Origin of the sequence: Streptomyces sp. C10-9-1 (genome assembly GCF_024497955.1) — a bacterium.
Taxonomy (GTDB): Bacteria; Actinomycetota; Actinomycetes; order Streptomycetales; family Streptomycetaceae; genus Streptomyces; species Streptomyces sanyensis.
In genome coordinates, this window is sequence record NZ_JANHKP010000004.1 from 115343 (window position 1) to 173013 (window position 57671).

Sequence of the window (57671 nt, forward strand, 5' to 3'; positions counted from 1 at the left end):
ACCTGCTGGACGAGCCGGCGCCCCTGGTGCTGGGCGGCAGTGTGCTGGCCTCCCGCCATCCCCAGTTGCACGCCGACATCGCGGAGTTCCTCGCCGACCGGGCCCCGAAGGCCGTGGTGCACCTGGTGACGGCGCCACCGGTGCTGGGGGCCGCGCTGCTGGGCATGGACGCCATCGGGGCGGGCCCGGAGGCCCGGGAGCGGCTGCGGGCGCACTACGCGGGCTGAGCAGCGGCCGGGACACGGACGCATCTCGCGGGTGGGCGGGCACGGGGCGTCAGGCGCGGGCCGGTGCGCGGACGGACCACGTCCGCGCGCCCGCCCGCGCCTGCCGCATCCGCTTCCGACCCGTTTCGCTCTGCGGAACGGCATTTCACCCGTTCGTGGGGAACCGGTCGCGGGCGGCGGGCGTATACAGAGTGGGGACGACGAGGGGGTGTGCACGAGCCTCGGCCGCGAGGGGGCGCCGTGCACCGGGAGGCGCATGATCGCGTCAGCTGTGGTGTGAAACAGTCCCCTGCGGCCATACTTCTGGCCGGGAGCCATCCCGGTGCCCGCGCGGGGAGCGGGCCGTCGACGACCGAGGGGGAGGTCACGTGGCACACCCGCCGTACGGGGGGACGGCGCACCAGGCCGCCGCCCCGGTCCACCCGGGCCCCGAGCCCGTTCCCGCGTACGCCCCCGCGCAGCCGGCGCCGGCCGGCGGTCGCGGCGCACTGGCCGGTGCCCGCCGCCGGATGAGCCGCGCGGCCACCACCGAGCCCGGCAGGCTGCGGATCACCGGTGCCCTGCTGGCCGTGCTGCTGGCCGTCTTCGGCGCCACCGCCGCCGTGGCGGTCTCCGAGCGCGCGGCGGCCGCGGAGGACGTGGTGGGCCGCAGCCAGCCGCTGAGCCGCGACGCGGCCTCGGTCTACCGCTCGCTCGCCGACGCCAACACCACCGCCTCCACCGGCTTCCTGGCGGGAGCCGAGGAGTCACCGGCCGTCAGGGAGCGCTACGCGCAGGACATCTCCCGCGCCTCGCGGCTGCTGGTGACCGCGGCCACGCACACCGACGCGTCCAGCGAGTCGGGGCGCCAGATCGCCCACCTCAACGAGTACCTCCCGCGCTACACCGGGCTCATCGAGTCCGCGCGCGCCAACAACCGGCTGGGCCGCCCCCTCGGCGGCGCCTACCTCCGGTACGCCGACGCCCTGATGACCGAGGACCTGCTGCCCGCGGCGCGCAGACTCCACCTCGCCGAGTCCGCCCGGCTGGAGGCGGACCACGAGGCGGCGCGCTCCTGGCCCCTGGTCGCGCCGGCCGCGGGGGTGGTGGCGCTCGCCGTGCTGGGCTGGGCGCAGCGGCGCAACTACCTCCTCACCAACCGGGTCTTCAACCGGGGGCTGCTCGGCGCCACGGTGGCGGCCGCCCTGGTGCTGCTGTGGGTGGTCGGAGCCCAGGCGCTCGCGTCGTCGCGGCTGCACGACGCGGACGTGCACGCACAGCGCTCCCTCGACGTCCTCAACGACGCCCGGATCGACGCCCTGCGGGCCCGGGCCAACGAGAACCTCACCCTGGTCGCCCGGGGCGCGGTGCTCACCGACGACGGCAAGGACGACAAGTACGCCGCCGAGTACGCGCAGACCATGGACACCCTGGGCGCGGCCCTGGAGAAGGCCCTGCACCACGCCGACGACGAGGAGGGCCGACGCCCCGTCGACACCGCCGTGCGCGCCATGGGTGAATGGCGGACGCGCCACGACGGGGCCGCCGGGGCCGACCGGGAGGGGGACTACGAGGGGGCCGTCCGGAAGGTCATAGGCCGGGAGGGCTCGACCAACGAGTGCTTCGACGCGGTGGACGCGGCGCTCGCCGAGGCGCTGGCCCACGAGCAGCGGGAGTTCACGGCGGCGGCGGTCGCCGGCCGTTCGGCGCTCGACGGGCTGGCGGCCGGGGCCGCGCTGCTGACGCTGACCGGGGCGGTGGCCGCGATCCTGGGCGTCAACCGCAGACTGGCGGAGTACCGGTGAGAGGAGGAGCGATGACGGACCACGACGGCAACCGCGAACGGGAACCGGCCGGCCGACGCGCCGCGGGCGGGCGCGCGGGCCGCTTCCGGCTGCGCGGCTGGGGAGGCGTCGCCGGTATGGCGGCGGCCTGCGCGCTCGTGGCCTCGCTCGCCCTGCCGGCGCTCTCCCCCGCCCCCGCCGGTGAGCCGCTCGCCACCGCGCCCGCGGGCCGGGAGCGGAGCACCGTACGCGAGGCGGAGGACTGCACCGACCCCGAGGCGTCGCTGCGCCCGTCGACGGCCGGCGGCCCGAACATCGACGCCATCAGGCAGCGCGGCAAGCTGATCGTCGGCATCGACCAGAACAGCTACCGCTGGGGTTACCGCGATCCGGTCGGCGGCGGGCTGGAGGGCTTCGACATCGACCTCGCGCGCGCGATAGCCGCCGACATCCTCGGCAGCCCCGACGCGGTGATATTCCGCGCGATACCCACCAACCAGCGCATCCCGGCACTGGAGACCGGCCGGGTGGACATCGTCGTGCGGACCATGACGATCACCTGCGACCGCATCGAGCAGGTCGCCTTCTCCACCGCGTACTTCCGGGCCGGCCAGCAGGTCCTGGCGCCGAAGAGCTCACCGGTCACCGGGTACGACGCGTCGCTGGAGGGCCTGCGGGTCTGCTCGGCCGAGGGATCGACGGCCTACGAGGCCCTGGAGCGGAACAGCTTCGGCGCGGTCTTTGAGGACGAGCACGACGGGCAGCCGCAGGACGAGGACCTCCTCACGGTGCCCAACCAGCTCGACTGCCTGGTCCGCCTCCAACTGGGCCTGGTGGACGCCATCGTCACGGACAACGCCCTCGCGGCCGGCCAGGCCGCGCAGGACCCGGCGGTGGAGCTGAAGGGCGACGGCCCGTTCACCACGGAGTACTACGGGGTGGCCACCGAGCTCGGGAAGGACGACCTGGTCCGCCGGGTGAACCACGTGCTGGAGGAGTACCGCAAGGGCCCGTGGATGGAGGCCTACCGCACGTGGCTCGAGGACGACCTGCCGGGTGTCACCGGGCCCCCGCAACCCATCTACCGGGCCGGGTAGCGGGCAGGGCGGGGGCGCGCCGGGGCAGCCGGGCACGAGGGCGGTGGACGCCGGGGCACTCGGCGGTCACGGGCACCGCAGAGGCAGCGGGCACGGGGAGCAGGTCGCAGGCCGGGCGGAGGCACGGGCGCGCAGGAACGGAACACGGACACACGACGGAACGGCAGCCCGCACACCGCGGGCTCGTGCGGGAGAGGAGAGTTGACCGATGGGCGTCGCGGAACCCTTCCCCGACTCCGCGGGGGCACCGCAGGAGCGGGTGATGGACCGGGACGGGGTGGACCGGGCCCTGTCCCGGCTCGACGCCGAGCACGAGGCCGTCGAGACCTCGCTCCTCGCACTCCAGGACCACGCCGGACGCCGCCTGCTCGAAGGCGCCCAGCTCAGCGGCACGACCGAGGAGCGCTGGGCGGCCGCCGAGCGGTCGATCGCCCTGCTGTGGAGCTGCTTCGACGCCTACGCCGCCGCGCTGGCCCGGATCCACGAGCTCCGCGCCCGCCGGCGCTGGCCGAGCCGCGAGGACCTGGCGGAGCTCACCGAACGGCTGCGGGGGCGCAGCGTCACCGTGGCCGCCCCGCCCGCGGCGCACCCCGGGTCCGCCGGAGCCCCCGCCAGGCTCGCCGAGGCGTTCACCCTGGAGGAGCTGGTCTCCCGGATGAACGACCTCTACGCGGCCTCGCTGGACACGATCATCACGGCGGACGCGGTCTGGTCGGCGCTGCCCGCCCGGATAGACCTGCTCGCCGCCGAGCTCCGGCGCACCAGGTCGCTCGCCCACTCCGCGGGGGTGCGTCCCGGTGAGCACCCGGCCGGCGACGAGCTGGACTCCCTCACCCGTGAACTCGCCGACCTGCGGGCCCAGGTGCTGACCGACCCGCTGCGGTTCTGGCAGGCCGCACCCGGCAGCTCGGCCCCCGGCGGCGGCCGCCCCGACACCCGGCGGTACGACCGTGCCGCACGCGACCTCGAGGACGTCCGCCGGGAGGTCGAGGCCGTGCTGCAGGTGCGCCAGGACGCCGAGGAGCGCCTGCTCCGCCTGCGGGACGTGCTCTCCCGGGCGGACCGCACCCTCGCCGAGGCCCGTACCGCCCGGGGCGAGGTGCTGGCGAAGATCGCGTCCTGCGAGGTGCCCGCCGTGGGCGGCCCGCCCACGGCCCTCCAGGAGCGGCTGGCGCTCGCCGCCGACCACCGCAGGCACTCCCGGTGGCACCGCCTCTCGCCGCTGCTGGATGCGCTGGAGCGGGAGGCCGAGGACGAGCTGCACCGGGCCCGGGAGTCGCTCGGCGCCGTCACCGCGCCGCTCGCCGTCCGCGCGGAGCTCCGCGGACGGCTGGACGCCTACCGTGCCAAGGCGGCACGTCAGGGACTGGCCGAGGACCCGGTGCTGGCCGGGTGGTACGACACGGCGCGGCGGATGCTCTGGAGCGCCCCCTGCGATCTGCGCGCCGCCGAGCAGGCGGTCCTGCGCTACCAGGACGCCGTCGCCGAGGCGGGCGCGCCCGGCGGCGGGTTCCGGGCCGGGGACCGCGGAGGGAACGGATGAACGGCGACCGGCAGTGCCAGCGTCCCGGCTGCGGCGGCGCGTACGAGGACATGGGCGGGGGCGAGCTGTACTGCGGCACCTGCGGCCTCGCCCCCGTGGTGTCGCCCACCGGCATGGTGTCCTCGCCCCCCACGGGCGTGGCCGGCGGCGGTGCCGGCTCGTCCTCCTCCCGCGGCAGCGCCCGCTCCTCGCAGGGCTCGGCCCGCTCGTCCTCCTCCCGCCGGTCGGTGTCGGGGCGGCTGTCGCGCTCGCTGAGCGGTTCCGGCGCCTGGGCCCGCTCGGTCTCGGTGCGCAGTTCGGGCTCCGCCTCCGCCTCCTCCGGGCGGAACCGGCTCGGCGCCGGCCTGGTGACCGTGCCGGAGGTGCCACGGCCCGATCCCAGGTCGGCGGTGATGGCCCACCCGGAGGTCCCGGAGCGCAAGCGGTTCTGCTCCCGGTCCGACTGCGGCGCGCCGGTGGGCCGCGCCCGCGGCGGACGGCCGGGCCGCACCGAGGGCTTCTGCACCAAGTGCGGCCACCCGTACTCCTTCGTGCCGAAGCTGCGGGGCGGCGACATCGTGCACGGCCAGTACGAGATCGCGGGCTGCCTGGCGCACGGCGGCCTGGGCTGGGTCTACCTCGCCGTGGACCGGGCCGTGTCCGACCGCTGGGTCGTCCTCAAGGGCCTGCTGGACACCGGGGACCAGGACGCGATGGCCGCGGCGATCTCGGAGCGGCGGTTCCTCGCCGAGATCGAGCACTCCAACATCGTGCGCATCTACAACTTCGTCGAGCACCTCGACCAGCGCACCGGCTCCCTGGACGGCTACATCGTCATGGAGTACGTGGGCGGCAGGTCGCTGAAGCAGATCGCGAACGCCCGCCGCGGCCCCGACGGGCGCCGCGACCCGCTGCCCGTCGAGCAGGCGTGCGCCTACGGGATCGAGGCGCTGGAGGCGCTCGGCCACCTGCACAGCCGGAACCTGCTGTACTGCGACTTCAAGGTGGACAACGCCATCCAGCAGCAGGACCAGCTGAAGCTGATCGACATGGGCGCGGTCCGGCGGATGGACGACATGGAGTCGGCGATCTACGGCACCGTCGGCTACCAGGCCCCCGAGGTCGCCGAACTCGGCCCGTCGGTGGCGTCCGACCTGTACACCGTGGCGCGGACCCTCGCGGTGCTCACCTTCGACTTCCAGGGCTACACCAACGTCTTCGTGGACCGCCTGCCGGAGCCGGAGCACATCGCCGCCTTCCAGGCGTACGAGTCGTTCTACCGGTTGCTGGTCCGTGCGACGGACCCGGATCCGGCCCGGCGGTTCGCCTCGGCGCAGGAGATGGCCGAGCAGCTGACGGGGGTGCTCCGGGAGGTGATCGCCCTCCAGACGGGCCGCCCCCGCCCTGCGGTCTCCTCCCTCTTCGGGCCCGAACTGCGCGTCCCGGACACCGGGTTGTTCCCGCGCCGGGGCGGAGAGGTGTCGCAGCTCGGTGCCCGCGGTCGCGGTGGACGGGCGGAGCCCCCGCCGGGCGGCGTCCCCGCCCAGCGCACCGGGGGCGCGCCGCCCGGCGGGATGCGGGCCCCGGTGCCGCTGGCCCCGCACCTCGCGCCGCTCGACGTCCGGGCCTGCGCCCTGGCGCTCCCCGTGCCGCGGGTCGATCCGGAGGACCCCAACGCGGGCTTCCTCGCCGGTGTGGCGGGGGCGGCCCCGGCGGAGGTGCTCGCCGCGCTGCGCTCGGTGCCCGCGGCCTCCACGGAGACCCTGCTGCGGGAGGTGCGGGCCCGGTGGGAGGCCGGCGACGCGGGTGCGGCGGCCCGGACGCTGGCCGCCCTGGAGAGCCGCCACCCCGACGACTGGCGGGTGGTCTGGTACCAGGGCGTCACCGCTCTGGTCACCGGGGACGACGCCTCGGCCGCCCTCGCCTTCGACGCCGTGTACGACGCCTTCCCCGGCGAGTGCGCGCCCAAGCTGGCGCTGGGCCTGTGCGCGGAGGTGCTCGGGCAGCTCGACAACGCGGCCGACTACTACCGGCTCGTCTGGGCGACCGACCCGGGCCATGTGAGCGCCGCCTTCGGGCTCGCCCGGGTGCAGCTCGCCGCCGGGGACCGCCAGGGCGCGGTGGTGACCCTGGAGTCGGTGCCGGAGTCGTCCATCCACTACACCGCGGCCCGGGTGGCCTCCGTGCGCTCGCGCCTTCGGTGGCGCGCCGCCCGGGAGCCGCTGCTGCCCGACCTCTCGGCGGCGGCCGCGCAGGTGGAGGCGCTGGCCGGACTCGGCCTGGACGCGGTCCGCCGGGAGGAGCTGGCGACGGAGGTCCTGGGGGCGGCGCTGGACTGGGTACTCTCCGGTAGTCCCGGGGCCCGGCCGCCCTCCGCGGCCTCTCCGGCCGTACCGAGCGCGGGCGCACCGGCGGTGCTGCTCGGCAGTGAACTGGACGAGCGCGGCCTGCGCTTCGGACTGGAGCGCTCCTTCCGGGTCCTCGCCCGGCTCGCCCGGCACGGGGAGGAGCGGAGAGAGATGGTGGAGCGGGCCAACCGCTACCGCCCCCGGACGTGGGTGTGATCGATGGCGCACATGCACCAGTCGGCCGAGCGGCAGTCCTGCCCCGGCTGCGAGGAGCCGGTGGAACCCGGCGACCGTTTCTGCGGGGTCTGCGGACGGGACCTGTCCGCGCTCCCCGCGCCCGCCCGCCCGGCCCCGGCGGGCCCGGGCGCCCCGGTGGAGTGGCCCGCGGCCGACGGCACGGACACCTCCGGCCTGGCGCCGCGCACCCAGCAGCCCGGCGACCTCCCGGGCACGGACTCCGGGGGCGGTGGGCTCCCGGACCACCCGGCCGCTCCGGACGCGGCCGCGTCCGAGCCGCCCGCCACGCCACCCGCGCCGGCCGTCCCGCGGCCCGCCGCGCCGACGGCGCCCCCGGGCGCCGCGCCGCAGCCCGATGCGGACGCGGGTCGCGAGGCGGCGCGGCGGGAGCCCGGTCCGGCCCCGGTGTGCCACGACCGCCCGGGTGCCGGGGACTTCGAGCTCGCCGCGCCCCGGCCCGCCGCCCCACCCGCGGTGGACCCGCGGGCGGTGCACCCGCCCGCCTCGGCGCCCGCCGCGCGCGGCCGGGTCTGCGTGGCCTGCCGGTCGGGCCGGGTGGACCCCGACGGCTACTGCGAGAACTGCGGGCACGCCCAACCCCGCGAGCGGGACCACGTCGAGCAGGAGCTCGGCGCGGTGGCCGCGGTCAGCGACCGCGGACTGCGCCACCACCGCAACGAGGACGCGTTCGCCGTGTCCTCGACGGCACTGCCCGACGGCTCCCCCGCGGTCCTCGCCGTGGTCTGCGACGGCGTCTCCTCGGCCACCCGGCCCGACGAGGCGTCGGAGGCCGCCGCCCGCGCCGCGAGCGAGCGGCTGCTCGCCTCCCTGCCCCGCGGCACGCACCCGCAGCAGGCCATGCACGAGGCGATCGTGGCCGCGGCGGAGGCGGTCGGCTCCCTGGCCGACCCCGGGGGAGGCGTGCCGGAGGAGGACCACCGGCACCGGAACGCGCCCGCGTGCACCATCGTCGGCGCGGTCTGCGCCGGTGGGCTGCTGGTGGTGGGCTGGGTCGGCGACAGCCGCGCCTACTGGGTCCCCGACGACCGCAGCGGCCCTCCGGCCCGCCTGACGGAGGACGACTCCTGGGCGGCGCAGATGGTCGCCGCGGGCCTGCTGAACGAGGCGGAGGCGTACGCCGACGAGCGGGCCCACGCCATCACCGGCTGGCTGGGCGCCGACGCCGTGGAGGTGGAGCCGCACACGGCGGCCTTCAAACCGGACCGTCCGGGAGTCGTGGTGGTCTGCACCGACGGCCTGTGGAACTACGCCGAGGGGGCTCAGGACATGGCCCGCGCCGTGCCGCCGGACGCCGCCGAACGGCCACTGCACAGCGCGCGGACCCTCGTCGGCCACGCACTCGACGGGGGCGGCCACGACAACGTGACGGTGGCCGTGCTGCCGTTCGCCGTGGCCGCCGACGGGCCGGGGCCCGCCGGCGGCAGGGAGTAGGAGGTGCGCAGGAGGCCCCGCCCGGCACGCGGCGACCGGCACGCGCATCCGCCGCGGTGCCGGAGCCGTCCGGGTGCGCACGGCGGGAGGGCGGGCCCCCGCCCCGCGACCGCACCCGTGTGACGCGCGGGGCCCGTCCTTCGGCAGCGCGCCGCTTTCCCCGGCACGCCCAGGATCCGACCGTCCGTCCCCGTCCCGCTCCCGAGGAGCCGATCAGATGGCCGTGTTCGCCAAGTCCCCGGTGCCCCGCTTCTCCGTCGGCATCCACCAGAACGAGTACCTCCCCGAGGGCGGGAGCGAGGTCCACGCCGTGGTGACCGTGACCGCGACGGGCGGCGGGGCGACCGGCTCCGCCGGTTCCCGGGCCGGGTTCGTGATCATGGTCGACTGCTCCGGCTCGATGGACCACCCTCCGGCGAAGCTGCGCCACGCCCGGGAGGCGACGGCGGCAGCCCTGGACACGCTGCACGACGGGGTCGCCTTCGCCGTGGTGGCGGGCACCCACGAGGCCGTCGAGGTCTACCCGGGCGGCGGCAGGCTGGCCGTCGCGGGCCCTGCCACCCGCGCCGCGGCGAAGCAGGCACTGGGCGGGCTGGCGCCGGGCGGGGGCACCGCGATCGGGACCTGGCTGCGGCTGGCCGACCGGCTCCTCGGCTCCGCGGAGGTGTCCGTCCGGCACGGTGTGCTGCTGACCGACGGGCGCAACGAGCACGAGTCGCCCGAGGCGCTCCGGGCCGCGCTGGACGCCTGCGCGGGGCGCTTCACCTGCGATGCCCGCGGCGTGGGCACGGACTGGGAGGTGCGGGAGGTCACCCGGATCGCCTCGGCCCTGCTGGGGACGGCCGACATCGTCGCCGACCCGAGCGGTCTGGCCGGGGACTTCACCGCGATCGCGGAGCGCGCCATGGGCAAGTCGGTGGCCGACGTCCGGCTGCGGGTGTGGACTCCCGCCGGGGCCGGGATCGTCTTCGTGAAGCAGGTCGCCCCGTCCCTGGAGGACCTGACCGGGCGGCGCGCCGAGGTTCCCCCGCGGGCCGGCGACTACCCGACCGGCTCCTGGGGGGACGAGTCCCGCGACTACCACCTCTGCGTCCGCGTCCCGCCGGCCGACGTGGGGCGGGAGATGCTGGCGGCGCGGGTCTCCCTCGTGGCCCCCGCGACGGGCGGGGACGCCCCCGAGGTGCTGTCGCAGGGGCTCGTCCGCGCGGTCTGGACGGCGGACCCGGCCGTGTCCACCCGGATCAACCCCCAGGTGGCGCACTACACGGGGCAGGCCGAGCTGGCGCAGGCGATCCGGCAGGGCCTGCGGGCGCGCGCATCGGGGGACTTCGGCGGCGCGACCGCGAAACTGGGCCGTGCCGTCCAGCTCGCCGCACGCTCGGGGAACACGGACACGGCGAAACTCCTTTCGAAGGTGGTGGAGGTGGTCGACGCCGCGACCGGTACTGTGCGACTGAAGGCGAAGGTCGCGGACGCGGACGAGATGACGCTCGACACGCGGTCCACCAAGACCGTTCGCGTGAAGAAGTAGCGGCCGGAAGGGTCGGCAGCGCCGGCCGCCAGGACGCGTACAGGCACGTCCGAGCAGAAGCGAGCCGGCCCCGGGGGGCCGAGAGGGAGAGGGGGGAGCGCCGACATGCCGACCTGCCCGAACGGACATCAGTCGGGTTCCGACGACTGGTGCGAGGTGTGCGGCCATCGCATGAGCGGTGCCGGTGCTCCTCCGGGAGCGATGCCGCAGCCTCCCCCGCCGCCCGGGTACGGCTACCCGGGGCCGGCCGATCCGCACGCCACCGCCCAGGCCGAGCTCTGCCCGCAGTGCCGCACGCCCCGGGACGCCACGGCGTCGTTCTGCGAGGAGTGCCGGTACAACTTCGTGACCCATACGGCCACGTCGTACACGCCCCTCGCGCCGCCGTCCGCGCCGGGCCCGAACCTGCCGCCCGCCTTCCGGACCGGGCCCCCTCCGCAGGGGCCGCCGGGGGCGCCAGCCCAGGGCACCCGGCACCCCGACTCCTTCGCCTACCAGGACTCGCGGCCCTCTCAGGTCAACCGGCCCGCCGAGCCGCTGGGCCAGGAACCCGGCCCGGAGGCCGGCGCCCCCGAGCCCCCGCCGGGCTTCCCTCCGCCGGGTGCGCCGCACGCTCCCGGCGCCTTCCGGCAGGCCGAGCCCGGTCCCCCCGTACCGCCGCAGCAGACCGGCGGGGGCGACGACTGGCTGCTGCCGCCTCCGTCGCGGACGCAGTCCCCTCCCCCGCCGCCCTCGCCCCAGGCGACGCACGCCCCTCCCGCGCCCCCGAGGCCGCACGGGCCTTCCGCACCCCACGGGCCGCAGGGACCGGCTGCACCCCAGCCGCACCAGGGGCCCTACGCACCGCAGGGGCCCATGGCACCGCCGCCGCCCCACGGGCAGCAGGCGCCCTCGTCGGACCAGTCCGCTCCCCCGGGGCACCAGGGACCGCCGACGGGGCACGGCGGCTACCCGCCGCACCAGGACGGCACGCAGCAGGCCCCCCAGGGCGGCCCGCAGCACGGCACGGGGCACCCCCCGCAGTTCCCGGCCCCCCCGCCCGGCCCGGACAGCTGGACCGCGGTCGTCGGGCCGGACCGCGCGTACTTCACCGCGATGATGCAGCGCAGCGGCCCCGAGGCGGCCGCGCTGAACCTGCCCGCCTACTCCCCCGAGCGGCACGTGCCGCTCACCGGGAGCCAGGTGACCATCGGGCGGCGCAGGCACTCGACGGGAGAGGCCCCCGACATCGACCTGTCCGTGCCGCCGGAGGATCCGGGCGTCTCCCACCAGCACGCGGTGCTGGTGCAGCAGCCCGACGGCTCCTGGGCCGTGGTGGACCAGAACTCGACCAACGGCACGACGCTCAACGGCGCCGAGGACCCGATCCAGCCCTACGTCCCCGTCCCCCTCCACGACGGCGACCAGGTGCACGTCGGCGCCTGGACGACCCTCACGCTCCGCCGGGGCTGACCGGGGCCGCCGCAGGCCGCGGCCCCGGTCCGTGCGGGCCGGGACCGCGGCCGTGGCGGGGCACGGTGCACCCGGTGCGCGCCCCGGTCAGGCCCCCGCCGCACCCAGGGGCCACGCGTACGGTCCCTCGGGGTCGTCGAGCCAGGCCCACTGGCGCCCGCCGCCGACCGTGACGCCGAAACGCCGCCGCCCGGGACGGTGCTCCCGCTCCCACAGCGAGAGCGCCTCGCGTGGGTCGAGGGTGCCCGCGGTGAGCGTCAGCAGGAAGCGGAACAGATCGTTCTCGATGGCACGCCGCGGGAGTCCGCCCGCACCCGGTTCCAGGGGCGCCGCTCCGCCGCGCAGCGGCACGAAGTAGGCGGAGGTGTGCAGGAAGCGCCCCTCGGCGCTCCGCCCGTCGGGACCCACCCGCAGGGCGACCACCCCGGTGGACAGCGGTGCGACGATCCGGGCTCCCGGCCGGCACTGGGAGATCCACGGGTCGGGCACCGAGGCGGGAGCACAGGTGGCGATGACGGCGTCGAAGGGCGCGCGTCCGGGATGGCCGCGCGAGCCGTCGCCCACGGCCACCACCGGGTGGTACCCGGCCTCGTCCAGGTGCCGCCGGGCCGACTCCACGACTTCCGGCTCGACGTCCACCGTGGTCACCGCGGCGTCGCCGAGCCGGTGCGCCAGCAGCGCCGCGTTGTACCCGGTGCCCGCGCCGATCTCCAGGACGCGGTCGCCCGGGGCCACCTCCAGCGCCTGGAGCATCCGGGCCATCAGCGAGGGCTGGCTGGAGGAGGACAGCAGGGTCCCGTCGCGCAGGCGGGTCGCCAGCGGCGCGTCCTCGTACGCGCCGTGGAGCCAGCGGTCCCGCTCCTCCGGGTCCGGGTCCTCGCGCCACCTGCGCTCGTAGACCCCGGAGCGGTTGACGAAGTAGCAGGGGACGAAGAGGTGGCGCGGCACCGCCGCGAAGGCCGACCGCCAGCCCGGGTCGGACAGCCCCCCGTCCGCGACGATCTCCTTCACCAGCGCGCTCCGCGCCCGGGCGCCGGGACCGGCGAAGGGGTCGGCGGGGGCGGGGCCGGGGGTGCGCGCGGACATGACTCCACTGTCCTGCCCCCGCGCCCGCGGGGCCACCGGCGCAGGGGTCCCGCCGGCGGTCCTAGGACTTCCGGCCCCGGCCGGGTCGTCTGAGACGATGTACGGGTGAACGAGATTCCGCGCGGGACGCTTCAGGAGCAGACCTTCTACGAGCAGGTCGGCGGCGAGGAGACCTTTCGACGCCTCGTCCACCTGTTCTACCAGGGAGTGGCCGGGGACCCTCTGCTGCGGCCGATGTACCCGGAGGAGGACCTCGGGCCCGCGGAGGAGCGGCTCGCGCTCTTCCTCATGCAGTACTGGGGCGGGCCCCGCACCTACAGCGACAACCGGGGCCATCCGCGGCTGCGGATGCGGCACGCCCCCTTCACCGTGGACCGCGCGGCCCACGACGCCTGGTTGCGGCACATGCGGGAGGCCGTGGACGGGCTGGGGCTCGCCCCCGAGCACGAGCGGCAGCTCTGGGACTACCTCGTCTACGCGGCCGCGTCGATGGTGAACACCCCCGGGTAGTCCCGCACACCCGGCATGCGCCCCGGGGCCGGCGGACCGGACCGGTGCGCCCCTGCCGGGCGGCGCACGCGGGGCCGGGGTTCAGGCGCGGCGGGGGGTGAGCGGGAGGCCGCCGAGGCCCCCGCTGCGCACGGCGACGGACCCGAAGGGCGTCCGGAGCCGGAGCCAGCCGCTCGCGGCCAGCAGGTCGGCGGGGGCGCCCGGCCTCAGGAAGCCGAGCGACTGCGCCGCGTGCACGGCCCTCAGGGGCAGCCCGGTGCCGCCGACCGTACGGGACCAGATCTCCCGGCCGATGCGGTCGCGCCCGGTCCGGGTGCGCTCCCCGGCGGGCAGCGCCTCGTCGCGGGCCCGGAACTCGGCGACGGCCTCGGCGACCGCGCCCCTCAGCTCCGGCACCGGGGGCAGTCCCGCCAGCCCGTGCCAGCCGCCGCGGGGCGGCAGCACCCCCGCCCACGGCGGCCCGGTGACCGCCGCGGGGACGGTGCACCTGTTCCCGCCGAGCGACTCCAGAAGCTCCCCGGCGGAGACGGTCGTGTCGATCGCGGCGGGCTCGGCCAGCCGCGCGGTGCGGATGGCCAGCACCTCGAAGGACGGGGGACGCCCGAACACGGCCAGCGCCTCCCCGCCGGCCTGGATCCTGACCGCCGCGGCGCGGTCGTAGTGGATCAGCCGGGCGAGGAAGGCGGAGAGGTCCTCCGCCTCCCTCGCGTCGGCGAGGTGCAGGCTCTGCACGGGTGCGGTCACGGGCGTCCGGGGGGTCATGCGGCGACGGCGTCCTCTGCCCTCTCCGCCGGGGCGTCGAGGTACTCGCTGAGGAAGGCCTTCTCCTCTGCGCTGATCCGGCGCGGACGCTGCGCGGCCAGGTCGAAGGGCACCACGACGGTCGAGGCACGCACGTACACCGTGTCCGGCTCGTCGGCCTCCTTCACCTCGTAGGCGATGGTCAGCGACGCCGCGCTGATCCTGGTCACCCAGGACTCGACGACCACCGGCTCGTGGCGGTGGACCAGGGGCCGCACGTAGTCGATCTCGTGCCGTGCGACCACGGATCCGCCGGAGAAGGAGGGCGAGCCGTCGCCCGGGGCCAGCCGGAACATGAAGTCGATCCGCGCCTCTTCCAGGTACCGCAGGAAGACGACGTTGTTGACGTGCCCGAAGGCGTCCATGTCCGACCAGCGCAGCGGGCAGCGGTAGATGTGACGTGCCATGTCGCTCGCCTCAGCCCCGGGTGAGCTTCTTGTACGTGGCGCGGTGCGGCCGGGCCGCGTCCGGGCCGAGGCGCTCGACCTTGTTCTTCTCGTAGGACTCGAAGTTGCCCTCGAACCAGAACCACTTGGAGTCGCCCTCGTACGCCAGGATGTGGGTGGCGACGCGGTCGAGGAACCAGCGGTCGTGGGAGACGACCACGGCGCAGCCGGGGAAGTCCAGCAGCGCGTTCTCCAGCGAGGACAGCGTCTCGACGTCCAGGTCGTTGGTGGGCTCGTCGAGGAGCAGCAGGTTGCCGCCCTGCTTGAGGGTGAGCGCCAGGTTGAGGCGGTTGCGCTCACCGCCGGACAGCACGCCCGCGGGCTTCTGCTGGTCCGGGCCCTTGAAGCCGAAGGCGCTGACGTAGGCCCGGGACGGCATCTCGACCTGGCCGACGTTGATGTAGTCCAGCTCGTCGGAGACGACGGCCCACAGCGTCTTCTTGGGGTCGATGTTCGCGCGGGACTGGTCGACGTAGGAGATCTTGACCGTCTCGCCGACCTTGATGTGGCCGGAGTCCGGCTTCTCCAGGCCCTGGATCATCTTGAACAGCGTGGTCTTGCCGGCGCCGTTGGGGCCGATCACGCCGACGATGCCGTTGCGCGGCAGGGTGAAGGAGAGGTCGTCGATGAGGACCTTCTCGCCGAAGGCCTTCGAGAGGTTGCTGACCTCGACGACGACGCTGCCCAGCCGGGGGCCCGGCGGGATCTGGATCTCCTCGAAGTCCAGCTTCCGCATCTTGTCCGCCTCGGCGGCCATCTCCTCGTAGCGGGCCAGACGGGCCTTGGACTTGGCCTGCCGCCCCTTGGCGTTGGAGCGGACCCACTCCAGCTCGTCCTTGAGGCGCTTCTGGCGCTTGGCGTCCTTCTGGCCCTCGACCTTGAGGCGGGCGGCCTTGTTCTCCAGGTAGGTGGAGTAGTTGCCCTCGTAGGGGTGGGCGCGGCCGCGGTCGAGCTCCAGGATCCACTCGGCCACGTTGTCGAGGAAGTACCGGTCGTGGGTGATCGCGACGACGGTGCCGGCGTACTTGGCGAGGTGCGCCTCCAGCCACTGGACGGACTCGGCGTCCAGGTGGTTGGTGGGCTCGTCGAGCAGGAGCAGGTCGGGGGCCTCCAGCAGCAGCTTGCACAGCGCCACGCGGCGCTTCTCGCCGCCGGAGAGGTTGGTGACCGGCCAGTCGGCGGGCGGGCAGCCGAGGGCGTCCATGGCCTGCTCGAGCTGGGCGTCGAGGTCCCAGGCGTTCGCGTGGTCCAGGTCCTCCTGGAGCCTGCCCATCTCCTCCATGAGCTCGTCCGTGTAGTTCGTCGCCATCTCCTCGGCGATGGCGTTGAAGCGGTCGAGCTTGCCCTTGACCTCGGCGACGCCCATCTGGACGTTCTCCAGGACCGTCCGGTCCTCGTCGAGCGGGGGCTCCTGCAGGAGGATGCCCACCGTGTAGCCGGGGGACAGGAAGGCGTCGCCGTTGGACGGCTGCTCCAGTCCGGCCATGATCTTGAGCACAGTGGACTTACCGGCGCCGTTGGGGCCGACCACACCGATCTTCGCGCCGGGCAGGAAGCTCAGCGTCACGTCATCGAGGATGACCTTGTCGCCGTGCGCCTTGCGCGTCTTGCGCATCGTGTAGATGTACTCAGCCAAGAGAAACCGTCCGGCAGGCAGTGGATGGGCAGATACACCCATCTTGCCGTACGCGGGCCCGTGGGCGAAAACCGCGTGGCCCCGGCGGTCGCGGGCCGGGGAGGTGCCCGGCGCACGGGTGCGGGCGGGCCGCGCGCCGGGGCGCGCGGCCGGATCGCGCCGCCCCCGCGCACCCGGCGCACCGGGCACGCCGACGGGCCCGGCGCGCGCGTGCGCACCGGGCCCGTCTACGGCCTTCAGGGGCGGTCACCCGCCGGAGATCACTCTCCGGAGACCGCCTTCTTCCGGCGCAGGATGAACATCGCGGCACCGCCCGCGACGACCAGGACGACCGCGATACCGGCGATCATCGGGGTCGCGCTGGAGCCACCGGTGGCGGCCAGGTCCTCGCCGCCGGAGCCGCCGTCGGAGCCCGCGGAGGAGCCGCCGGCCGTGGCCGGGCTCGGCTCGGAGGAGGGGGTCTCCTCGTCGCCGGGCGTCTCAGGCGCCGGGGTGCCCTGGGTCTCGCAGTCCAGTACGCCCTGGAAACGCTCGGAGAAGCCGTTGGGACCGGTGATGGTGAAGTCGTAGGCCTGGTCCTCGGCGACCGGGACGGTCACGGTCTTCGACTCGCCCGCGCCGACGGTGTGCTTCTCGCCCGCGAGCTCGAAGGTGAACGGGGAGTCGCCCTCGTTGCTCGCCGTGACGTCCACACCGCCCTTGACGCAGTTCTTCTCGGCGGTCACCGAGGGGATGGCGCCCTTGGTGGCCCAGTTCGCGCTCGCCTTGGCGGTGACGGTGGTCTCGCTGGAGCCGGCCAGGATCTGCGTCTGGCTCTTGCTGGCGCTGGCGAACGCGCGGCCGACCGGGACGGAGGTGGTCGCCTGGACGGTCAGCTCGGCCGAGCCGTCGGCCGCACCCTCGGGCACGTCGAAGTAGAGCTCCGAGCCGTTGGCCGCGCTGGTGAGGGCGTTGCCGTCCTTGTCGGTGACCTTGACGCCGGTGGCGGCCGAGTCGGCCGGGCCCGCGACGGACACCTCGGAGGCGTTGGTCTGCACGGTGACCGGGCCGAGGCGGCTGCCCGCCTTGCCGGAGACCGCGTTGGGCTCCAGGGTGAGCGAGGTCTTCGGCTCCTGGAGGTTCTGGGCGCTCTCCTCGAGCCAGTCGGCCAGCTTCTCGGCCTGCTTGTTCTTGGCCCGGACGTCGACGCCGTCGGAGAAGCGCCAGATGGCGACCTGGGTGCCGGCGGCGGCGGTCTCCGCCGTCAGGCGCTTGGCACCGGCCTTCTCGGCGAGCGCCGAGAGGTCGTCGACCTGCGGGTACGAGTTCTGGAGGATCCAGAGGATCTTGCCCGCGTCGTCGTTGGAGCCGAGCGAGGTCTGGGCCCAGGGGGTCTCCAGGTACTTCGCCTTGTCCTGGGTCGGGTTGTGGATGTCGATGCAGTAGGTCTTGAGGTGGCCGCCGCCCTCGACGCTCATCTCGAACAGACCGGCGGGCAGCGGATCCTTGACGCCCTTGATCTTGGCGTAGTCGAAGGTCTTCAGCCCGTCGAGAGTCGCGACGGCGCCCCCGTGGTGCTCGGTGGCGTCGTCGGCGACGGCGGTACCGGCCCCCGTGAGCGTGCCCATGGCAACCAGGCCGGCGGTGGCGGCCGCGGCGGCTATGCGCCGACGAACGGTGCGGCGCCCGGTCGAGGCGGCCGCAGAGAACAGATCAAACACAGAATTCCCCTCCGGGCGAGATCCCGCATGGACGCGCGGATGCGCACACGTGTGATGCGTGATGGGTGAGTCTCGCCAGCAGTCTCAAGTGCCCCGTGAGCACGCGGGAATCCTATGGACGGAAGTGGACGCGGTCCCCCTTCATGCCGTCCTACAACCGTTCCGAATCGGAATCGTTATCCCCGGCGACCGATCTTTCCTCTTCCGCCCCTTTTTCGGGTTGCACATCGACAAATCAACACACTCACACGTCAGTTGAGGGGCGCCGGAGCGCGCGCCTCCGGCATCTCGGCGCGCCCTCCCCCGGCACCCCCGGACCCGGGACGGGCGGCCGTCACCCTGGGATCATCCCTCGTCACACGGCGGAACGCCGCCGTCCCCCGGGTCAGGTCGTGGCCCACCGCCAGGGCGTCGACGTCGACGAAGGCCCGCCGCCGCCCGTCGGATGCCTCCTCACGGACTTTCAGCCGGCCGTGGACGACGAGTGGTTCACCGACGGAAACGGATCCCGCCAGATTCATGGCCAGCGACCGCCAGGCGAAGATCGTGTAGAAGCTCGTCGGGCCGTCGGCCCAGTGGGCGTTCCGCCTGTCCCACCTGCGCACGGGCACCGCGAATCGGAATCGAGCCATGCCCCCGGCCGCCGTTTCGCGGTACTCGACATTCGTGGCGGCATTCCCCACCAGCGTCACCATCGTGTCGTTCATCTCCGCTGTCTCCCCGTCGGGTTGGAATTCCGGCTCCGCAGCCCACCGCCCCGGTGTGCGGTGTGCGGTGTGCTGCGGCCTACCGGTCCCATGCTGGCCCCGGCCCCCGGTCGGCGCCGGAGCCTGTGGACGGCGGAGGGGTTGGGGACAACGGCCTCACCCGATCCGGCTGCGCACCTTCCCCCGCCCGGGACCGCGCCGGTGCGCACCCGCCGCGCCGCCGCGCACGGAGCCGCCCGGGCCCCCCACCGGTCCGCCTCCTCCGCCGGGGCCCGCCGCGGGGCGCGGGGCCGGGCCGCCGCCGGGCCCCGTCACGGCGGCGTACCGCTCGCGCACCTCGCGGTAGCGCATGAGCTCCGTGGCGATCGGGTCCAGCACCGTGGCCCTGCCGCAGGCGCCCGCCGCCTCGTGCAGACGCCGGGTGACGTCCTGCCCGTAGCGCCGTGCCGGCCCCCTGGCCGCGGCGGCGCAGGCCCACTCCACCAGGGGGCCGCCGACGATCCCCGCGAGCATCACCAGCACCGGCGGCAGGAGCCCGGGTTCGAGCACGCCGACGATCTGGCCGACGAGCCAGAGGCCGCCGTAGACCTGCAGGAGCGTCATGGCCACCTGGGCGAGCACCGCCGCAGGCCACCACGCGGGGCGGGGCGGCCGTCCGCCGGAGGCGGCCGCCTCCCGGGCCGCGAGTTCGTCCAGGGCGCCGGGCAGGTCCTGCGCTCCGCGCTGCGCCGCCTCCCGGACCGCCTGCGCCCAGGGCGCGGGCAGGCCGTCGGCGGCCTCGTCGGCGACGGTGCGCACGGCCTGCTCCACGCGCTGACGGGCGGTGGGTTCGTCCTCGGCGGGCGGCGGCGGGCGGAGCGCCGCGGCCCCGGGCATCCGCGTGCGCTCGTACCAGCGCCACAGGCGCAGCCACGGCGTCCCGCAGGCCCGGTTGGCGTTGCGCCGCCACTCGCGCTCCGCGGCCTCCCCGGCGGAGGCGGCCCCGACGGCGTCCCCGAGCCGGGCGGCGAAGTCCTCCCGTGCCCGCTCGCCGAGACCGGTCCGGCCCTCGGCCACGTAGACCGGGCGGAGGGCGTCGGCGGCCGCGTCGACGTCGGCGGAGAGCCTGCGCCCGGCGGCGTCCCGGGCCTGCACGAACGCGCCCAGCATCTCGCGCAGTTCGGGGATCCCCTGACCGGTGAGGGCGGAGACGGCGAGCACCGCGGCTCCCGGGTCACCGTGCTCGCCGACGGCCATGCCGTCCTCGTCGAGCAGCCGCCGCAGGTCGTCCAGGACCTGGTCGGCGGCCTCGCCCGGCAGCCGGTCGGTCTGGTTCAGCACCACGAAGCTGACCTCGGCGTGGCCCGCGAGGGGGCGCAGATAGCGCTCGTGGAGGGCGGCGTCGGCGTACTTCTCCGGATCGACCACCCAGATCACCGCGTCGACCAGGGCCAGGATCCGGTCCACCTGCTCGCGGTGGTGGACCACGGCGGAGTCGTGGTCGGGCAGGTCGACGAGGACCAGGCCGTGCAGCTGCTCGTCGCCGTCACCGCCCGCCAGCGGCCTGCGGCGCAGCCGCCCGGGGATCGCGAGCCGGTCCAGGAGCCCGGCCGCCCCCTCGGACCAGGTGCAGGCGATGGGGGCCGAGGTGGTCGGGCGGCGCAGCCCCGTCTCGGCGATGCGGACCCCGGCCAGGGCGTTGAACAGCGTGGACTTGCCGCTCCCGGTGGCCCCGGCGATGGCGACCACGGTGTGCCGCGAGGAGAGCCGCCGCCGGGCGGCGGCCTCGTCCAGGACCCGCCCGGCCTCGGCGAGCGTCCTGCCGTCCAGGCGGGCCTGGGAGAGGCCGAGGAGGTCCCGCAGGGCGTCCAGCCTGTCCCGCAGGGGGCTGCCGAGGGCTCCGGGGGCCTCCGCGGGGTCGTGCGGGCCCTCGTCCGCCCCCGCCTCGGCGCGGTCCTCGGAGCACGCGTCCCGCTCGCCGTCCCCGGCGGCCTCGCCGCCCCCTTCGGCGGCGCCCGTCCCGGGCTCGGCCCGGCGGGCGATCACTCCGTCGTCCCAGCGGTCGCCGGTCTCGTTCTCGTCGTCGGTGATGGCGGTCACCCGCGCTCACCTCTCCTTCTGCAGTAGGGACAGCGCGGCGATCAGCTCGGCCTGCGGCTCGGGCGTGACCTCCAGGGCGTCGAGGGGGGCGAGCCGCCGGTCCCGTTCGCTGTGCAGTACCTCGTCGATGGTGGTCCTCAGCAGGTCGCCGCCCTTGTCGCGGAGCCTCAGGGCACCCTGGGCGCCCATCCGCTCGGCCAGGCGCTCCCCGGCCCCCCGGGCCCGGCGCCCCCCGAGCAGGGCGGTGGCGAGGAGGGCGGCGACCGCCTCCGGGTCGGGGGCGGTGCTGCGCTCCATGCCCCGCACCTCCTCCTCGGCGTACTCCTCCAGCACGCGCCGCCACCGGCGGACGGCGATGCCGATGCGCTCGCCGCTCTCCAGGTCCACCCGGCCCTGTCCGCCGAGGGCGGCCGCGGCGGGCTCCCGCGCCCAGGTCTGCGCCACCTTCTCGTCGGCGGCGGCGACGGCGCACTGGAGCAGGGTCGAGAGGCTGGCGACGAGGGCGTCGAGGAGTTCCCCGGCGGAGCTGTCGCGGGGGTGGCCGCGCCAGCGGGTGCGGGCGTCCCCCGCGAGCACGGCGCCCGCCGCGAGTCGTGCCTGCACCCGCTCGCTCTGGGCCCTGTACGACTCCTCCACGGCCCCGCTGAGCCGTACGGCGGCGGCGTGCTGGGCGGCGACGGCGCCCGCGAGTTCGGGCATCCGCGAGCGGAGCGAGTCCAGCGCGCCGCCGGCGGTCCGGGCGAGGGCCTGCTGCCGGGCGGCCGGGTCCTGGGCGCGGTGGGCGAGCCAGGCCAGCAGCGGGGCCACGGCGGTGGCGGGCAGGAGCCCGTTGCCGCCGCCCGTGGACTCGGGCAGTTCGGGCACGGTGAAGCGCGGCACATGGCCCAGCCCGGCCTTGGTGAGGAGCGCCGCGTACTGCCGTGACACCTCGTCGACCACCTGGTGGGGGACCCGGTCGAGGACGGTGACCAGCGTGGCGTCGTACTCCTTCGCCGTGCGGAGCAGGTACCAGGGGACCGCGTCGGCGTAGCGGGAGGCGGTCGTGACCATCACCCAGACGTCGGCCGCGCAGAGCAACTCGGCGGCCATGGCCCGGTTCTCCACCACGAGGGAGTCGATGTCGGGGGCGTCCAGCAGGGCGAGACCGCGGGGAAGGGCGGCGGCGGTCTCGATCCGCAGGGAGCCCCCGTCCGGCGCCGCGCCCGCCCCGGTGGACGCCGACGGCTCGTCGCCGTCCGGCCCGGCCTCGTCGCGGGGCGCGGTCCACAGCCGGGCGAGGCGGGGCAGCACCCGCGCCCCGGCGAACCAGTGGTGGTCGTCCGGGTGGCAGACGAGCACGGGGGTACGGGTCGTGGGCCGCAGCACTCCGGCCTCGCTCACCCGCCTGCCGACGAGGGAGTTGACGAGTGTGGACTTGCCCGCCCCGGTCGAGCCGCCGACGACGGCCAGGAGCGGGGAGTCGGGGTCCTTGAGCCGCGGGACCAGGTAGTCGTCGAGCTGCGCCAGCAGCTCCGCGCGTGTCTGCCGGGCCCGCGGTGCGCCGGGCAGCGGAAGCGGCAGGCGCACGGCGGCGACACGGTCGCGCAGGGCGGAGAGTGCGTCGATCAGCTGAGGCCGTGCATCCAAGGTCACCACATGCGAAGAATGCCCAATTTTGGCAGCTTTTTGAAGCGTATGGGCATCTCTGCGCGCCGATCGGACAGACAGTACACAAGGGACGAGTGGGACTCAGGCATAACGAGTGCACAACACCCGCAGCGAAGCGGCGTCAAAACCGATGCACAAATCGCGCCTGCCTGCGATTATCGGTTCGCTTCACTGAACCTCCACATCGTGCCACGCAGGCGAAGCAGCGGGTCCAAGGGGATCGGAGCCCTATCCTTGTGCCCGGCGAGGCCGAAGACCGCCCATGGGCTCCAGGCCACCCTGGCCGAGCACCACCGGCCCCCGTAGCTCAGCGGATAGAGCAGGCGCCTTCTAAGCGCTTGGCCGCAGGTTCGAGTCCTGCCGGGGGCGCACGACCCGCACCACCGCGAGGCCCTCTTCCGGGAGGGCCTTCGCGCTGGGTGCAGGGGACTCTAGCGGGCGGACCGTAGTGCCCGCATAAGCTCCGGCGGGTCCCTCCCCCACTCCCGCACCCGCCGGACGCGCCCCGGATCCCCGGCCGTGCCGTTGAACGCCCGCGCCGACCCGCCCGTACCCCTGGCTGCGTGCCGTGCCAGCCGCAGACACCACCGCTCCCCGGTGCCAGGTCCCCCTGGGGGACACGTCGTCATGAACAGCGGGAGACATCATGCGTCCGAATCGACGCGCAGCGGGTTCCACGGGTCCGGTGCGGCTGATCCTGATGGCCGCGGCCGCCGTGGCCGCGGTGGCCGTGGTCCTGGTCCTGATCCGGACCGGGGGCGGTGAGGCCCAGGCGGGCTCGCCGGTCTCGGCCGGGTCGGCGCTCGGCAGCGGCAACACCACAGACGGCGGCGTCACGGACGCCGGATCGGCCGGTGCGGCCCAGGACGGACAGGGGCCTCAACCCGTCACCGAGATCGACAAGATCTTCCTCGTCAAGGTGCGCCAGGCCGGACTGTGGGAGATCCCGGCCGGGCGCCTCGCCCAGACCCACGCCTCCAGCGAGGCCGTGAAGCGCGCGGGACTGCACCTCATCGACGGGCACAGCAAGCTCGACCAGCTGGTCCGCGAGGACGCCCAGATCCTCGGGGTGGCCCTGCCCAACGAGGCGACGGCCGAACAGCAGGACTTCGTGCGGCAGATGGAGAACGCGCGCGGCGCGGAGTTCGACCGCATCTTCGCCAACCTGCTGCGCGCCTCGCACGGCAAGATCTTCGCCACCATCGGCGAGGTCCGCGCCTCCACCCAGAACGACCTGATCCGGCGCCATGCCCGCCAGGCGAACCAGACGGTGCTCGACCACCTCGAGGTGCTGGAGGACACCGGGCTGGTGGACAAGGCGACCTTCGAGGAGGTGGAGGCCGCCGTGACGCCGAAGTAGGCTCCCACGGCCTCCGGACCGGTTCCGGAGGACCGGCTTCCTCCCGGGGGGAGCCAAATCCCTTGCACTGTGCAATGCTGCACGGGCGAAGGGCCCGGTGCGTCGTCGGCCTCTGCCCGGGGGCGGCACTGGCACGGTGACGCAGCTCCACCACGCACGCCGGCGTGTCGCATCGGGCCCATCGCACCAGCAGCGGTGCGTGGGGCCCAGGGCGGCACCCGCCCTCGGACCCGGGCGCGCAGCGCACGCACGACCGGTCCTGCCGGTCCGCACGGCTCTCCCTGTACGCGTGGGACTCTCCCTGTACGCGTGGGACCCCGGACCGGCGCGAGGAGCCGGCGCGGGGCGTCCCGGCCGGCGCCGTACGAGGAACCGAGGCGGTGTCAGCCGGCAGGAGGCGGCGTCAGGTCGGACCAGCCGAGCGGGTAACGCCCGCCGCCCTGCCCGGCCGCTCCCGGCTGCGTCCCGGCCTCCGTGAAGGCGGCCAGGGCGTCGACGAGTGCGGTTCTCTGCCCGGGGCTGAGCCGGGTGACGATCCCGGCGATCTCCCGGCGCCGGCGGTCGGTCACGTCCTGGACGATCAGCCGTCCGGCTTCCGTGAGCCGCAGCACCGTCTCACGCCGGTCGCGGGGGTTGACCCGGCGGTCGGCCAGGCCCGCGGCGATCAGGCGGTCCACCATCCGCATCGCGGTCGACGGGTTCACCCCGAGCCGCTCCGCCAGCGTCGCCAGCTTCGCGGAGCCCTCCGCCGAGAGCACCACCAGCAGGCGGAACTGGGGCAGCGTCACACGGTCCTCGACGGCCGCCAGGGAGCGTGCGGAGACGGCCACCAGCAGGCGGGACGCGGTCAGTACGGCATGCGTCACGGCGTCCGCGTCGGCCTCGCGGGCCCCCGGCCGTTCTGATTGGTCCATGCCACAGTTCTACCGTGGCGACCGGGCCGCCCGGGCCGGGTGCGCGCATCGGGCACCCGGCGGGGCCCGCGGTCAGGACTGCCGGTAGCGGATCAGCAGCATGGCCGCGTCGTCGTGCGGGGGCGCCTGGGCGAACTCCTCGACGTCGGCGCGGAGCCCGGCCAGGGCCGCGTCGGGATCCGGGTCGTCCAGCATCGGCCCGCGCTCGCCCAGGGGGTAGAAGCGGCCCTCGGTGTTCCGGGTCTCCGTGACCCCGTCGGTGTAGAGCAGCAGCTGGTCGCCCGGCGCGAAGTCCAGCGCGAACGGCTCCGGGCCCGGGGCGCCGTGGACGCCCAGGCCCAGGGGCAGGGCGCGGGAAGGGGGTTCGGCGAAGCGCACCGCCGCGCCCGGATGCAGCACCATCGGGGCCGGGTGTCCGTAGTTGAGCAGCACGGCACCGCCGTCCGGGCTGAGCTCCGCGAGCACCGCGGTGACGAACTTCTCCCCCTGCAGCTCGCGTTCGAGTGCCCGCTCCAGCCGGTCGCCCACGCCCGTCAGGTCCTCCTCGTCGTGCGCTGCCTCCCGGAAGACGCCGAGGACCACGGCCGCGGTCTCGACGGCGTCGAGGCCCTTGCCCTGGACGTCGCCGACGATCACCCGGACGCCCCCGGGCGAGACGACCACCTCGTACAGGTCGCCGCCGATGCGGGCCTCGGCCACGGCGGAGGTGTACGAGCCCGCGACCCTCAGGTGCCCGGCGGTGCGGGGCACGGGCCGCAGCAGCACCCGCTGGGCGGCCTCGGCGATGGAACGCACCCCGGCCAGCTCCGTCTCCCGGCGGCGGCGCATCACGGCGGCCGCGACACCCGCCGCGGTCACCCCGGCCACCGAGGCCATGGCGGTCCAGCTCCGCCGGGTGCCGAGCAGGCCGTCGTAGGCACCGAGGCCGAGGCAGAGCACCAGGGCCAGTGCCCCGATCAGCGCCGTGCGCCGCCAGCCGCCGACCAGGCCCGCGAAGGCGGGCCCCAGGGAGACCAGGGGCAGGAATCCCACCCCGGGGCCCGCGGTGAGGTCGACGAGCACCACGACGGCCATCACCGCGAAGGGGAGCACCGACAGCAGGCGCTGCCCGGAAGGCGGTGCGGCGCGGGAGCCGGCGCGGGAGCGCAGGCGCCGCGGACGGCGTCGGCGCAGGGCGGACCGCCACGTGCGCGGGCGCCGCGGCTGCGGTGGGGGCGGCTGCTCGTCGGCCAAGGGGACTCCGGGCGGTAGGGGAACGGGCGCGCCGCCGGACCGCGCCCCGGAGCGGTGCACCGACCGGTGCACGAACCGGGCACGGCGCATCCTGCGGTTCCTCCCAGCCTATGCACAGCTCGCGCCGCCGAATCGTCTCGCTGGGCGGACGTTACCCAATCGCCGCGTATCCGCCCGCTCTCCGAAGGGCCTCGGCGCCTACCCGACGGCCGCGGCGACCAGCAGGGCGAAGGCGGCCAGCACCAGCAGGGTGCGCACCAGGTGGAGGCGGTTCCACCTGGTCTCGAAGGCGGCCCTGGCCGCTGCGGCGGGCACCGGCGGCCGGGCGTTCTCCGCGGCGGCGAGGGCGTTGTTGAGCGGGACGTTCCCGGCCGCGGTCACGGCGTGGTTCAGCACGGAGCACACCAGGGCGGCCGCGAGCAGCCACCCGCGGGCGGCCGGGCGGCCCTCCCCGGGCACGGCGAGGGCCGCGACGGGGAAGGCCACGGTCGCGACGAACACCAGCAGGAAGACGGCCCGCGGCACGGTCTCGTTGATGCGCCTCATCGCGGCGACGAACTGGTCGTCCGTCAGTCGCGCCAGACCCGGCATGACGCCGGTGAGGAAGACGAGCATGAAGCCGGCGTACAGGCCGGTGGAGACCACGGCGAGAGCGAGCAGCAGGGTCGGCATGGCCACCATGATGGCCCGGGGCCGGGGGTTCGGACAGTCCTGCCTCCCCGGGGGCGCCCCCGGGGCGGCGCCGAGGGGGCGTCAGCCCCGGTCCCCGCGAGTCCGGCGGGCCGGGGAGCCACGGGGCGGCCCTGCGTCCCGGTGGCCCGGTGTCAGGGGCCGGACGTCGGACGTCAGAGGCCAGAGCTCAGGAGACGATGTCCTTGCGGGCGAAGTGCCGGAAGGCGAGCGCGTAGAAGACGAGCGCGTAGGTGGCCGACACCGCGGCTCCCTTGACCATGCCGTCCCACTCCGGCTGCGGCTGGAGGGCGTCGATCCAGGCGAACTGCCAGTGCGCCGGCAGGAACTCGCGCCAGTCGCCGAGGGCGGTGACGGCGTCCAGCACATTGCCGACGATGGTCAGGCCGACGGCCCCGCCGACCGCGCCGAGGGGCGCGTCCGTCGTGGTGGACAGCCAGAAGGCCAGCCCGCCGGTGACCAGTTGGGAGACGAACACGAAGGCGACGACGAGGCCCAGGCGGCCGAGCGAGTCCACCGCGGACAGCGAGCCGCCCGTGGGCAGCTCCAGGGGCGCCCAGCCGTAGGCGACGGTCCCGGCCGCCAGGCCCACCAGTGGCAGCAGCAGCAGCGCGGCCGCGCTGAACCCGAGGGCCACCACCAGCTTCGACCACAGCAGCCGGGTGCGCGGAACGGGCGCGGCCAGCAGGTAGCGCAGAGAGGACCAGCTCGCCTCCGAGGCGACGGTGTCGCCGTGGAAGAGGGCGACCGGGATGACCAGCAGGAAGCCGGCCGAGACGAACAGGCAGGTGGCGGCGAAGTTGGCGCCGGAGGCCGTGGCGGTGTCCATCAGGTTGATGCGGCCGTTGTCCCGGCTCTCGGGACTCCCGCCGATGGCGAAGGCCGCGATCAGGACGAACGGCAGCGCGGCCAGGATCCCGCCCATCACCAGCGTCCGGCGCCGGCCGAGCTGGCGTACGGCCTCCACGCGCAGCGGGAGGGTGCCCCGCGCCCGGTAGCCCGGTGCCGCGCCCGCCACCGGTGCGGCGGGCGGGTCGGCCGGCCGTGCGGCCCGCGACCGCTCGGGGGCTTCGGGCGTGCTCATGCGGAGCCTCCGATCAGGGTGAGGAACGCGTCCTCCAGACGGCGGTGGGGCCCGACGCCGGTCACGGGTACGTCGAGGCGGACCAGTTCGGCGATCAGCGCGGTGGTGGTCGAGCCGTCCAGCCGGACGAGGAGCCCGCCCTCCACGGGTGCGGCCGAGGCGACCCCCGGCAGCGCGGCGATCTTGCCGACCACCGGCTCGGGGATCTCGCCCTCGCAGGTCACCAGGACGGTGTCCCCGCCACCGGTGATCTCGGCGACCGGTCCGGACCGGACGAGCCGCCCCCGGTCCATGACCACCAGGTGGGTGCAGGACTGCTCGACCTCCGACAGCAGGTGGCTGGAGACGATGACGGTCCGGCCGCCGGCCGCGTAGCGGATCATCACGTCCCGCATCTCGCGGATCTGCGGCGGATCGAGCCCGTTGGTGGGCTCGTCCAGGATCAGAAGGTCGGGGAGGCCGAGCATCGCCTGGGCGATGGCGAGCCGCTGGCGCATGCCCTGGGAGTAGGTGCGCACCGCGCGGCTCAGCGCGTCGCCGAGCCCGGCGATCTCCAGGGCCTCCTCCAGATGGGCGTCCTGCGCGGGACGGCCGGTGGCCTTCCAGTACAGCTCCAGGTTCTCGCGGCCCGAGAGGTGGGGCAGGAAGCCCGCCCCCTCCACGAACGCCCCCACCCGGGAGAGCACGGGCGCCCCCGGCCGGACGGCGTGGCCGAAGACCCGGATCTCCCCCGCGTCGGGCCGGATCAGGCCCATCAGCATCCGCAGGGTCGTGGTCTTGCCCGCGCCGTTGGGGCCGAGCAGACCGAGCACCTGGCCCCGCTCCACGCGGAAGGAGAGGTCCTGCACCGCGTACCGGTCGCTGGAGCGTGCGTAGCGCTTGGCCAGGCCGGTGATCTCCAGCGGCACGTCCGCGCCGCCGGGCTCCGGCGCGGGCGCGGAGGCCCGGCGGCGCGCCGTGGCGAGCAGGGCCGCCGCGACCAGGGCGCCGCCCGCGGGCAGGGCCCAGACCCACCAGGCGGCGCTCTCGGAGCCGGTCGCCACGGAGGGCGCGGTGGGGACCACCAGCGGGCCGGTGGCGGAGGCCGTGTAGACGGCCGGTTCGGCCGGGGAGGCGTAGCCGAGGTCGGTCGCCGACAGGACGAGGCGGAGCCGGTGCCCGGCGTCCACCTCGTGGTCGACGGCGGGGAGCGTGAGGGTGACCTTCCGGCCCCCGGCGGCGTCCGGGATGCGCACGGGGGCGACCAGCTGGCCGGGCAGCACCTGCCGGCGGCCGTCCGGGGCGACGTCGTAGACCTTGGCGAACAGGACCGCCTCACCGCGGTCGGAGGAGACCTCGACGGTGACGCGGGGCGAGCCGGTGATCCTCACGGGCCGCTCCACCGGCTGCGAGGTGAACGCGGCGAACTGGCCGGGGAAGTCCAGGGACACCCCGACACCGAGCGAGGACAGCGCCCCCGCGCCGCCGGTCAGACCGGGCACCGCGGACACGGCGGGCGGGCTGGCCCCGGCCGGGTTGGTGAAGCGCTGCTCCCGTCCGGTGAGGGCGAACTCCCGTGGACCGGCGGACAGTCCGGGGTAGCGGTCGGCGGTGGCGCCGCGCAGCCGGGCCTGCCCGTCGGTGGAGTCGACTCCCCCGGTGCGGCTGACACGGAAGGCGGGCCCCGTGGCCGCCCCTTCGTCCTGCCGGAGGTGGCGGTCGAACCAGGCGCCGACCCGCGCCTCGACCCGCTCCTCCTCGCGGTCGCCGCCGTCGTGGCCGCCGGCGATCCAGTCGACGGCCACGGGGGCGCCGTTGCCCGCGATGGCGCGGGCGGCCTCGTCGGCGTGGGAGAGGGGGAAGAGGGAGTCGGACTGCCCCTGCACCAGCAGGGTGGGCACGGTGATGCGGTCGGCGAAGGCGGACGGGCTGCGCGCCCGGAGCAGGCGCCGGGCGTCGTCGTCGGGGCGGCCCACGGTGGCGACCCGCTCGTACAGGGCGCAGAGTTCGGCGGTGAAGCGGCCGCAGCGCGCGGGGGCCGAGGGGGGTTCGGCGGGGGCGCCGGTGGCGCCGGAGGGCGCCGGGGCGGTGTCCCGGGGGGCCGCCGGTGCGGTGGCGCCCGGCGCGGCCGATCCGGCGGAGAAGAGGATTCCGGCCCAGAGCTTCTTGTAGACGCCCTCGGGGAACAGGGCATCGGCCAGGTTCCAGTAGGTGATCGCGGGGGCGATGGCGTCCACCCGCTCGTCGTGGGCGGCGCCGAGAAGCGCGATCGCGCCCCCGTAGGAGGCGCCGGTGATGCCGACGCGGGGGTCGCCCTCCGCGTCGAGCTGCACCTCGGGCCGGTCGGCGAGCCAGTCGAGGAGGCGGGAGACGTCCTTCACCTCGTGGTCGGGGTCGTTCAGCCCGATGCTCCCGGTGGAGGCCCCGAAGCCGCGGGCCGACCAGGTCAGCACCGCGTACCCGTCCCGGGCCAGGCGTTCGGCCTGGGCCCGGACGTCGTCCTTGCTGCCGCCGAACCCGTGGCCGACGAGGACGGCGGGGCGGCGCCCCGCGCCGCCGTCGGTGAAGTAGGAGGTGTCGATCCGCGCGCCGGGCATCCGGAGGACCCGGTCCTCGCGGTGGACGGCAGGTTCGCCGTCGTCCGCGGCGGCCTTCCACGTCCCCGCCCCCGCGAGGACGGCGAGGGCCGCGATGCCTGCGAGCCATCGGCCCCGGGCCGCACCCCGGGGAAGTCGGATCTCCATGCCTGCACCCTACGGGCACGGCCCGCGGTCCCACGGCTGCCGCCGGGCGGAGGCCGGCCTCCTCCCCGGGCCGTACGCGCACGGCCCCGGATACCGCGGGTGCGGTACGGCACCTGCCTCCCGCCCGGGCGGTGCGCCCGGGCGGGCGGGGGCCCTCAGTGGTTGCGCGGGAAGCCCAGGTCCACTCCGGCGGGGGCGTCGGCCGGGTCGGGCCAGCGGGTGGTGACGACCTTGCCGCGGGTGTAGAAGTGGACGCCGTCGCGGCCGTAGATGTGGTGGTCGCCGAAGAGGGAGTCCTTCCAGCCGCCGAAGGAGTGGTAGCCGACGGGCACCGGGATCGGCACGTTGACGCCGACCATGCCCGCCTGGACCTCCATCTGGAAGCGCCGGGCGGCGCCGCCGTCGCGGGTGAAGACCGCCGTGCCGTTGCCGAACGGCGAGGCGTTCACGATCGCCAGGCCCTCCTCGTAGGTCTCCGCGCGCAGCACGCACAGCACCGGGCCGAAGATCTCGTCGCGGTAGGCGTCCGCGTCGGTGGGGACGTGGTCCAGCAGGGAGAGCCCGATCCAGTGGCCGTCCTCGTAGCCCTCGACGGTGTGGCCGGTGCCGTCCAGGACGACCTCGGAGCCCTGCGCGGCGGCGCCCGTCACGTAGGAGGCCACCTTGTCGCGGTGCGCCCTGGTGATCAGGGGCCCCATCTCGGAGGCGGGGTCGGTGCCGGGGCCGATGGTGATCTTCTCCGCGCGCTCGCGGATACGCTGCACCAGGTCGTCGCCGATCGCGCCGACCGCGACGACCGCGGAGATGGCCATGCAGCGCTCCCCGGCCGAGCCGTAGGCGGCCGAGACCGCGGCGTCGGCGGCCGCGTCGAGGTCCGCGTCGGGCAGCACCAGCATGTGGTTCTTGGCACCGCCGAGGGCCTGCACCCGCTTGCCGTTGGCGGAGGCGGTGGCGTGGATGTGGCGGGCGATCGGCGTGGAGCCCACGAAGGAGACCGCGGCCACGTCGGGGTGCTCCAGCAGGGCGTCCACGGCCACCCTGTCGCCGTGGAGGACGTTCAGCACGCCGGCCGGAAGGCCGGCCTCGGCGGCGAGCTCGGCCAGCAGGTTGGCGGCCGAGGGGTCCTTCTCGCTCGGCTTGAGGACGAAGGTGTTGCCGCAGGCGATGGCCAGCGGGAACATCCACATCGGCACCATGGCGGGGAAGTTGAAGGGTGTGATGCCCGCGACCACGCCGAGCGGCTGGCGGATGGCGGCGACGTCGACCCGGTTGGAGACCTGGGTGGACAGCTCGCCCTTGAGCTCGGTGGTGATGCCGCAGGCCAGTTCGACGATCTCCAGGCCGCGCGCGACCTCGCCCAGGGCGTCGGAGTGCACCTTCCCGTGCTCGGCGGTGATCAGCGCGGCGAGGTCGTCGCGGCGGGCGTCGAGCAGGGCCCGGTAGCGGAAGAGCACGGCCGTGCGCTGGGCGAGGGAGGAGGTCCCCCAGCTCGTGTACGCCTCCCGGGCCGCGGCCACGGCGGCGTCGACCTCGGCGGCCGAGGCCAGGGCCACCCGGGTGGTCACCGCACCGGTGGCCGGATCGGTGACGGGCCCCCAGTTGCCGGACGTCCCCTCGACGGTCCTGCCGCCGATCCAGTGGTGGACGGTCTTCGTCATGGCGAGAGCTCCTTCGGTGCGTCAGAGGTGGCGGCGTCGGGCTGCGGCCTGGCGGTCGTACTCCTCGCGGGCGGACACCGCCGCCGGGCGGGCCGCGGTCTCGGCCACCGGAACATCCCACCACGCCTGTGCCGCGGGCGGGCCCGACACAGTGTCGGGCGTTTCGGTCTCCGTGTAGACACATGTGGGGCCCTCCGCACGGCGCGCTTCGGACAGGGCTTCCCGCAGGTCACGCACGGTCCGGGCGCGGATCACCCGCATCCCGAGGGAGGCCGCGCAGGCGGCCAGGTCGACCGGCAGCGGCGCCCCGCCGTAGGCCCCCCCGGGACCGGTGCGGAGGCGGTAGGCGGTGGCGAAGCCCTCGGCGCCGACGGCGCGGGAGAGCCCGCCGATGGAGGCGTAGCCGTGGTTCTGGAGGATCACCAGCCGCAGCGGTACGCCCTCCTGGACGGCGGTGACGATCTCGGTCGGGTTCATCAGGAAGGTCCCGTCGCCGACCAGGGCCCACACGGGGCGTCCGGGGGCCGCGGCGGCCACGCCGATGGCGGCCGGGATCTCGTAGCCCATGCAGGAGTAGCCGTACTCCACGTGGTACTGGTCGGAGGAGCGGGCCCGCCACAGCCGGTGGAGGTCCCCCGGCAGCGACCCGGCGGCGTTGACCAGGATGTCCTCCTCGGTCACCAGCGCGTCCAGCGCGCCCAGCACCTGGGCCTGGGTGGGGGCGGCATCCGGGTCGGGGGCTGCGAGGGCCGTGTCGACCCGCCGCTCCCAGCGCTCCTTGGCCGTGCGGTAGGCGGTGCGGTAGGCCGCGTCCACCCGGTGGCCCGCAAGGGCCTCGGCGAGTTCCTCCAGGGCGGCCCGGGCGTCGGCGACCACCGCGAGCCCGGCCAGTTTGCAGGCGTCGGAGCCGGCCGCGTTGATGTTGACGAAGCGGACGCCGGGCTCGGCGAAGAGGGTCGAGGAGGCGGTGGTGAAGTCGGTCCAGCGGGTGCCGATCCCCACGACGAGGTCGGCGGTGCGCGCGAGGTCGTCTGCGGTGGCGGTGCCGGTGTGCCCGATGCCGCCCACCTCGCAGGGGTGGTCGTGGGCGAGCGTCCCCTTGCCCGCCTGGGTGGCGGCGACGGGGATGCCGGTGGCCTCGGCCAGGGCCCGCAGCGCCCCCTCGGCCTCGCTGTGCCGGACGCCCCCGCCCGCCACGATCAGCGGCCGGCGGGCGGAGCGGATCGCGGCGGCCGCCTCGGCGAGCGCGGCCCGGTCGGGTCGCGGGCGGCGCACCGGCCAGACCCGCTCGGCGAGGAACTCCTCCGGCCAGTCGAACCCCTCGGCCTGGACGTCCTGCGGGAGCGCGAGGGTCACCGCGCCGGTCTCCACGGGGTCGGTGAGGACGCGCACGGCCGCGAGGGCCGCCGGGATCAGCGCCTCGGGGCGGGTGACGCGGTCGAAGTACCGGGAGACGGGGCGCAGGGCGTCGTTGACCGAGACGTCGCCGGCCCAGGGGACCTCCAGTTGCTGCAGGACGGGGTCGGCGCGGCGGGTGGCGAAGACGTCACCCGGCAGCAGGAGCACCGGCAGGTGGTTGACGGTCGCCAGCGCGGCCCCGGTGACCAGGTTGGTCGCACCGGGACCGATGGAGGTGGTGACGGCGTGGGTGGACAGCCTGCGGGACTGCCGGGCGCGGCCGACGGCGGCGTGGACCATGGCCTGCTCGTTGCGGCCCTGGACGAACGGCATCGCGGGGCCGGACTCCAGGAGCGCCTGGCCGAGCCCGGCGACGTTGCCGTGGCCGAAGATGCCCCAGGTGGCGGGGATCAGCCGCTGTCGGCGTCCGTCGCGCTCGCTGTACTGGGCGGCCAGGAAGCGGACCAGTGCCTGGGCGGTGGTGAGCCGGGTCATCGGTAGCCCTCCGGGTAGCGGGGGTGGAAGCGGATCAGCCACTGCCGCTCGGGGCCGGGACCGGCCATCACGTTGAGGTAGTAGAGGTCGTGACCGGGTTCGGCGACGGAAGGACCGTGCCAGCCGTCGGGCACCAGGACGGCGTCGCCGGTGCGGACCTCCGCGAGGAGGTCCGCACCGCCGGGGCGCGAGGGGGAGACGCGCTGGTATCCGGTGCCGTCGCCGTCGACCTCGAAGTAGTAGACCTCCTCCAGTCTGCTCTCCAGGCCCGGAAGGTCCTCGTCGTGCTTGTGCGGCGGGTAGGAGGACCAGTTGCCGCCGGGGGTGACGACCTCGACGGCGATCAGCCGGTCGCAGTCGAAGGCGCCGACGGCGGCGAAGTTGCGGACCTCGCGGGCCTGGCGGCCGCTCCCGCGGGCTTCGATCGGTACCTCCGGCGCGGGGCCGTAGCGAGCGGGGAGTCGGCGCTCGCACCTCGCTCCTGCCAGGGCGAAGCGGCCTCCCGCGCCGGAGGCGATGCGGGCGCGGGCGTCACGTGGCACATAGGCGAAGTCGCTCACTCCGCCGAACACCCCGTCCCTTCCGCGCAGTTGGAACGACTCGCCATCGGTCTGCACCGTACAGGCCCCCGCCAGCGGCAGCACGATCCATTCGCTGTCCCCGGTGGCGAACGCGTGCGCGCCGCCGGGGGCGAGGTCGAGGACGCGCAGCGCCGCGTGGTCCCGGCCCGCCCCAGCGGGGCCGGTGTCCAGGGCGTAGGGCCCGTGCGCCGCGGTGCCCGCCGGGAGGTGGAGCCGGTCCGGTGTCCTTCGCTCGTCGGTCATGCCCCCTGCCTACCCCCTGCGGCGGGCCGGGCGGCGCACCGGTGCCGGGCCCCCGCGCGCCGCGCGCCCCACCGCACCGGCCGCGCGGCGGCTTCCGCCGTGCGCGGGTGCCCCCGGGCGGGGGCGCGGAGGCCTCGTGCGGACCCTCCCGCGCCCGTCCGTCCGTGCGGTGACGCGGGGGTGGCGCGCGGGGGGCGGGTGGCCGTCGGCGCTCCCGGGGCCCTGCCCGTTGCGCGGGCCGGGGCGGGCGGTGCGGTGGTCTCCCGCGCGCTCACGGCGCCCGCTCCCCCGGCTCCGGCCCCGGCCCGCCGGCGGGGCCGGAGGGCGGGGGGATGCTGGGGTCCGGCGGGACGGGTCCTCCCGCGGCGACCTGCTCGACCTCCTCCTCGTAGGGCATCGCCGCCGAGCAGGCGAGCCGCGCGGCGACCACGGCGCCCGCGGCGTTGGCGAAGCGGACCACGCGCTCCAGGGGCCAGCCCGCCAGCAGCCCGTGGCACAGGGCGCCGCCGAACGCGTCGCCCGCGCCGAGCCCGTTCACGACCTCGACGGCGACGGGCGGGACCTCGACCCGGGTGCCGTCCCGGTGGGCGGCGAGCACGCCCCCCGGGCCCTGCTTGACGACGGCGAGTTCCACACCGGCGGCGAGCAGCGCGTCCGCCGCCGCGTGCGGCTCGCGCTCACCGGTGGCCACCTCGCACTCCTGCGCGTTGCCGACGGCGACGGTGGCGTGGGCCAGCGCCTTGGCGTAGTACTCCCGGGCGGCGGCGGGGTCGGGCCAGAACATCGGGCGCCAGTCGAGGTCGAACACGGTGGTGCCCGAGGCGGCCCGGTGGGCGAGGGCGGCGAGCGTCGCGGTGCGGCTGGGCTCCTCGCTGAGACCGGTGCCCGTCATCCAGAAGACACGGGCCGCGCGGATCGGTTCGCGCTCCAGCTCGCCCTCCCTGATGCACAGGTCGGGGGCGGTGGGCCGGCGGTAGAAGTAGAGCGGGAAGTCGTCGGGCGGGAAGAGCTCGCAGAAGGCGACCGGGGTGGGGAGGTCCTCGACCGAGGTGACCCAGCGGTCGTCCACCCCGAAGGCGCGCAGGGCCCCGTGGAGGTACTCGCCGAAGGGGTCCTGCCCGGTACGGGTGATCACCGCCGTCCGCCGTCCGAGGCGGGCGGCCGCCACCGCCACGTTGGACGGCGAGCCGCCCAGGTACCTGCCGAAGGTGTCCACCTCGGCGAGCGGTACGCCGACGCGCAGCGGGTACAGGTCCACCCCGATCCGGCCCATGGTGATCACGTCGTAGCGCTGCGGGGCGTACGGCTGCGGCATGCGGGTCCCTCCGTCCGGGGGTGCACCCCGGTTCTAGCCGCCCGCACGAACGGTGTCAATATTTTGTCCGGACATTCGGACCAAGCCTTGACACCCTGCTCCGGCGGCCGGAAGCCTGGCCGCCATGACCTCACGCGCCCCCGCACTGGACCGCATCCGGGTCGGCTCGGCCCCCGACTCCTGGGGGGTGTGGTTCCCCGACGACCCGCGGCAGGTGCCCTGGCGGCGCTTCCTCGACGAGGTGGCCCGCGCCGGGTACGAATGGATCGAGCTCGGTCCGTACGGCTACCTCCCGAGCGACCCGGAGCGGCTGGCCGCCGAGACCTCCCGCCGGGGCCTGCGGGTGTCCGCGGGGACCGTCTTCACCGCGCTCCACCGGGGCCCGGAGGTGTGGGAGGGGACCTGGGAGCACGTCGCACGGGTCGCGGCGCTCGCCCGGGCGGTGGACGCCCGGCACCTGGTGGTCATCCCGTCCTTCTGGCGGGACGACCGGACGGGCCGGGTGCTGGAGGAGCGCACCCTGGACGCCGCGCAGTGGCGCGATCTGGCCCGCCAGACGGAGCGCCTGGGGCGTGAGGTGCGCGAGCGCTTCGGCCTGCGGATCGTGGTCCACCCGCACGCGGACACCCACATCGACACCGAGGAGAACGTCGCGCGGTTCCTGGACGCCACCGATCCGGAGCTGGTCTCCCTCTGCCTGGACACGGGCCACTACGCCTACTGCGGCGGGGACAGCGTGGAGCTGATCAGGACCTACGGGGAGCGGATCGGCTACCTCCACCTGAAGCAGGTGGACCCGGACGTCCTCGCCAGGGTGACGGCCGAGGGGACCCCGTTCGGTCCGGCCGTCGCGCAGGGGGTGATGTGCGAACCGCCCGCGGGCGTGCCGGCCCTGGAGCCGGTGCTGACCGCGGCGGGCGCCCTCGGCGTGGACCTCTTCGCCATCGTCGAGCAGGACATGTACCCCTGCCCGGCGGACCGCCCGCTGCCGATCGCGGAGCGCACCCGCGCCTTCCTCCGCTCCTGCGGCGTCTGACGCGGGCGCACGCGGGTCCGGCGCCCGTGAGGGCGCACCGCCCCGGCGGGTGCGACACATCCGTCACGGTTGTACCGGACCGTCCACGGATGTCTCCGTTACGCGGGCTTTCCGTCACAGACGGTCGACAGCCCCGCCCCTGCCGTCGCGGCCGGGCGTTCACCGGGCACAGGCTCAGTGATCACCAGCGACCCCGCGGCAGCTCCCCCGACGGCACCCCCCGCCGTGGCTGCCGCGCGCGCAGGGAGGTGCCCCATGACGGACAGAAACCTCTGGTCCTACAAGGACATCGCGGCCCACATCCGGGTGCAGCCGGAGACGGTGCGCTCCTACCGCAAACACGGACTGCTCCCGCCACCGGACCACGTGGAGGCGGGGAAGCCGTTCTGGCGCGCGGACACCATCCGTACCTGGGTGGCCAACCGCCCGGGCAACCGGGGGCGCCGCGGGTGACCGGCCACCCACCTCGCCTCCATACCCCCTAGGGGTATAGACTCGCCACGGCGGGTCCCCGGGAGGCCTTCCGTGGACCCGCCCACGCACCCAGACACCCCTCCCCGAGGAGACTGCCATGACCACCGAGGCGCAGACCGACACCGCGGCCGGGGCCCAGCCCGCCGGCTCCTGCTGCTCCGCCGCCCCCCGCGACACGGCGGCGGGCGAGCCCGGCGGCGTCACCGCGGTGTACCTGGTCACGGGCATGACCTGCGGCCACTGCGAGGGGGCCGTCGGCGAGGAGATCTCGGCGCTGCCCGGGGTCACCTCGGTGACGGCCGACGCGGCGACCGGGCGGGTGACGGTCGCCTCCGGGGCACCGCTCGACGAGGCCGCCGTACGCGCGGCCGTCGACGAGGCGGGCTACGAACTGACCGGCCGCGCCTGACCGATCGGCGCACCGGCGGAAGGGCCGGGCGCGGACCTCCGCGGGAGACCGCACGGGCCCGCGCCCGGCCCTTTCTCGCCACCGGCCGCCGCGCGGCGCGCCGCCCCCCGCCCCCCGCGCCCGGCCCGCGGGGCCCCCGGACAGCGAACTCCGGCCACGGCGGGCAAATCTTTACCGGACCTTGATGCATCCGGGCCCGCGACATCAGTCGGGGCATCAACACTGGTCAGCGCCGCAGCCATCCCGAAAACACACCCTTTCGCCCCGCTTTGCGGCAGCCAGAGCACCGCCGCCCCGAGCCCGAATGGGACTACAAATAGGTCACAGGACCTTCACATCGAGACGTAGATCACAGATATTTGGGGGTAACCATTCGGACTCCTCGCGAGTCTTAGTGGTCGATGCCAGAACGTCTTGGGGGACGTTCGTGGAATGTCTTGGGGGACGTTCCAGGCAAGCGTTGGCCGGGGCACGTGCCCGGGGAGCTTTGAGCGGCCCTCCCGTGCGTACGTACCCCGGCAGACCGCAGGGAGCATCCGCTCCCGCAGACGCCCGGCCGGATCCCGTGGGGGGAATCCGCTCGGGGATATGGGAAGCGCCCCGTCTCCGACCCGTGGGGGGATCGGCGGCGGGGCGCTTCTCGCGTACGGCGCGGGTGCGGGCTCAGCGGGCCTCGACCGGCACGAAGTCACGCAGGACCTCGCCGGTGTAGATCTGGCGCGGGCGGCCGATGCGCGAACCCGGCTCCTTGATCATCTCGTGCCACTGGGCGATCCAGCCCGGCAGGCGGCCCAGGGCGAACAGCACGGTGAACATCTCGGTCGGGAAGCCCATCGCCCGGTAGATCAGACCCGTGTAGAAGTCGACGTTCGGGTACAGGTTGCGCTGCACGAAGTACTCGTCGGAGAGCGCGTGCTCCTCCAGCTTCAGCGCGATGTCCAGCAGCTCGTCGGACTTGCCGAGGGCGGAGAGGACGTCGTGGGCGGCCGCCTTGATGATCTTGGCGCGCGGGTCGAAGGACTTGTACACCCGGTGGCCGAAGCCCATCAGGCGGACGCCGTCCTCCTTGTTCTTCACCTTGTTGATGAAGGACTCGACGTTGCCGCCGTCGGCCTGGATGCCCTCCAGCATCTCCAGCACCGACTGGTTGGCACCGCCGTGCAGCGGGCCCCACAGGGCGCTGATGCCGGCGGAGATCGAGGCGAACATGTTCGCCTGCGAGGAGCCGACCAGGCGCACGGTGGAGGTGGAGCAGTTCTGCTCGTGGTCCGCGTGCAGGATCAGGAGCTTGTCCAGGGCGGAGACGACCACCGGGTCGAGCTCGTACTCCTGCGCGGGGACCGAGAAGGTCATGCGGAGGAAGTTCTCCACGTAGCCGAGGTCGTTGCGCGGGTAGACGAACGGGTGGCCGATCGACTTCTTGTAGGCGTAGGCGGCGATCGTCGGCAGCTTGGCCAGCAGCCGGATCGTCGACAGGTGGCGCTGCTCCTCGTCGAAGGGGTTGTGGCTGTCCTGGTAGAACGTGGACAGCGCACTGACCACGGAGGACAGCATCGCCATCGGGTGGGCGTCGCGCGGGAAGCCCTGGAAGAAGCGCTTGACGTCCTCGTGCAGCAGGGTGTGCTGCGTGATCTCGTTCTTGAACGCGGCGAGCTCGTCGACGGTCGGCAGCTCACCGTTGATCAGCAGCGACGCGACCTCCAGGAAGGTCGAGCGCTCCGCCAGCTGCTCGATCGGGTAGCCGCGGTAGCGCAGGATGCCCTGCTCGCCGTCGAGGTAGGTGATCGCGGATTTATAGGCGGCGGTGTTGCCGTAGCCGCTGTCCAGGGTCACCAGACCGGTCTGGGCTCGGAGCTTCCCGATGTCGAAGCCCTTGTCACCGACGGTGCTCTCGACCACCGGGTAGGTGTATTCACCGTCCGCGTACCGCAGTACTACAGAGTTGTCGCTCACGTCATCCCTCACCGACGTAGTGCCTCTACTTCGAGGTGCCCTGACTGTCTCTACCATCCCCCATTTGGCTCAGGAGAGTGCACTCGGGGTCGACCATTGGGCCCGCCGGCGGCACTCAGTGCCGCCAACCTGCTCATCTTGCCCCCTTCGCCCCGGTTCTGAAAGCCGGGGTGGGGTCGGGGTGGTGTTTCCCACCCTGCTACGCCGCCGAACCGCCCGGCCCGCGGGGGCGTCGCCGACCGGGCGCGGCGCACCGCGTGCCACCGCCCGGCGGGACGCTCCGCCGGGCGGTGGCACGCGGTGCGCTCAGCCCAGGCGGTGGTCGAGGGCGGTGTGGCGGCGCCCGGCGGAGACCGTGCGCACGGCCTGGCCCAGCGCCCGCCGCGAGCCGACCAGCACCACCAGCCCCTTCGCCCGGGTGACGGCCGTGTAGAGGAGGTTGCGCTGCAGCATCATCCAGGCACCCGTGGTGACCGGGATGACCACGGCGGGGTACTCGCTGCCCTGGGAGCGGTGGATGGTGACGGCGTACGCGTGGGCCAGCTCGTCCAGCTCGTCGAAGTCGTAGGGCACCTCCTCGTCCTCGTCGGTGAGCACCGTGAGGCGCTGGTCGTCCGCGCTCAGGGAGGTCACCACGCCCACCGTGCCGTTGAAGACGCCGTTGCGGCCCTTCTCGTAGTTGTTGCGGACCTGGGTGACCTTGTCGCCGACGCGGAAGACCCGTCCGCCGAAGCGCTTCTCCGGCAGATCGGGGCGGGCCGGGGTGATCGCCTGCTGGAGGAGTCCGTTGAGGGTGCCCGCGCCGGCCGGGCCGCGGTGCATCGGCGCCAGGACCTGCACGTCCCGCCGGGCGTCGAGACCGAAGGTGGCCGGGATGCGGCGGGCGGCCACGTCGACCGCCAGGCGCCCCGCCTCCTCCGTCTCCTCGGCGACGAAGAGGAAGAAGTCCTTCAGGCCGGTGGTCACGGGCGGCAGGCCCTCGTTGATCCGGTGGGCGTTGGTCACCACCCCGGACTCCCGGGCCTGGCGGAAGATCCGGGTGAGCCGCACGCTCGGCACCGGGCCGCCCTCCGCGAGCAGGTCGCGCAGCACCTCCCCGGCACCGACGCTGGGCAGCTGGTCCACGTCGCCCACCAGCAGCAGGTGGGCTCCCATGGCCACCGCCTTGACGAGCTTGTTGGCGAGCAGCAGGTCCAGCATGGACGCCTCGTCGACGACGATCAGGTCCGCGTCGAGCGGCCGGTCGCGGTCGAAGGCCGCGTCGCCGCCCGGCTTCAGCTCCAGCAGCCGGTGGACGGTGGACGCCTCGGCCCCCGTCAGCTCGGCCAGCCGCTTGGCCGCCCGGCCGGTGGGCGCCGCGAGGACCACCGCGGCCTTCTTGGCCCGGGCCAGTTCCACGATCGAGCGCACGGTGAAGGACTTGCCGCAGCCGGGACCACCGGTCAGCACCGCCACCCTGCTGGTCAGCGCGAGCTTGACCGCTTCCTGCTGCTCGGGGGCGAGTTCCACCCCGGTGCGCCGCGCCAGCCAGCCCAGTGCCCTGTCCCAGTCCACGTCCTGGAACGCCGGCATCCGGTCCTCCCCGGCGCCCAGCAGCCGGCGCACCTGGCCCGCCAGCGACAGCTCCGCTCGGTGGAAGGGCACCAGGTAGACGGCGGTGACGGGCTCCCCGCCCGCCGGCCCCGGCACCTTCTCGCGCACCACCCCCTCCTCGTCGGCGGCCAGCTCGGCAAGGCAGTCGATGACCAGCCCGGCGTCGACCTGGAGGAGCTTCACGGAGTCCGCGATCAGCCGCTCCTCGGGGAGGAAGCAGTGCCCCTGGTCGGTGGACTGCGACAGGGCGTACCGGAGGCCGGCCTTGACCCGGTCGGGGCTGTCGTGCGGGATGCCCACGGCCTGTGCGATCCGGTCGGCGGTCAGGAAGCCGATGCCCCACACGTCGGCGGCGAGCCGGTAGGGCTGGTTGCGCACCACGGAGATCGAGGCGTCGCCGTACTTCTTGTAGATGCGCACCGCGATGGAGGTGGAGACGCCGACCCCCTGGAGGAAGACCATGACCTCCTTGATCGCCTTCTGCTCCTCCCAGGCCGCGCCGATCAGCGCCGTGCGCTTGGGACCGAGACCGGGCACCTCGACGAGCCGGCCGGGCTCCTGCTCGATCACCTCCAGCGTGTCCGTGCCGAAGTGGTCGACGATCCGCTCGGCGATCCTCGGCCCGATGCCCTTGATCAGCCCGGAGCCCAGGTAGCGGCGGATGCCCTGGACCGTCGCCGGCAGCACGGTGGTGTAGTTCTCCACCGTGAACTGCCGGCCGTACTGGGGGTGGGAGCCCCAGCGGCCCTCCATCCGCAGCGACTCGCCGACCTGCGCGCCGAGCAGCGAACCGACGACCGTGAGCAGTTCGCCCGCGCCCCGGCCGGTGTCGACGCGCGCGACGGTGTAGCCGTTCTCCTCGTTGGCGTAGGTGATGCGCTCCAGCACGCCTTCGAGGACGGCAGGGGTGAAGCCCGGTGCGTCTGCCGGGCGGGCCGCCGGAATGGACATGGCCCGACGCTACCGCCCGCCGCGGACACCCCGGGCGTCCCACGGAGGTTCCCCGCGCCCGGCGCCGGTCACAGGCCCGTGCGCCGCAGCACCTCGCCGAGGTCGACGAACTTCAGGTTGGTGCCCTCGCGTTCGGCGGTGCCGTCGTGGCCGTCCTGGACGACCAGCAGGCCGTGCGGGTAGGCGCGGCCGAGCGGGGCACCGAGGACGGCGGCCCCGTCGCACTCCTCGGAGCCGTCGACGCCGCCTCCGGGCCCCACCCGGAACCCGGCCGCGTACGGGGTGCGGGGGCCGGTGTCCCTGCGGTAGACCGCGAAGGTGTCGTCGCCCTGGCTGGAGGCGAGCAGGTAGCGGCGGCCGTCGCGGCCGGTGAGCAGGGCCAGTCCCTCGACGTCGGCGGCCAGCCGGGTGCCGCCGAAGCCCGGGTCGGCACCGGGCAGGCACTCCCCGGTCTCCTCGTCGTGGACCGCGGGCACGCCGAACTCCCGGACGCGGTCCACCAGTCGGGGCGTTCCGCCCAGGTCGGCGCGCATCCGCCAGATGCCCACGTCCTCCTGGGCGGCGTAGAGGGTGCCGGTGCCGGGGTCGACGACCATGCCCTCCACCTGGGGCAGCTCGCCCGGGTCGCCGCAGGGGGTCCAGGAGGTGCCGTCCGGGAGCCGGAAGGCGGCGGGGAGGCGCAGGGTGCGGACCGTGCGGTAGGAGACCGTTCCGGAGGGGGTGGGGAGCAGTTCCAGCAGCGCGATCCCGGTCCGCTCCCGCCGGCTCACCAGGGCGTAGGAGCGGTGGGAGCGGCGGTCGGTCCAGGTGGCCAGCCCGTAGGCGGTGCGCTGCTCGTCGGCCTCGTCCTGGTCGGCGGAGAAGATCCGCGGCGCGGCGGGGTCGGTGACGTCGCGCAGCGGGGCGGCCCCCTCCCCGGGTGCGATCCGGTGGACGCGCAGCCGGTCCCCGCCGCGGTCGGTGGTGACGGCCACGTCCGCGCGCCCGCCGGGCAGGTGCAGGCCGTGCACCAGGTCGACGTTGTTGAAGCGCCCCGGGGCGTCGCTGGGGCGGGCGGGCACGGGCGCGGGCAGGGACTGCACGAGCCGGGCCGCGAGGTCGTAGACGCGCAGGCCGCCCTCCTTGGCGGTGGCGATCACGAGGCTGCGCCCGGGGTCCGAGGGATTGCGCCAGATCGCCGGGTCGTCGGCGTCGGCGTTGCCGCCCTCCTCGTCGTCGTACAGCGTCGGCGTCTCGGCCCGCGGGTGGACGGTCGGCAGCGGCGGCGCGGGGTGCGCGTGCGCGGAGGCGGGGGCGGTCAGGGCCGCGAGGGCCGTGCCGAGGGCGAGTACGCCGGAGCACAGGGAGCGGGTCCGCTTCACGGAGGGTCCTCACTGTCGGGTGCACGTCAGATGCCGTGCGTGAGGGTGGCGCCCCGGCATGGCCGCCGGGCGGACGCGGCACCACGACCGGGTGGCTCGCCGGTGAACGGCGCGCCTGCGGCCGCGGCCCGCGCGGGCCCGGGCACCGGACCCGGTCAGAGCACGCAGTCCGTGAACCGCCCCGCCGTCTCCGCCAGGACCTCCACCCCGTCCCTGGCCCACAGCCCGTCGTTGAACAGCTCCACCTCGAGGGGACCGCGCCAGCCGGCCGCCTCCACCCGCTCGCGCCAGGCACGCAGGTCGACCGCCCCGTCGCCGAGCTGGCCCCGGCCCGTGAGCACCCCGGCGGGCAGCGGGGTCGTCCAGTCGGCGAACTGGACGGCGTGCAGCCGCCCCGCGGCGCCCGCGCGGGCCACCGCCGCCGGGGCGCGGTCGTCCCACCAGACGTGGTACGTGTCCACCACCACGCCGACCCGGTCCGCCGGGAAGCGCTCCGCCAGGTCGAGCGCCTGGTCGAGGGTGGAGACCACGCACCGGTCGGCGGCGAACATCGGGTGCAGGGGCTCCACGGCCAGGCGGACGCCCCGCTCGCCCGCGTACGGGGCGAGGACGGCCAGGCACTCGGCGATCCGCTCCCGGGCCGCGGCCAGGTCGCGGCTGCCGGGGGGCAGGCCGCCCGGGACCAGGACCAGCGTGTCCGTGCCCAGTGCCGCCGCCTCGTCCACCGCGGCCCGGTTGTCGTCCAGGGCGCGCGCCCGGCCCGCGGGGTCGGCGGCGGTCAGGAAGCCGCCGCGGCACAGCGAGGTGACCGCGAGTCCGGCGTCCCGGACCAGCTTCGCCGTCGCCGCGAGGCCGTGCTCGGCGACCGGTTCGCGCCACAGCCCGACGGCGGGCACCCCGAGGGTGACGCAGGCCTCGACGAGGGCCGGCACCGTCAGCTGCCTCACGGTCATCTGGTTGATGCTCAGGCGGGACAGCGCGCCGCTCACCGCGGGACCCCGTGGATGCCGAGCAGCAGGGCCAGGCGGCGCTCGGCGAGCGCCGGGTCCGGGAACAGGCCCAGGCCGTCGGCGAGTTCGTAGGCGCGGGCCAGGTGCGGCAGCGACCGGGCCGACTGGAGGCCGCCGACCATGGTGAAGTGCGACTGGTGCCCCGCGAGCCAGGCCAGGAACACGACTCCGGTCTTGTAGAAGCGGGTCGGGGGCCGGAAGAGGTGCCGGGAGAGGCCGACCGTCGGGTCGAGGCGCCTGCGGAAGCCGGCGGTGTCCCCCGCGTCCAGGGAGCGCACCGCCTCCGCCGCCAGCGGGCCCAGCGGGTCGAAGGCGCCGAGCAGCGCATGGCTGAACCCCGCCTCGTCGCCGGCGATCAGCTCCGGGTAGTGGAAGTCGTCACCCGTGTAGCAGCGCACGCCCGGCGGCAGGCGGCGGCGCAGGGCGATCTCCCGCCCGGCGTCCAGCAGGGAGACCTTGACGCCGTCGACCTTGTCGGCGTGGGCGCCGACGATCCCGAGGAACGTGTCCGTGGCGGTGTCGAGGTCGCCGGAGCCCCAGTAGCCCTCCAGCGCCGGGTCGAACACCGGGCCGAGCCAGTGCAGGATCACCGGCTCCGACGCCTGGCGCAGCAGCCCCCCGTAGACGTCGAGGTAGTGCTCCGCCGAGCGCGCGGCGGCGGCCAGGGCGCGGGAGGCCATCAGCACGGGCCGCGCCCCGGCCGACTCGACCAGCGCGAGCTGCTCCTCGTACGCGGCGCGCACCTCGGCGAGGGTGGCGGCGCCGGTGAGCTGGTCGGTGCCCGCCCCGCAGACGATCGCGCCGCCCGCCGCCCGCGCCTCGGCGGCGGAGCGGCGGATCAGCTCGGCGGCACCCGGCCAGTCGAGCCCCATGCCCCGCTGGGCGGTGTCCATCGCCTCGGCGACGCCCAGGCCGTGGTCCCACAGGTGGCGGCGGAAGGCGAGGGTGGCGTCCCAGTCGACCGCGGCGGGGTCGCCGGGAGCGGTGTCGGCGAGCGGATCGGCGACCACATGGGCGGCGGCGAGCACCGCACGGGAGGCGGGCGGCGGACCGGGCACCGGCCGCCGCGGGGCGGGGCACGGCTCGTGGCGGTGCAGCGTGCCGTCCGCCCGGGGCAGCAGGAGGGTCACAGCACCAGCTCCGGGACCTCGACGCGGCGCCCCTCGGCGGAGCTGAGCAGGCCGAGTTCGGCGAGCTGCACCCCCCGGGCACCCGCCAGGAGGTCCCAGCGGTAGGGCGTGCCGAGCACCACATGGCGCAGGAAGGCCTCCCACTGCGCCTTGAAGCCGTTGCCGAACTCCTCGTTGTCCGGGACCTCCTGCCACTGGTCGCGGAACCGGTCCCCCGTGGGCAGGTCGGGGTTCCAGACCGGCTTCGGGGTCGTGGCGCGGTGCTGGATCCGGCAGCCGTGCAGCCCCGCCACGGCCGAACCGTGGGTGCCGTCGACCTGGAACTCCAGCAGTTCCTCGCGGTGGACCCGCACCGCCCAGGAGGAGTTGATCTGCGCGACGGCCCCGCCCGGGAGCTCGAAGATGCCGTAGACGGCGTCGTCGGCGGTCGCGTCGTAGGGCCGGCCGCCCTCGTCGATACGGCGGGGCACATGGGTGGCGGTGCGGGCCGTGACGGCGGTGACCCGGCCGAACAGCTCGTGCAGGACGTACTCCCAGTGCGGGAGCATGTCGGCGGTGATGCCGCCGCCGTCCTCGGCGCGGTAGTTCCAGGACGGGCGCTGGGCCCGCTGCCAGTCGCCCTCGAAGACCCAGTAGCCGAACTCGCCGCGCACGGACAGGACGCGGCCGAAGAAGCCGCCGTCGACCAGGCGCTTCAGCTTCCGCAGACCGGGCAGGAAGATCTTGTCCTGGACGACCCCGTGGCGGACCCCGGCGCGGTCCGCGAGGCGGGCCAGGTCCAGGGCGCCCGCGAGGTCGAGTGCGGTCGGCTTCTCGGTGTAGAGGTGCTTGCCCGCGGCGACGGCCCGCTTGAGGGCCTCGGGCCGCGCCGCGGTCGCCTGGGCGTCGAAGTAGACCTCGACGCTGTCGTCGGCGAGCACGGCGTCGAGGTCGGTGGAGGTCTCGGCCAGCCCGTGGCGTGCGGCGATCTCACGCAGGGCGTCCGCGCGGCGGCCGACCAGCACGGGTTCGGGCCACAGGACGTCGCCGCCGCCGAGGTCCAGGCCGCCCTGCTCACGCAGGGCGAGGAGGGAGCGCACCAGATGCTGCCGGTAGCCCATCCGCCCTGTGACCCCGTTCATGGCGATACGTACGGTCCTGCGCGCCATGGGACGCCTCCCTCTTTCCTCTCGGAATTACCCGGGTTCCCTCGATATGAGAGCAGCAAGCGCTTTCTACGCGATATGAAGCTAGCCTGCCGACAGCGGCCGGACAAGGGGCCGCTCCCGACCCTGCGGAGGACAGCGATGACAGTCACCCTGGCGGATGTGGCGGCACGCGCCCGGGTGTCCCCGGCGACCGTGTCCCGGGTGCTGAACGGCAACTACCCGGTCGCCACCGCCACGCGCGAGCGCGTGCTGCGGGCCGTCGACGACCTCGACTACGTGCTCAACGGCCCGGCCAGCTCCCTCGCCGCCGCCACCTCCGACCTGGTCGGCGTCCTCGTCCACGACATCGCCGACCCCTTCTTCGGCATCATGGCGGGCGCCGCGCAGAGCGAGATCGGCGGACAGGAGGGGACCGGGCGGGCGGGCGGCGAGAAGCTGGCGGTGGTCTGCAACACCGGAGGGTCCCCCGAGCGCGAACTGACCTACCTCACCCTGCTCCAGCGCCAGCGGGCGGCGGCCGTGGTGCTGACCGGAGGCGCGGTGGAGGACCCCGCCCACACCGCGGCGATGACCGCCAAACTCGGCAAGCTGGCCGCCGCGGGCACCCGGATCGTGCTGTGCGGGCGGCCCCCGCTGCCGGAGCCGGACCAGGCGGTCGCCGCCCTCGCCTTCGACAACCTCGGCGGCGGACGCCGCCTGACGGAGCATCTGGTCGCGCTCGGGCACCGGCGCATCGGCTACATCGCCGGGCCCGTGGGCCGCACCACCACCCGGCACCGCATGGAGGGCCACCGGGCCGCCCTGGCGGCGGCCGGGCTCGGCGGCGGGGCGGCCGAGCAGGACCGGCTGACCGTGCACGGCCCGTACGACCGCCGCTCCGGCTACGACGCCGCCGCCGAGCTGCTGCACCGGGAGCCCGCGCTGACCGCGATCGTGGCCGCCAACGACACGGTCGCCCTCGGGGCTTGCGCGGCCCTGCGCGACCGGGGGCTGCGGGTGCCCGGGGACGTCTCCGTCGCGGGCTTCGACGACCTGCCCTTCTCGGCGGACGCGGTGCCGGCGCTGACCACGGTGCGCCTGCCCCTCGTCGAGGCGGGGGCGCGCGCCGGGCGGCTGGCCATGGGCCGGGAGGCACCGCCGCCGGGCGGGATCGCGACCGTCCCGGCGGACCTGGTGGTCAGGTCCTCGACGGCCCGCCCGCCGGGCGGCGGCTGAGTGCCCGCCGGGGCCGCCCTCCCCCGGCTCGCGCCCCGCCGGCCGCGCCGCGAGCCGGGAGGGGCGCCGCGCCGGCGGGCCCAGGGCGCCCGGGTCCGGGCGCGTGGGCCCGGCACGGCCGGGCGCGTGAGGCCGGGGCGGAACGGGAAGGCGCACCGGGGGGACGCCCCGCTGCCCGCTGTCCCGCACCCCGCGGAGGAGCCACCGTGAAACTCGCCTTCTCGACCCTCGGCGTGCCCGCCATGCCCCTCGCCGACGTCGCGGCGCTGGCCGCGGGGACGGGGTACGACGGTGTGGAGCTGCGCACCCACCCGGAGGAGCCCGTGCACCCGGGCCTGACCACGCCCGAACGGCAGCGCGTCCGGGCGGAGTTCGCGCGGGCCGGGGTGGAGGTCCTGTGCCTGGCGGGCTACGTCCGCGTCGCCGCTCCGGGCGGGGACGGCCCGGTGCTGAGCGAACTCGACCGGCTGGTGCGCCTCGCCGGGGACCTCGGGGCCCCCTTCGTGCGGGTCTTCCCCGGCGCCGCGGGAGCCGATCCCGCCGAGGCGGACGCGGCCGCCGCCCGGCGGCTCGGCGTGGCGGCGGAGACGGCGGCGGGCCTCGGCGTGCGGATCCTGCTGGAGACGCACGACTCGCACCGCACGGGCGCGGACGTCTCACGGGTCCTCGGCACCGTGGGGCACCGGCACGCGGGTGCGCTGTGGGACGTGCTGCACACCTGGCTGGGCGGGGAGCCGCCGCGCACCTCGGCCGCCTGCCTGGGACCCTTCCTCGGCTACGTCCAGGTCAAGGACGTCGCCTCGGCCGAGGACCCGACGCCCGTGCCCCTCGGCACCGGGGTGCTCCCGCTGGCCGAGTGCCTGTCCCTGGCGGACGGGGACGGCTGGGTGAGCTGGGAGTACGAGAAGCGCTGGTTCGGGGCGGCCCCGGAACTCCCCGGGCTGCTCGTGGCGGGCCGGGAGCACCTTCGCTCACTGCGGTGAGCCCCCCGCGGGGCGGCGCGCGGGGCGGGAGCCGCCGAAGGAGGTCAGCGCGACGCCGCCGACCAGCAGTGCGGCGGCGCACCAGCGCAGCGGGCCGACGCCCTCGCCCAGGAGGAGTGCGGCCGAGGACATGCCGAACACGGGGACCAGCAGCGAGAACGGGGCCACCGAGGAGGCAGGGTGGTGGCGCATCAGGAAGCCCCACGCCCCGAAACCGAAGACGGTGGTGACCCAGGCGACGTAGACGACGACCCCGACCCCGGCCCAGTCCAGCGAGCGCAGCGCCTCGAGGTCGCGCTCGGGGCCCTCCAGGAGCAGGGAGAGGCCCAGCAGCGGCAGCACCGGCACGGTGCTCACCCACACCATGAAGCCGAGCGCGTCGGGCGGCGCGGCCCGGCGGGTGAGGACGTTGGAGACGCCCCAGCAGGCGGCCGCGGCGATCACCAGCAGGAAGCCGGTGAACGTGCCGGAGCCGCCCTCGTCGTACGCGGCCAGGCCGATTCCTCCCGCGGCCACGGCCATCCCCGCCCAGCGTGCCGGTCCGGGGCGCTCGCCGAGCGCGGCGAAGGCGAACAGGGCGGTGAACACCGCCTGGACCTGGAGGACCAGCGAGGAGAGCCCGGCCGGGGCTCCCTGGTCCATGCCCGTGAACAGCAGCCCGAACTTGGCGACGCCGAGCACCAGTCCCACGCCCACGATCCAGCGCCACCCGACCGTGGGGCGGCCGACGAGGAAGACCGCGGGGACGGCGGCGGCGAGGAAGCGCAGCGCCGAGAAGAGCAGCGGCGGGAAGTGGTCGAGCCCGATCTCGATGACGACGAAGTTGACACCCCACACGGCCGCGACCGCCGCGGCCAGTGCCACATGGGACAGGGGCATCCGGCCGCCCGGCGCGGGGGCGGAGCTGAGCAGGGCGCGCGGTGCGGTGCCGCGGGCGCGGAGGGGGACGGAACGCATGGCACCGAGCATCTCCGGCTCCGACCGTTCAGCACCAGCACGGATTCCTTCATGGTTGGATGAAGCAGAACTGATGGTTCGGCGGCGGGACCGCCGACGGGGGAAGGGGCGCTCTCCGATGCTGGACCTGGGGCGTCTGCGCGCCCTGCACGCGGTCTCCGTCCACGGGACGGTGGGGGCGGCGGCGGCGGCGCTCGGCTACACGCCCTCGGCGGTGTCCCAGCAGCTCGCCAAGCTGGAGCGGGAGACCCGCACCACCCTGCTGGAGCGCCAGGGCCGGGGCGTCCGCCTGACCGACGAGGCGCGGCAGCTCGTCGCCACGGCCGAGGAGCTGCTCGCGCTCGTCGAGAAGGCCGAGGTGCTGCTGGAGGAGCGGCGCGGGCAGCCCGCGGGGCGCCTCGACATCGCCTGCTTCGCCAGTGCGGCCCGCGGCCTGATGCCGCCGGTGCTCGCGGACCTCGCCGCCCGCCACCCCTCCCTGGACGTCCGCCTCCGCGAGATCGACCCGCACCTCTCGGTGGACCTGGTGGCGCGCGGCGTGGTCGACCTCGCCGTCGCCCACGACTGGGACATCGCCCCCATGCCCCTCCCGTCCGGGGTCGAGCACGCGGACATCGGTGTGGACCTGTGCGACGTACTGGTACCCGCGTCCCACCCGCTGGCGGGGGCGGCCGCCGTGCGCCGCGAGGAACTCCGGGACGAGCGCTGGATCTCCCAGCCGCCGGGCACGGTGTGCCACGACTGGCTGATGCGGACCCTGCGGGCCACCGGGCGGGAGCCGCTGATCGTCCATCAGGCCGAGGAGATCCACACCCAGGTGGCCCTGGTCGCCGCGGGGCTCGGGATCGCCCTGGTGCCGCGGCTGGGACGAGGGGTGCTGCCGCCGGGTGCCAGGGCGGTGCGGCTGGATCCGGTCCCGAGCAGGCGGCTGCGGGCACTGTGGCGGGCGGGGGCGGCCCGAAGGCCCGCGATCACGGAGGCGGTGGGCACACTCGGGCGGATGTGGGCGCGCGCCTCGGCGCCGCCCGGCGCACCGGACGCGCAGGGGCCCGGGCGCGTGCCGGCCCCGGAGGGACCGTCCCCGCAGCGGTCGAGGACCCCGGCGGCCCCGTAGCCTCCGCCCGGGCGCGGCGGGGCACGCGCCTGCCGGGACCGTACGGCGGAGTTCGGACACGGCTCGGGGCCGCGTCCTTGCACACCCCCGACCCGGCAGTTACTTTCCGGCTATCCGTGACACCTTGGCGGTTTCCTTCAACACCCTTGTGCCACACCTCTGTCGAGCAAGGCCGGAAGGAGCACTCGTGCACGACCGGAACCTCTCCCGACGCACCCTCCTCACCGCTTCCGCCCTCACCGCGTCCGCCCTGGCCGGGGCGCTGCCCGCGGCCGCCTCCTCCCGGCCGGACCGCCTGCGGCGGATCGTCGCGGGCATGAGCCCGGAGGAGAAGATCGGCCAGCTCTTCGTGATGCGGGTGTACGGCCACTCCGCCACCGACCCCGACCCGGCCGACGCCGAGGCCAACCTGGCGCGGTTCGGGGTGCGCACCGCGGCGGAGCTGGTCGAGCGCTTCCACCTGGGCGGGATCATCTACTTCGCCTGGGCGAACAACACCCGTGACCCGTTGCAGATCGCCCGGCTGTCCAACGGCATCCAGCGCGCGGGGCTCGCCGGGCGCAGCCGCCTGCCGCTGCTGATCGCCACCGACCAGGAGCACGGCATCGTCGCCCGGATCGGCCGCCCGGCCACCCTGCTGCCCGGTGCGATGGCGCTCGGCGCGGGCGGGTCGCGCGGCGACGCACGGCGGGCGGCGCGGATCGCCGCCGCGGAACTCGCCGCGATGGGGATCAGGCAGAACTACGCCCCGGTCGCCGACGTGAACGTCGACCCGGGCAACCCGGTCATCGGCGTGCGGTCCTTCGGCGCGGACCCGCAGGCGGCGGCCCGCATGGTGGCCGCCCAGGTCTCGGGCCACCGGCGGACGGGGGTGGCCGCGACGGCCAAGCACTTCCCCGGCCACGGGGACACCACCGTCGACAGCCACACCGGCATCCCCGTCATCACCCACACCCGCGAGGAGTGGCAGACCCTCGACGCCCCGCCGTTCCGGGCGGCGATCGCCGCGGGCATCGACGCCGTGATGACGGCGCACATCCAGTTCCCGGCGCTCGACCCGGGCAACGACCCCGCCACCCTGTCCCACCCGATCCTCACGGGCATCCTCCGGCAGGAACTGGGCTTCGAGGGCGTGGTGGTGACCGACGCGCTCAACATGCGGGGGGTGCGCGAGCAGTACGGCGACGACCGGGTGCCGGTGCTGGCCCTGCTGGCGGGTGCGGACCAGCTGCTCGACCCCCCGGACCCGGCGGTGGCCTGGCAGGGCGTGCGGGACGCCCTGGAGTCGGGCGAGCTGAGCACGACCCGGATCGACGAATCGGTCCTGCGCATTCTGCGCCTGAAGGAGCGGCTGGGCCTCCTGCGCGACCCGCTCGTCCCCGAGCACGCGGTGGAGCACCGCGTGGGCACCCGCGCCCACCTGGCGGCCGCCGACCGGATCGCCGAGGGGACCACCACCCTGCTCACCAACACCGGCGGGCTCCTGCCGCTCGGCCGCCGGCGCACTCCGCGGCTGCTCGTGGTCGGCGCCGACCCGGCCTCCCCCACCGGCACCACCGGCCCGCCCACCGGGGTGCTGGCCGCGGCCTTCGCCGAGGCCGGATTCGCCGCCACGGCCCTGCCGACCGGCACCTCCCCCACGGCCGAGCGGATCGGGGAGGCCGTGACCGCGGCGGCGGACCGGGACGTGGTGGTCGTGGGCACCTACAACGTGACGGCCGCGAGCCCGCAGCGCACCCTGGTGTCCCGGCTGGCCGCCACGGGGGTGCCGGTGGTGGCGCTGGCCCTGCGCAACCCCTACGACATCGCCCATCTGGACGGTGCGACGGCCTCCCTCGCCGCCTACTCCTGGACCGACGTCGAACTGCGCGCCGCGGTACGGGTGATCACCGGGGCGGTCCGCCCCCGGGGGCGCCTGCCGGTGCCCGTCCCGCGGGCGGACGACCCCGGCCGGATCCTCTTCCCGACGGGCCACGGACTCTCCTACGGCCGCTGAGAACGGCCCGGCGTCCGCGCCCGCGAGAGCGCACGGGGCCCCTCCCGCCGTACCGCGGGCGGGGCCCCGCCGTCGGGGCGACCGGCTCAGGGCCGCAGGGTGCGCGGCTCCTCCCGGTCGAGCAGGGCGTCCGGACGTGCCAGCGGGACGGCCTTAGACGGGTCCTCGCGGACCGCCGCGGGCGCGACGCCCGCCCACCGCTGGATCGCCGCCGTGGCCTCGGCCCGCTCCCCGGCGGTCAGCCCCGCCACATCGGCCCCGTGGTTGGCACCCGGGGCGGTGTAGACGTAGCTGTCGCGGGCGCCGCGGCCCAGTCGGAACCGCTCGGCTCCCCAGGGGTCGTTCTCCCCGTAGACGAACATCATCCGGGTGGCCCGGTGGCGCACCCAGCGGTCCACGTCGCGCATGGCCCGGGGCCGGAAGCGCATGGGGATGTCGCGCGGGACGAAGTTCCTCGGGGGCTGGTAGCCGTAGCGGCTGAGGCCCTTCAGGTGCGGCTGCGTGATGTCCGGCGATCCGAGCTCGGTGCCCGCCTGGTAGTAGTACGGCGTGTAGGTCGCCAGGTTCTGGTCCGAGAAGGCGGAGAAGCCGGAGACGGCGTCGATGCTGTCGAAGAGTTCCCGGTCGGAGGCCTCCCGGGCCTCGGGGAGCGCGTCGCAGTCGGACAGCAGGCCGTACTGCCAGAAGGCCCACGCGTAGTCCAGCACCACCGCCTCGTAGGCGCGGTCGAGGGAGCCGACGGTCCGGAAGGTGTACCCGCCGTCCCGTGCGTGGTCGCGCAGGATGCGCTGCAGGGGCTCGCGGCGGACGAGCGCCTCGCGCTGCACCGCGTCGAGCCGCGCGCGGCACTCCGGGGTGCCGACCCGCTCGAAGAAGCGGTCGTAGGCCGAGTCCTCGTCGTTCACCGCGTCGTTGGGGGCCACATAGGCGACGACGCCGTCCATGTCCCCCGGGTGGAAGCGCTCGTAGTAGGTGGCCGTCATGCCTCCCTTGGAGCCGCCGGTGGCGATCCACTTCGCGCGGTAGACGCGCTTGAGCGCCGTGAACACCCGGTGCTGGTCGGCGGCCGCCTGCCGGATGTCCAGCAGGGACCAGTCGGCCGGCCGGGGGCGCGAGGGGGTGAAGAACCGGTACTCCAGGGAGACCTGGTTGCCGTCGACGATGGCGGTCGGCTCGCTGCGCCGCGGCACCGTGGAGACGTTGTAGCCGGAGGTGTGGAAGACGGTGGGCCGCGAGGTGTCCTTGTGCAGCACGGTGAGGCGCTGCGCGAAGGTGCCCGCCCGCGGGTGCCGGTGGTCGACCGGCTGCCTGTAGTCGAGGACGAAGAAGCGGTAGCCGGGGTAGGGCTTCTCCTCGATGAGCCTCATCCCCGGGATCGCGAGGATCCGTTCCCTGATGTCGGAGCCGTCCGGGCCGGCGGCGGTGGCCGCTCCCGCCGTGCCCCCGGCCGCGCCCAGGGTGCCCAGGAGCACCACCAGCGACAGCATCCAACCGAGCGCCTTGCGCATTCGCCCTCCCCTGCGGACCCCCTGCCGGGATCACGTGGTCGCGGCGAACCTAGCGGCGCCGGGGTCGCCGGACCAGACCGCGCCGCTCCGCGCGGCGGATCTCGGCCGCGCCGGCCGCCCGCCGCAGGCCGCCCGGGACGGCTGGACGGGGCCCCGGGCGGGCGGCGGGGGGACGCGGTCCGCAAGGGCGGCGCCGGGCGCTCAGCACAGGATCCAGCCGGTCGAGCGGGTGACGCCGGAGACGCTCCCGGTGGCCCGGACGCAGCGCCCGAGGGGGTGGACGGTGACCGGTCCCGCATGTCGGCCGAAACGGCCCGCGTCGACCACCGCCCGCCCGCCGCGCGTCTGGAGGGAGACGGACATGGCGCGCCGGGGGCCGGGGTTCCGTGCGACGGTCACGGCGCAGACCTTCCCGCCGCCCCGGTAGACGCGCAGTTCCCCCGTCGGGAAGGAGACCGAGTCGGCCACCCTCCCCGGGCAGGGCGAGGCGGCGTGTGCCTGCTGGACCCCGGGGCCCGCCACCAGCGCCGCGGACGCCGCCGTGAGGACCGCCAGCCCGCGGGCCAGCGCCCCCGGGGACCGCGAGCGCCGATGCCCCGGGAGCAGGAGCCGTGTGCGCGGGGCCCCCGCGCCCCCGCGGTCTCCCGTGCCGTCCACCACGATCGTCTCCCCCTGGTCCGTCCTCGCCGCCGGTCGGTCCGCCCGGAGGCGGTCCCGCCCGTCCCGGTCGTCACCCCGGTCCCGGCCGTCACGGCCCCCTTTCCGCATACGACGCAGCGGGAGGCCGGCCGGTTGCCCGGACGCGGGCGCCAAGGGCGGGAACACCGCCCGCCCGTCACACGGTGACGGGCTCGTCCTCCCCTATGCCGGCGAAGGTCCGCCAGAGGGCGGCGTAGCGGCCCCCGCTCGCCAGCAGTTCGTCGTGGGTGCCGTCCTCGGCGACGCGTCCGCGGTCCATCACCACCACCCGGTCGGCGCGGGCCGCCGTGGTGAGCCGGTGGGCGACCACCAGTGTGGTGCGCCGTCCGGCGAGCCGGTCCGTGGCCTGGTTCACCTGGGCCTCGGTGGCCAGGTCCAGCGCGGCCGTCGCCTCGTCCAGCAGCAGCACGTCCGGGTCCACCAGTTCGGCCCGGGCCAGCGCGATCAGCTGGCGCTGCCCCGCGGAGAGGTTGCGTCCGCGCTCGGACACCCGGTGGAGGTAGCCGCCGTCCAGGGTGGCGATCATCTCGTGGGCGCCGACCGCCCGGGCGGCCGCCTCCACCTCGGCGTCGCTCGCGCCCGAACGGCCGTAGGCGATCGCGTCGCGCACCGTCCCGGCGAACAGGTACGCCTCCTGCGGGACCACGCCGAGCCGGTGCCGGTAGGCGGTCAGGTCCAGGTCCCGCAGGTCCGAACCGTCGGCCGTCACCCGGCCCGAGGTGGGGTCGTAGAACCGGGCGACCAGCTTGACCAGCGTCGACTTGCCCGCGCCGGTCTCGCCGACGAAGGCCACCGTCTGACCGGCCGGGATGCGCAGGTCGATGCCCGTGAGGGCCCGCTCCCCGCCGTCCCCGGCCCCGTAGGCGAAGGACACGCCCTCGAAGGCGATGTCGCCGCGCAGGGCGCGCACCTCGCGGGGGTGGTCGGCGGGGGCCGTCGAGGTCGGCTCGCGCAGCAGCTCCTGCACCCGTCCGAGCGACACGGCGGCCTGCTGGTAGCCGTCGAAGACCTGGGAGAGCTGCTGCACCGGGGCGAAGAACAGCTCGATGTACAGCAGGTAGGCGACGAGCGCGCCGGCGGTCAGGGTGCCCGCCTCGATGCGGCCCGCGCCGACGATCAGCACCGACGCGGCGGCGACGGAGGAGAGCAGCTGGACGAAGGGGAAGTACACCGAGATGAGCCACTGCCCGCGGACCCGGGCGCTGCGGTAGTGCTCGCTGCGGGCGGTGAAGCGGGCCAGCCCGTCCGCCTCCCGGCCGAAGGCCTGCACGATGCGCAGCCCGGACACGGACTCCTGGAGGTCGGCGTTGACCACGCTGATGCGCTCGCGGGCCAGCTCGTAGGCCTTCACGCTCTGGCGGCGGAACACGTAGGTGCCGACCACCAGCACCGGGAGCGTCGCGAAGACGACCAGCGCCAGCTGCACGTCGATCACCAGCAGGGCCACCATGATCCCGAGGAAGGTGACCACCGAGACGAAGGCGGTGACCAGGCCCGTCTGCAGGAAGGTGGACAGCGCGTCCACGTCGGTGGTCATCCGGGTCATGATCCGGCCGGTGAGCTCGCGCTCGTAGTAGTCCAGCCCCAGCCGCTGGAGCTGGGAGAAGATCTTCAGCCGCAGGGAGTAGAGGACCCGTTCGCCGGTGCGACCGGTCATCCGGGTCTCGCCGATCTGGGCGGCCCACTGCACCAGCACCGTCACCAGGCCCAGCAGCGCCGCCGCCCACACGGCCCCGAGCGCCGCCCGCTCCACGCCCTCGTCGATGCCGTGCCGGATCAGCACGGGCAGCAGCAGGCCCATGCCCGCGTCCACCGCCACCAGGGCCAGGCTCACCAGCAGCGGGGCGCCGAAGCCCCGGAGCAGGGCGCGCAGCCGGCCGCCCTCGCCCGCCCGGCGCTCGGCCGGTTCGGGGCGGACGGCCCGTGCCTCGTCGATGTCCGGGGTGTCCTCGGCGGCGGGCAGGGCGGCCACCTGCGCCAGGAGCTCGGGGGTGGCCCCGGGCTCCGTCCCGGCGCCGGCCGCGGCGGCGGGATCCTCCTCGCGGACCCACAGATGCGGGGTGACGCCGCGCTCCGCGTCGAACTCGGCCTCCAGCTCGGCACGGACCGTGACGTCCTCCTCCGGCTCCGGGCGGCCGCGGTCCGGCGTGTGGCCCGGGGAGACGGCACCCAGCTCGTCGGGGTCGGTCAGCAGCCTGC

At 75.3% G+C, this 57671-nt stretch carries 44 protein-coding genes and 1 tRNA gene (2 of these 45 running past the window's edge); 18 read left to right on the forward strand and 27 right to left on the reverse strand.

The features are described from left to right. The 8 genes from NPS70_RS06985 to NPS70_RS07020 form a co-directional block, all read left to right on the forward strand. Window positions 1-227 carry the 3' end of a BadF/BadG/BcrA/BcrD ATPase family protein gene (locus NPS70_RS06985; protein WP_256523161.1) on the forward strand. Its footprint begins 760 nt before the window's first position, so only the last 227 of its 987 coding nucleotides appear in the window; its start codon lies off the left edge, out of view; its stop codon occupies window positions 225-227. 368 nt (window positions 228-595) lie between these two features. Next, window positions 596-2011, forward strand: a complete 1416-nt coding sequence (locus tag NPS70_RS06990; RefSeq protein WP_374211949.1) for a hypothetical protein — start codon at window positions 596-598, stop codon at window positions 2009-2011. Between the two features lie 11 nt (window positions 2012-2022). Continuing rightward, window positions 2023-3087 carry a glutamate ABC transporter substrate-binding protein gene (locus NPS70_RS06995; protein WP_256523162.1) on the forward strand — a complete coding sequence of 355 codons (1065 nt, stop codon included), beginning with the start codon at window positions 2023-2025 and terminating at the stop codon, window positions 3085-3087. Window positions 3088-3295: 208 nt separating this feature from the next. Continuing rightward, window positions 3296-4630 carry a hypothetical protein gene (locus NPS70_RS07000; RefSeq protein ID WP_256523164.1) on the forward strand — a complete coding sequence of 445 codons (1335 nt, stop codon included), beginning with the start codon at window positions 3296-3298 and terminating at the stop codon, window positions 4628-4630. Next, window positions 4627-7173 (forward strand): serine/threonine-protein kinase, encoded by a 2547-nt coding sequence (locus NPS70_RS07005; protein ID WP_256523165.1) that lies wholly within the window; start codon window positions 4627-4629, stop codon window positions 7171-7173. Before NPS70_RS07000 ends, NPS70_RS07005 begins: the two co-directional genes overlap by 4 nt. Window positions 7174-7176: 3 nt before the next feature. Further along, window positions 7177-8646 carry a protein phosphatase 2C domain-containing protein gene (locus NPS70_RS07010; protein WP_256523166.1) on the forward strand — a complete coding sequence of 490 codons (1470 nt, stop codon included), beginning with the start codon at window positions 7177-7179 and terminating at the stop codon, window positions 8644-8646. 217 nt (window positions 8647-8863) lie between these two features. Next, entirely contained in the window at window positions 8864-10177 is a 1314-nt protein-coding gene (locus tag NPS70_RS07015) for a VWA domain-containing protein (protein ID WP_256523167.1), read from the forward strand. 105 nt (window positions 10178-10282) lie between these two features. Next, complete coding sequence (locus NPS70_RS07020; protein ID WP_256523168.1) at window positions 10283-11629, forward strand: FHA domain-containing protein; 1347 nt, start codon at window positions 10283-10285, stop codon at window positions 11627-11629. Between the two features lie 87 nt (window positions 11630-11716). Here NPS70_RS07020 and NPS70_RS07025 read toward each other — a convergent pair whose 3' ends face one another. Further along, window positions 11717-12715 (reverse strand): methyltransferase domain-containing protein, encoded by a 999-nt coding sequence (locus NPS70_RS07025; protein ID WP_256523169.1) that lies wholly within the window; start codon window positions 12713-12715, stop codon window positions 11717-11719. Between the two features lie 105 nt (window positions 12716-12820). Between NPS70_RS07025 and NPS70_RS07030 the strand changes: the two genes are divergently transcribed. Next, window positions 12821-13225: a globin gene (locus NPS70_RS07030; RefSeq protein WP_256523170.1), complete on the forward strand. Its 405-nt coding sequence runs from the start codon at window positions 12821-12823 to the stop codon at window positions 13223-13225. 81 nt (window positions 13226-13306) lie between these two features. Here the strand turns inward: NPS70_RS07030 and NPS70_RS07035 are convergent, their stop codons facing one another. The 7 genes from NPS70_RS07035 to NPS70_RS07065 all read right to left on the reverse strand — a co-directional run bounded on the left by NPS70_RS07035 (window position 13307) and on the right by NPS70_RS07065 (window position 22220). Then, window positions 13307-13969, reverse strand: a complete 663-nt coding sequence (locus NPS70_RS07035) for a hypothetical protein (protein WP_256523394.1) — start codon at window positions 13967-13969, stop codon at window positions 13307-13309. A gap of 14 nt (window positions 13970-13983) precedes the next feature. Beyond that, a complete protein-coding gene (locus NPS70_RS07040; RefSeq protein ID WP_256523172.1) occupies window positions 13984-14433 on the reverse strand; it encodes a thioesterase family protein in 450 nt (149 codons plus the stop codon). 10 nt (window positions 14434-14443) lie between these two features. Continuing rightward, window positions 14444-16108 (reverse strand): energy-dependent translational throttle protein EttA, encoded by a 1665-nt coding sequence (ettA, locus tag NPS70_RS07045; protein ID WP_256523173.1) that lies wholly within the window; start codon window positions 16106-16108, stop codon window positions 14444-14446. A gap of 260 nt (window positions 16109-16368) precedes the next feature. Further along, window positions 16369-17808, reverse strand: coding sequence for a Cys-Gln thioester bond-forming surface protein (locus NPS70_RS07050; RefSeq protein WP_256523174.1), 1440 nt, complete (start codon window positions 17806-17808; stop codon window positions 16369-16371). A gap of 251 nt (window positions 17809-18059) precedes the next feature. Further along, window positions 18060-18515 (reverse strand): single-stranded DNA-binding protein, encoded by a 456-nt coding sequence (locus NPS70_RS07055; RefSeq protein WP_256523176.1) that lies wholly within the window; start codon window positions 18513-18515, stop codon window positions 18060-18062. Between the two features lie 156 nt (window positions 18516-18671). Next, window positions 18672-20594: a YfjP family GTPase gene (locus tag NPS70_RS07060; protein ID WP_256523177.1), complete on the reverse strand. Its 1923-nt coding sequence runs from the start codon at window positions 20592-20594 to the stop codon at window positions 18672-18674. Window positions 20595-20600: 6 nt separating this feature from the next. Next, window positions 20601-22220, reverse strand: a complete 1620-nt coding sequence (locus tag NPS70_RS07065) for a dynamin family protein (RefSeq protein ID WP_256523395.1) — start codon at window positions 22218-22220, stop codon at window positions 20601-20603. Between the two features lie 317 nt (window positions 22221-22537). Here NPS70_RS07065 and NPS70_RS07070 point away from each other — a divergent pair. Both NPS70_RS07070 and NPS70_RS07075 read left to right on the forward strand, forming a co-directional pair. Beyond that, a tRNA-Arg gene (locus NPS70_RS07070) sits at window positions 22538-22610 on the forward strand. Between the two features lie 277 nt (window positions 22611-22887). Next, window positions 22888-23601, forward strand: coding sequence for a DUF4142 domain-containing protein (locus NPS70_RS07075; protein ID WP_256523178.1), 714 nt, complete (start codon window positions 22888-22890; stop codon window positions 23599-23601). 383 nt (window positions 23602-23984) lie between these two features. Here the strand turns inward: NPS70_RS07075 and NPS70_RS07080 are convergent, their stop codons facing one another. The 9 genes from NPS70_RS07080 to iolC all read right to left on the reverse strand — a co-directional run bounded on the left by NPS70_RS07080 (window position 23985) and on the right by iolC (window position 35935). Continuing rightward, complete coding sequence (locus NPS70_RS07080) at window positions 23985-24515, reverse strand: MarR family winged helix-turn-helix transcriptional regulator (RefSeq protein WP_256523179.1); 531 nt, start codon at window positions 24513-24515, stop codon at window positions 23985-23987. 72 nt (window positions 24516-24587) lie between these two features. Beyond that, window positions 24588-25589, reverse strand: a complete 1002-nt coding sequence (locus NPS70_RS07085) for a PP2C family protein-serine/threonine phosphatase (RefSeq protein WP_256523396.1) — start codon at window positions 25587-25589, stop codon at window positions 24588-24590. Window positions 25590-25946: 357 nt separating this feature from the next. Next, window positions 25947-26420: an anthrone oxygenase family protein gene (locus NPS70_RS07090; RefSeq protein ID WP_256523180.1), complete on the reverse strand. Its 474-nt coding sequence runs from the start codon at window positions 26418-26420 to the stop codon at window positions 25947-25949. Between the two features lie 187 nt (window positions 26421-26607). Continuing rightward, window positions 26608-27522, reverse strand: a complete 915-nt coding sequence (locus NPS70_RS07095; RefSeq protein WP_256523181.1) for an ABC transporter permease — start codon at window positions 27520-27522, stop codon at window positions 26608-26610. After that, window positions 27519-30245 carry a CocE/NonD family hydrolase gene (locus tag NPS70_RS07100; protein ID WP_256523182.1) on the reverse strand — a complete coding sequence of 909 codons (2727 nt, stop codon included), beginning with the start codon at window positions 30243-30245 and terminating at the stop codon, window positions 27519-27521. Before NPS70_RS07100 ends, NPS70_RS07095 begins: the two co-directional genes overlap by 4 nt. Before the next feature lie 155 nt (window positions 30246-30400). Then, entirely contained in the window at window positions 30401-31903 is a 1503-nt protein-coding gene (locus tag NPS70_RS07105; protein ID WP_256523183.1) for a CoA-acylating methylmalonate-semialdehyde dehydrogenase, read from the reverse strand. A gap of 21 nt (window positions 31904-31924) precedes the next feature. Continuing rightward, window positions 31925-33796, reverse strand: coding sequence for a 3D-(3,5/4)-trihydroxycyclohexane-1,2-dione acylhydrolase (decyclizing) (iolD, locus tag NPS70_RS07110; RefSeq protein ID WP_256523185.1), 1872 nt, complete (start codon window positions 33794-33796; stop codon window positions 31925-31927). Then, on the reverse strand, window positions 33793-34620 hold the full coding sequence (gene iolB, locus NPS70_RS07115) for a 5-deoxy-glucuronate isomerase (protein WP_256523186.1): 828 nt from the start codon (window positions 34618-34620) through the stop codon (window positions 33793-33795). Before iolB ends, iolD begins: the two co-directional genes overlap by 4 nt. 271 nt (window positions 34621-34891) lie before the next feature. Then, window positions 34892-35935: a 5-dehydro-2-deoxygluconokinase gene (gene iolC, locus NPS70_RS07120; RefSeq protein WP_256523188.1), complete on the reverse strand. Its 1044-nt coding sequence runs from the start codon at window positions 35933-35935 to the stop codon at window positions 34892-34894. 124 nt (window positions 35936-36059) lie between these two features. On the opposite strand from iolC, the gene NPS70_RS07125 reads away from it, so the two are divergent. The 3 genes from NPS70_RS07125 to NPS70_RS07135 all read left to right on the forward strand — a co-directional run bounded on the left by NPS70_RS07125 (window position 36060) and on the right by NPS70_RS07135 (window position 37854). Beyond that, complete coding sequence (locus NPS70_RS07125) at window positions 36060-36971, forward strand: sugar phosphate isomerase/epimerase (protein WP_256523189.1); 912 nt, start codon at window positions 36060-36062, stop codon at window positions 36969-36971. Between the two features lie 255 nt (window positions 36972-37226). Then, a complete protein-coding gene (locus NPS70_RS07130) occupies window positions 37227-37424 on the forward strand; it encodes an AlpA family transcriptional regulator (RefSeq protein WP_256523191.1) in 198 nt (65 codons plus the stop codon). Between the two features lie 118 nt (window positions 37425-37542). Then, window positions 37543-37854: a heavy-metal-associated domain-containing protein gene (locus NPS70_RS07135; RefSeq protein ID WP_256523192.1), complete on the forward strand. Its 312-nt coding sequence runs from the start codon at window positions 37543-37545 to the stop codon at window positions 37852-37854. Between the two features lie 663 nt (window positions 37855-38517). Here the strand turns inward: NPS70_RS07135 and NPS70_RS07140 are convergent. The 6 genes from NPS70_RS07140 to NPS70_RS07165 form a co-directional block, all read right to left on the reverse strand. After that, window positions 38518-39807: a citrate synthase gene (locus NPS70_RS07140; RefSeq protein WP_256523195.1), complete on the reverse strand. Its 1290-nt coding sequence runs from the start codon at window positions 39805-39807 to the stop codon at window positions 38518-38520. 306 nt (window positions 39808-40113) lie between these two features. Continuing rightward, entirely contained in the window at window positions 40114-42351 is a 2238-nt protein-coding gene (locus NPS70_RS07145) for an ATP-dependent RecD-like DNA helicase (protein WP_256523196.1), read from the reverse strand. 68 nt (window positions 42352-42419) lie between these two features. Next, a complete protein-coding gene (locus NPS70_RS07150) occupies window positions 42420-43712 on the reverse strand; it encodes a phytase (RefSeq protein WP_374211950.1) in 1293 nt (430 codons plus the stop codon). Window positions 43713-43867: 155 nt separating this feature from the next. Further along, window positions 43868-44665: a sugar phosphate isomerase/epimerase gene (locus tag NPS70_RS07155; protein ID WP_256523198.1), complete on the reverse strand. Its 798-nt coding sequence runs from the start codon at window positions 44663-44665 to the stop codon at window positions 43868-43870. Between the two features lie 32 nt (window positions 44666-44697). Next, a complete protein-coding gene (locus NPS70_RS07160) occupies window positions 44698-45852 on the reverse strand; it encodes a dihydrodipicolinate synthase family protein (protein WP_256523199.1) in 1155 nt (384 codons plus the stop codon). Beyond that, complete coding sequence (locus tag NPS70_RS07165) at window positions 45849-47000, reverse strand: Gfo/Idh/MocA family protein (RefSeq protein ID WP_256523200.1); 1152 nt, start codon at window positions 46998-47000, stop codon at window positions 45849-45851. Before NPS70_RS07165 ends, NPS70_RS07160 begins: the two co-directional genes overlap by 4 nt. A 138-nt stretch (window positions 47001-47138) precedes the next feature. On the opposite strand from NPS70_RS07165, the gene NPS70_RS07170 reads away from it, so the two are divergent. After that, on the forward strand, window positions 47139-48215 hold the full coding sequence (locus NPS70_RS07170) for a LacI family DNA-binding transcriptional regulator (RefSeq protein WP_256523202.1): 1077 nt from the start codon (window positions 47139-47141) through the stop codon (window positions 48213-48215). Window positions 48216-48421: 206 nt separating this feature from the next. Beyond that, window positions 48422-49198 (forward strand): sugar phosphate isomerase/epimerase family protein, encoded by a 777-nt coding sequence (locus NPS70_RS07175; RefSeq protein ID WP_256523204.1) that lies wholly within the window; start codon window positions 48422-48424, stop codon window positions 49196-49198. On the opposite strand, the gene NPS70_RS07180 is transcribed toward NPS70_RS07175, so the two are convergent. Continuing rightward, complete coding sequence (locus NPS70_RS07180) at window positions 49187-50077, reverse strand: EamA family transporter (protein ID WP_256523398.1); 891 nt, start codon at window positions 50075-50077, stop codon at window positions 49187-49189. The genes NPS70_RS07175 and NPS70_RS07180 overlap by 12 nt on opposite strands. A gap of 196 nt (window positions 50078-50273) precedes the next feature. On the opposite strand from NPS70_RS07180, the gene NPS70_RS07185 reads away from it, so the two are divergent. Beyond that, window positions 50274-51269, forward strand: a complete 996-nt coding sequence (locus NPS70_RS07185) for a LysR family transcriptional regulator (protein ID WP_256523206.1) — start codon at window positions 50274-50276, stop codon at window positions 51267-51269. Window positions 51270-51456: 187 nt separating this feature from the next. Next, window positions 51457-53265: a glycoside hydrolase family 3 protein gene (locus tag NPS70_RS07190; RefSeq protein WP_256523208.1), complete on the forward strand. Its 1809-nt coding sequence runs from the start codon at window positions 51457-51459 to the stop codon at window positions 53263-53265. Window positions 53266-53351: 86 nt separating this feature from the next. On the opposite strand, the gene NPS70_RS07195 is transcribed toward NPS70_RS07190, so the two are convergent. The 3 genes from NPS70_RS07195 to NPS70_RS07205 all read right to left on the reverse strand — a co-directional run. Next, window positions 53352-54773 carry a S28 family serine protease gene (locus tag NPS70_RS07195; protein ID WP_256523209.1) on the reverse strand — a complete coding sequence of 474 codons (1422 nt, stop codon included), beginning with the start codon at window positions 54771-54773 and terminating at the stop codon, window positions 53352-53354. Between the two features lie 201 nt (window positions 54774-54974). Then, window positions 54975-55379 (reverse strand): hypothetical protein, encoded by a 405-nt coding sequence (locus tag NPS70_RS07200; protein ID WP_374211957.1) that lies wholly within the window; start codon window positions 55377-55379, stop codon window positions 54975-54977. A 229-nt stretch (window positions 55380-55608) separates the two neighbouring features. Next, window positions 55609-57671: the 3' portion of an ABC transporter ATP-binding protein gene (locus NPS70_RS07205; protein ID WP_256523211.1), read on the reverse strand. 1705 nt of this gene lie beyond the right edge of the window; the window shows 2063 of its 3768 coding nt (coding positions 1706-3768); its start codon lies beyond the right edge, outside the window; the stop codon is at window positions 55609-55611.

Coding starts and splice junctions, on each gene's coding strand:
- NPS70_RS06995 (WP_256523162.1), top strand. CDS start 2,023: ATGACGGACCACGACGGCAACCGCGAACGGGAACCGGCCGGCCGACGC.
- NPS70_RS07000 (WP_256523164.1), top strand. CDS start 3,296: ATGGGCGTCGCGGAACCCTTCCCCGACTCCGCGGGGGCACCGCAGGAG.
- NPS70_RS07005 (WP_256523165.1), top strand. CDS start 4,627: ATGAACGGCGACCGGCAGTGCCAGCGTCCCGGCTGCGGCGGCGCGTAC.
- NPS70_RS07010 (WP_256523166.1), top strand. CDS start 7,177: ATGGCGCACATGCACCAGTCGGCCGAGCGGCAGTCCTGCCCCGGCTGC.
- NPS70_RS07015 (WP_256523167.1), top strand. CDS start 8,864: ATGGCCGTGTTCGCCAAGTCCCCGGTGCCCCGCTTCTCCGTCGGCATC.
- NPS70_RS07020 (WP_256523168.1), top strand. CDS start 10,283: ATGCCGACCTGCCCGAACGGACATCAGTCGGGTTCCGACGACTGGTGC.
- NPS70_RS07025 (WP_256523169.1), bottom strand. CDS start 12,715: ATGTCCGCGCGCACCCCCGGCCCCGCCCCCGCCGACCCCTTCGCCGGT.
- NPS70_RS07040 (WP_256523172.1), bottom strand. CDS start 14,433: ATGGCACGTCACATCTACCGCTGCCCGCTGCGCTGGTCGGACATGGAC.
- NPS70_RS07055 (WP_256523176.1), bottom strand. CDS start 18,515: ATGAACGACACGATGGTGACGCTGGTGGGGAATGCCGCCACGAATGTC.
- NPS70_RS07075 (WP_256523178.1), top strand. CDS start 22,888: ATGCGTCCGAATCGACGCGCAGCGGGTTCCACGGGTCCGGTGCGGCTG.
- NPS70_RS07080 (WP_256523179.1), bottom strand. CDS start 24,515: ATGGACCAATCAGAACGGCCGGGGGCCCGCGAGGCCGACGCGGACGCC.
- NPS70_RS07085 (WP_256523396.1), bottom strand. CDS start 25,589: ATGGCCGTCGTGGTGCTCGTCGACCTCACCGCGGGCCCCGGGGTGGGA.
- NPS70_RS07090 (WP_256523180.1), bottom strand. CDS start 26,420: ATGCCGACCCTGCTGCTCGCTCTCGCCGTGGTCTCCACCGGCCTGTAC.
- NPS70_RS07095 (WP_256523181.1), bottom strand. CDS start 27,522: ATGAGCACGCCCGAAGCCCCCGAGCGGTCGCGGGCCGCACGGCCGGCC.
- NPS70_RS07100 (WP_256523182.1), bottom strand. CDS start 30,245: ATGGAGATCCGACTTCCCCGGGGTGCGGCCCGGGGCCGATGGCTCGCA.
- NPS70_RS07105 (WP_256523183.1), bottom strand. CDS start 31,903: ATGACGAAGACCGTCCACCACTGGATCGGCGGCAGGACCGTCGAGGGG.
- iolD (WP_256523185.1), bottom strand. CDS start 33,796: ATGACCCGGCTCACCACCGCCCAGGCACTGGTCCGCTTCCTGGCCGCC.
- iolB (WP_256523186.1), bottom strand. CDS start 34,620: ATGACCGACGAGCGAAGGACACCGGACCGGCTCCACCTCCCGGCGGGC.
- iolC (WP_256523188.1), bottom strand. CDS start 35,935: ATGCCGCAGCCGTACGCCCCGCAGCGCTACGACGTGATCACCATGGGC.
- NPS70_RS07125 (WP_256523189.1), top strand. CDS start 36,060: ATGACCTCACGCGCCCCCGCACTGGACCGCATCCGGGTCGGCTCGGCC.
- NPS70_RS07130 (WP_256523191.1), top strand. CDS start 37,227: ATGACGGACAGAAACCTCTGGTCCTACAAGGACATCGCGGCCCACATC.
- NPS70_RS07135 (WP_256523192.1), top strand. CDS start 37,543: ATGACCACCGAGGCGCAGACCGACACCGCGGCCGGGGCCCAGCCCGCC.
- NPS70_RS07145 (WP_256523196.1), bottom strand. CDS start 42,351: ATGTCCATTCCGGCGGCCCGCCCGGCAGACGCACCGGGCTTCACCCCT.
- NPS70_RS07155 (WP_256523198.1), bottom strand. CDS start 44,665: ATGACCGTGAGGCAGCTGACGGTGCCGGCCCTCGTCGAGGCCTGCGTC.
- NPS70_RS07165 (WP_256523200.1), bottom strand. CDS start 47,000: ATGGCGCGCAGGACCGTACGTATCGCCATGAACGGGGTCACAGGGCGG.
- NPS70_RS07170 (WP_256523202.1), top strand. CDS start 47,139: ATGACAGTCACCCTGGCGGATGTGGCGGCACGCGCCCGGGTGTCCCCG.
- NPS70_RS07180 (WP_256523398.1), bottom strand. CDS start 50,077: ATGCCCCTGTCCCATGTGGCACTGGCCGCGGCGGTCGCGGCCGTGTGG.
- NPS70_RS07185 (WP_256523206.1), top strand. CDS start 50,274: ATGCTGGACCTGGGGCGTCTGCGCGCCCTGCACGCGGTCTCCGTCCAC.
- NPS70_RS07195 (WP_256523209.1), bottom strand. CDS start 54,773: ATGCGCAAGGCGCTCGGTTGGATGCTGTCGCTGGTGGTGCTCCTGGGC.